Genomic DNA, 57545 nt, shown 5'->3' on the forward strand with positions numbered 1-57545 from the left:
CTCTCACCCCATCAGTAAATGCAATCCAATAGGCTTTAAGATCTTCATCTATAAGTTCCTTCTTACCCTTTATGGCCTTCCCGCCGCGCATAAATCCGGTCGCATATAACGGACCTACAGAGGAGCCGACTGCATTTAGAAAGGTCATACCAACTGAAGAGCTGATTTTACCACAGTCGCTTTCCTCTGCTAATTCATCATTCAACGTTTTATTAACAGCCTGCCATCCAATAGACATCGTCACACCATGGTCTCCATCGCCTAGTTTACGATCCAATTCGCAAAGATAGTCTTTTTCATTTTCCATCACTTCTACTACTTTTTTAAAGTATTGAATAAATTCTTTTGCGTTTACACTCATTTTATATTCTCCTTACTTTTGTACAAACATCGGACAGTCGGCAGGGTGATCTATCATTTTCTTCATCTCATCGTCTAGCTTAGTAAGTGTAATCGAGCACCCACCCATTTCCAGCGACGTAATATAATCACCTACATAAGAACGGTAAATTTGAATGCCTCTTTCTTTCAACGAATGTTCAACTCTTCTGAAAATGGTATATAACTCCATTCGAGAAGTAGACCCCAGTCCGTTTACAAGTACTGCTACTTCTTCACCCTCATTAATGGTGATGTCATTATAAATTTCTTCCAGTAATTGATCTGCAATATCATTCGCTGGTGCTAAGGGAGCCTTTTTGATCCCTGGTTCTCCGTGATGACCTAATCCATATTCAATTTCATTCTCCCCAAGTTCAAAGCTTGGTTCACCTGTTTGAGGTAAGGAGCATGGAGACATGCCGACACCCATGGATCTAGTGTTTTCATTCGTCTTCCGGGCTATATCAGCTACCTCTTTCAAATTATACCCGTAATCAGAAGCGGCACCAGCCACTTTGTAAACAAATAATTCTCCAGCAATCCCCCGGCGTTTTTCCTTTTCTTCCTTTGGAGCTGAAGCAACATCATCTGAAGCAACAACCATTTCAATTTCAATATCTTCCATCTCCGCCATCTCTGCAGCCATACCGAAGTTCATGACATCTCCGGCATAATTACCGTATAAGTAAACGACTCCAGCTCCTTTGTCAATAGCTTTTGTAACTTCCAAAATAGGTGCAGGCGGAGGAGAAGCGAAAATATTACCAACAGCAACGCCATCAGCCATACCTTCCCCTACGTATCCCATGAAAGCAGGTTCATGCCCTGACCCTCCGCCAATTAGAACACCAACTTTTCCATCCTCTTTGGGGTGGGATCTTATTAAAGCTCGGTCATTTTCCTCCATACGTTTAATATATTCAGGATGGGCTTTCACGTAGCCATCCACCATTTCTTCCACAACATCGCTTGGATGGTTAATCAATTTTTTCAACATACTCACTCCTTCTTATAAGAAACCTTCTACTATTATATAATTAGGAATCTGTTTTCATATGAATATATGAAAATAGATTTCCACCATTTAATCTCAGGTTATATTGATGTATTTACTTTACAATTGACTTTAGATTATTCTGAACATAATCACCAAGTTCTGCTATCACTTGACTTGTATTAGATTGTTCAGCTCCAGTTTCTTCTTCAAGAATAATCCAACCATCGTAATCATTCTTCTTAAGAACTTCAGTACATTGAACAAAATCGATATCTCCTTGACCAATCTTCATCCATTCATTATTTTTGCTAGCATCTTTGTAGTGAACATGTTTAATTAACGGAAGAGCTTCTTTGAAAATTTCTACAGGATTCATATCCCCAAAGAGAATGTGACCCGCATCTGGTGTATATCCCATATATCTAGGGTCTAGTCCCTCGAATAAAACTTCATAATCCTCTTTAAATCTCCAATATGAAGTTTTATATGAAATAGGGTGGATAGAAGTGGTGATACCGTGTTCTTCAAGGGCACGCTTCCCTAGCTCATTAGCTCCTTTTATAATCTCTTTCTGCCTTTGTAAAAGGTTATCGCGGCTGCTTTCCACCCTTGAAGGAACATTCATAATTGCCCCAGGGAAATGCTTTAAATATTCAAAATAATAATCTTCTAGTTCTTTTTCTTTTTGTGAGGGCTTTCCATCAACAAAAGCATGAGGGATTGTTAATGCTGCTAACTGGAGTCCTTTTTTGTCAAGTTCTTCTTTCAAACGTTCAGGAGCTTCTTTATATTTTCCTAGAAGTGAAATCTGAACATCCACTCCTTTTAGCCCCCCGTTTTTTACGTCTTCCATAACTTGATCCATCATATCTGCTTCTACGTCATAATCCAGTACCCACGTCGATCCTTGACATCCAAAATCAATTGCCATTGTTTATTCCTCCTTGATGTTATATTCATTATTATATTGATATTAAACAAAGAAACTTAATAATAAACTTATGCTAAACCCTACCAGAGCAACAATTGTACTCATCGCAGTCCAAGATTTAAGTGTATCCCCTACACTCATTCCAAAATATCGGTTAACCATCCAAAAACCAGAGTCGTTAACGTGGGAAGCTATAGTGGACCCTGAAGCAACTGCGATTACGAGTACCCCTAAGAAGGGTTCACTAACGGACATTGTACTTACAATTGGACCGACAATACTAGAAGTAGTAACCATAGCCACGGTTACTGACCCAATAGAAATTCTTAACAATGCCGCTGTAACGAAAGCGAATACAACAATTGGCAGGTCAATTTGCTGCATTGAATTTGCTAACACATCTCCTATCCCAGAAGCCACGAGTACTTCGCCGAATACACCCCCAGCTCCAGTGATTAGAATAATAATCCCTGCAGGCTCCAGTGATTTAGTTGTTATTTTCTGAATTTCCTCTCTAGTATAGCCTCTTTTAGTCCCTAAAATATAAAAAGTCAGCAATGTCGTAATCGTTAAGGCTATGTACGGATCACCAATAAAGGTAAGAGTGCTGTTAATAGTTGAACCTTCTTCAAATATAAATGGAGACACGGTGTTGAATAAGATTAAAACTAAGGGTAATAGTATAAGCGATAAAACTGTCTTAAAAGAAGGCAACTCTTTTTGATCTTTAGGGTCCGCTTCATATTCTTCTAATGCTGCCGCTTGTTCCTCCATCATTTCAGGAACATGGATATGAACTTTTTTCGCAATGAACTTTCCGAAAATTGGTCCCGCTAATATCATGGCAGGTATCCCTGCTGTTAAACCAAAGAGAATAACCCATCCTATATCAGCTTCCAGTATAGAGGCGGCTGCAATAGGGCCAGGTGTAGGGGGAACCATACCGTGTGTAACAATAAGCCCGGCTAATAACGGAATTCCATAGTATAAAAGTGATCTTCCTGACTTTTTAGATAAAGTGTATAAAATTGGAACTAGAATAACAAGAGCTACGTCCAGAAATACAGGAACTGAGATAATTAATCCTGCAATCCCTAATGCCCAAGGTGATTTTCTTTCTCCAAATTTATCGAGCATCGTCAAAGCTAGCTTTTCAGCGCCTCCGGAGACTCTGAGCATTTCGCCGAACATGGCACCTAAACCAATAACAATAGCAATAAATGCAACAGTATCTCCCATACCTTTTCCAAAAGTATCGAGTATATCTCCTGGAGTCATTCCAACCCCAAGTCCCAGAAGTACACTCACCATTAAAAGTGCTACAAAAGCTTGCAATTTTACTCTCATAACAAGAAGTAAAAGCAATCCAACAGATAGTATAGCGGCAACAATTAACCAAGCAGAGTCCATATCTAATTAATTCCTCCTCTGTTTCATATGGGATTAATAGAACTTTATAGTAAGCCTGAAATTTTTTATCTATCGTTCTTCGGTCTTCAGTTTGAAAATTGATAGATACAAGTCCCATATTCAGTAAAATACTACTAGCCTACGCGCCGTGAATGTTCTGCATTTTGCTCATGTCTTCTTTAATCCAACGAATTAATTCTTTTTCGCGTTCGTATTCCATTTTGGAGGTATGTTCAGCCGGCCAATCATAGAAACCTTCACCTGTTTTCGGTCCGTAGCGACCTTCTTTCACTAAGTTATTCATTGTTGGGAATATATCTTTTTTATCGCTTAAATCTTCAAAAAGATAGGAGGTGATGGATGAATTTGTATCTAGCCCTCCCATATCCATAGTCATAAACGGCCCAGTAACGCCGAAGCGACGGCCAAGACTGTACTGAATAGCAGCATCTATGTCTTCCATTGACGCAATGTCGTTTTCAAGAAGGTATTGAGCTTCTCTAAATATCGCATACTGTAAGCGGTTACCCACTTGACCTAGTACATCTTTTTTAACAAGAATTGGTTTCTTATTCATCTGATCGAGTAATGAAAATGCCCGATCAATAGTCTTGTCAGATGTATGGTCACCCCGTACAACTTCAACTAAAGGCATTAAATGAGCAGGAAGCCAAAAATGTGTTACAACTGTTCGTTGAGGATTCTTAGTATATTTAGCAATTTCTGTAGCACTAAGTCCAGATGTGTTGCTGGCTAAAATCGTGTCTTCCTCACATACTTCATCCATCTTTTTAAAGAAATCTTGTTTCAGTTCCAGATTTTCTGGAATGGCTTCAATAACAAAAGTAGAATTTGAAATACAATCTTCCAGGGAATCCGTAAATGTAATAGCATTTTGAATTTCCGCTTTTTTATGATCATCAAAAAGTTCGTAATCTACCAAAACATTCAGTTTGGATTCTACTCCACTTTCAGCGCGTTCTAAATCCTTCTTATCCGTTCCCCATACTGTTACATCAATTCCAGCCCAAGCAGCAGTTAAGGCTATAGAGTGACCCATAATTCCTGAACCTGCAATTGATAGTTTTTCTGCATTCTTAGACATAATTTAGTAACCCCTTCCACTTTAATGTTTTGTAGTTTTCCATGATTCATCAATTAAATAGACTTATTATTTTCGGTATACTCCGAAAATTATTCATAAGAAAAATTTGTCATTTATTCAGGATTATTGTAAACGTTTTCTTGTGAGTTTGTTTATATGCTATCATTTATTTTCAAATTGTCAACAATTCTATCATTATGAAAATTTATAAGACTTTTGATTTTCATTTTAAAAAGAATGAAGACCCGTGTTTTTTTGTTATAAAGATAAGACATGAAATGGTTAGGAACTATCTCCATTTCATGTCTGTGAGACAGCGGTTATTTTAATAAACTCTCCACTTGTTTGACAACGTTGTCTACAGTAAAACCGTACTTTTCAATAAGAGTGTCACCTGCTCCTGAAGCACCAAACCTGTTAATTCCAAGAACTTTCCCTTTATCACCTACGTAGCGCTCCCATCCTAACGAGGAAGCCATCTCCACAGCTAAACGAGCTTTTACATCTGGAAGGATTACGGAATCTTGGTATTCCTCCGTTTGCTTATCGAACCGATCCCACGAAGGAATACTAACCACCCGGACGTCGATATCTCTTTTACTTAATTCGTGCTGTGCCTTAACTGCTAATTGTACTTCAGAACCTGTGGCTAGAATTTGCGCATCAGGCAGCTCTTTTTCAGAGTCACTAATGACATAGCCCCCTCTTTTCACCCCTTCATAAGCTTTTTCTTTCGTGTTTTTAAGTGTCGGGAGTTTCTGCCTGGTTAGCACTAGCGCAGTAGGCCTGTCCGTTGATTCCATGGCCAATCTCCAAGCTGCTTGTGTTTCATTGCCGTCAGCTGGACGTATGATAGATATACCTGGCATAGCCCGGTAAGAGGCAAGTTGTTCAACAGGCTCATGTGTAGGTCCGTCTTCTCCTACCGCAATAGAATCATGGGTCCACACGTAAGTTACTGGTAGATTCATGATGGCCGATAACCTGACCGCAGGACGCAGATAGTCACTAAACACGAAGAACGTACCGCCAAATACTTTTAACCCCCCGTGTAAGGCCATCCCATTTAAAGCTGCAGCCATTGCAAATTCTCGTACTCCAAACCAAATATTTTTACCGGCAAAGTCATCCCTTGAAAAATCTCCAGCATCGTTAAGGACTGTTTTATTAGAACCTCCTAAATCACCACTTCCTCCGAATATATTAGGAACGGTCTTATTCAGCGCATTAAGCACTTCTCCAGAAGTAGCACGTGTGGCTATTGAATCACTTCCTGGCTCATAAGCAGGCAGATGTTTGTCCCAATCCTCAGGCAATTGCCCATCCATAGCTGCTTGAAATTGTTTCCCTTCCTGCGGATAGGCTTTTTTATACTCCTCTACTAATTGATTCCAAGCTGTCTCTGCCTGCTCCCCGTTCTTTATAACTTTATTGTGAAAATCCCGGTAAACCTCTTCGGGCACATAAAAATCTTCATAAGTCCACTTATATTTCTCTTTGGTTAATTGAACTTCATCTTTACCAAGCGGGGCTCCATGAGAAGCTGCTGACCCTGATTTATTTGGTGATCCGTAGCCGATCGTCGTTTTGACTTCAATGAACGTTGGCTTCTCCGTATTTTGTTTTCCTTCATTAATAGCTTCTTTTATACTGTCTAAATCATTGCCGTCTTCTACACGCAGCACCTGCCACCCGTAAGAGAGGAAGCGTTCCTGAACATTTTCAGAGAATGATTGATTTAAATCTCCGTCCAGTGAAACGTCATTAGAATCATACAGGACGATTAATTTCCCTAACCTTAAATGCCCCGCCAATGAAGCCGTCTCATGAGAGACCCCTTCCATCAAATCACCATCACTAACAAGGACATAGGTGTTATGATCCACTACATTAAAGTCTTCCTTGTTAAATGTGGCTTCTAAATGCGCTTCTGCCATCGCCATCCCTACTGCTGTGGCAAACCCCTGACCCAGTGGACCGGTTGTGGTCTCCACTCCATCTGTATGATGAACTTCAGGATGCCCCGGGGTTCTGGAATCCCACTGTCGGAAATTCTTCAAATCATTGATCGTCACATCGTAACCGGATAAGTGAAGTAAACTGTAAAGAAGCATGGACCCATGCCCCGCAGACAATACGAAACGGTCACGATTAAACCATTGAGGATTTTTTGGATTCTGGTTCATAAAATCGGTCCATAATTTATAAGCCATAGGTGCTGCCCCCATTGGTAAACCCGGGTGGCCTGAATTCGCTTTTTCAATAGAATCAATGGACAATGTACGAATCGTATTGATAGAAAGTTGATCAATCGATGCCACATTCGTTTTTTCTGTCATCTTTCCTCACCCTTTCTTCATTATCATTCAAAAGAATGTACTCTGTTTATTAGGTTATTTAGCTACTTTTTCCCAATCGGACAAGAATTTCTCTATACCGATATCCGTCAACGGATGCTTCCATAGTTTAGGCAGGAGGGAACCAGGTATGGTGGCAATATCCGCCCCGGCTTTCGCAGCCATTTCTAAATGTCCAATGGATCTGACACTTGCCGTGATAATTTTTGTATCAAAGTTATAATTTTTCAGAACAGTTCTAAGGTTCTGTATAAGCTCAATCCCATCTTCCCCAATATCGTCCACTCTCCCCACGAAAGGGCTTACATAGGTGGCCCCAGCTTTGGCAGCCATGAGCCCCTGGGCTACTGAAAAAACGAGTGTGACATTTGTTTTAATTCCTTCTCCGGATAGAATATTTACGACTTCCAAACCTTCTTCCGTCATTGGGATTTTCACTACAACGTTGGGTGCCCATTCTGCGATATCCCTCGCTTCTTTAAGCATATCTTCTACCGTTTGTCCGGTGACTTCCGCACTGACAGGACCATTTACAATACTACAAATCTCTATAATCGTCTCTTTAAAATCTCTGTTAGTTTTTGCGATAATCGATGGATTTGTCGTGACACCGTCTACAATTCCGAGTTTGTTAAGTCGCTTAATTTCTTCAAGATCAGCTGTATCTAAATAAAAATCCAAAATAGATCCTCCTTTTATTGATTGATAAGGTTTACTACCGGATACTCGCTTTTTACGTAGCTTAGACTTTTTTCGCTCCCATTCATAAGAACGGAATGGGTATGATAATTAGAATTTTCTATTTTGATACCTTCGATCATTAAGTTATTCGTAATCCCGGTCGCTGAAAAAATACAATCGTCAGAATTAACCAATTGGTCATGCTGTAATATAGATTCCGGATTCTTAATCCCCATTTCTTTACACCTTAATATCTCATTATCGTTTTGAGGCATTAGCTTTGCTTGCACTTCCCCGCCAAGGCAGCGCACAGCTACGGCTCCTAAAACCCCTTCAGGTGCACCGCCAATTCCGAGGAAGAGATCTACATCCAGGTTTTGCATACAGGTAGATGCGTTATAAATCACATCCCCTTCCTGAAATACATGAACCCTTGCCCCGCTGCGGCGAATTCTGTCTATGCATTCTTGATGTCTTACGCGATTTTGGATAAGCACATTCAGTTCTGAAATGTGCTTATCATTGGCTTTAGCAACGGCTTTTAAATTTTCTTCTATTGGAGCATCTAAATTAATTTTCCCTTTAGCCTTTGGTCCCACTGACATTTTTTTCATATACATATCCGGAGCATGTAATAATGTACCCTTAGGGGCTGCTGCGATCACAGCTATCGCCCCCTCTTCCCCATTAACAGTAGGAGTTGTGCCTTCAATAGGATCAACAGCGATATCTAATTGAGGAGCACCTCCACCACCAACTCTTTCGCCAATATAGAGCATGGGTGCTTCATCAATTTCTCCTTCTCCAATAACCACAGTCGCATCCATATCCATGGTGTTTAATTTCGCACGCATGGCGTCAGTGGCAGCTTCATCTGCAGAGATTTTGTCGCCCCTGCCTATCCAACGCATAGACGCAATGGCAGCTTTTTCTGTTACGTTCAGAAAATCTAACATCAGATTATGCATCTAGTGCACTCCTTTTTAACTTTATAGAAAAGTATTTCAATGCCTTGTGAGCTTTAAAAGCGGTCTTTGTAATCTGGATTTACGAATTCTTTCTCTTTTTCAACTATTTTATCTACTTTACGTTTTGATCCCTCGGCCCAGGTGACGTTCAAATACGCGTTCACAACTTTTTTCGCTACTTCTGTGCCAATAATTTGTGATCCCATAGTAAGAATTTGTGCATTGTTACTAAGTTGAGCCCGTTCGGCTGAATAGATATCATGAGCAAGTGCTGCACGAATTCCAGGGAATTTATTTGCCGTTATACATACCCCAATACCTGTTCCACACGTTAAGATTGCTCGATCTGCTTTTCCTTCATATACAGCTTGAGCTACTTCAAAAGCTACATCCGGATAGTCAACTGACTCTGAAGAATAGCAGCCATAATCTATCACCTCGTGTTCACTATCTACCAAATACTCCTTGATGGTTTCTTTCAAATCAAAAGCGTTATGATCGCTTCCTACTGCAATTTTCATTATTTATTCCCCTTTCAAATTTTTAATACAATAATATAGCGTACTCTTATGTTATTATATGTTTTCGTTTATTTCAATCATTTATTATCGTTATTTTTCGTTTCGAAAATAAACATCACTTATCAGATATACCTATTCCTGCTTATTGGATACAATTAAATATTTAACATAAGACATGCTTTATAATAGTGGAGGTATATTTATTTTCGTTTTCTTTCATGTTATGATGAGTTCAGCGAATTTGCCTGATAGTTTTCACATATTATTTAATTTTTCAATAAATAGGTTTTTATATGGTAAATAATACAGAAGTAAAATGGAGGTAAGTACATGGGGAAAATTTTCGCTGAGGAAAGAAGGAATTTAATATTAACCCAGTTACAGAAGGAGAAACGGCTAACGGTGAAAGAGTTAGCTCAATCTTTAAAGGTATCTGAAGCTACCTTACGTTCAGACTTGAATATAATGGAAAAGGATAGGTTGTTAACAAGGACCCATGGGGGAGCAGTACTAAACGAAAGCATTCCTCCGACCAATAATTTTTCGGACAGAGCGATGCGTAATATTGAATCGAAAAAATCTATTACAAATGAAGCATTAAAACTTATAACTTATAAATCCAGTATCTTACTTGATGCAAGTACAACAGCTCTTGAATTGGCTCATCAATTAAAAGCTACTGATATGAGGCTGACAGTTGTGACTAATGGATTATCGACTGCACTAGAGTTAAAAGAGAATCCTAACTTAAACGTTATATTAATGGGTGGTATTGCAAGAATGGGATCTATGGCATTAGAAGGCCCACTTGGAACAGATGTTTTAGATAAAATTAATATTGATATCATGTTTACATCCGCTAGCGGTTTCACTATTGAGGATGGCCTTACAGACTTTAATGTATATGAGGTTGAACTAAAGAAGAAAATGGTAAAAAAAGCAGACAGAGTAATTGCATTACTCGACTATACAAAAATAGGGAAAAGTTCTATATCCAGTTTTGCAACAGCTGAGGAAGTTGACACAATCATTACTGACACAGGGATACCTGAGGATATGCTAAGAGATCTCTCTTCTCATAAAGTTAAAGTAGTTAGTTGTTAGCGAAGAACCTAAAAGGCTTATGTTGTAACTTCATTATTAACTGCACTCACCTACGACCCTATTTCGTCTTAGATTCCGCAATGTTGATCCTTTTTGAGGTACTTATCATGTGCCAAATTCAATATGACACCAAGAAATTAATAAGAATTTCACTGCAGAAATATGAGGAATTACCTGATATTGATCTTCTGATTCAGGAGGATATGCCTTAAAAGCATGCCCGCATGAAAATTAGAGTGACCTAGTAAAATGAGACTGAATAAAACACCCCCAAAGTTGTAAATAATTGTTTTTACAATTGGAGGTGTTTTTATTTATGGGAAAGAAAACCAGGTATCCAGAAAAAGTGAAACAGGAAGTCATCCGATTAAACTTAGAAGGACACATGACCATTAGGAGTACTGTTTTCCTACAGGTTGAGCCAGGCGATATTCTTCACCTTCTCTAAACCACTTCATCCAGATTTTGATTTGAGACACATTTTTTAATGCCTAATCTTTCCATGATCTGTTTATTATCGAGAAGGTTATTATACAAGGGCAAATTTTTGTAGATTTTAATGGCCACTTCTTCATTATAGGTATGGACGGTCAAATTACGATCATTTACCATCTCCAAAGCCAGTACGGCGTCTTCATCCTTCAACAAGTGGATCTCCCTGCAGCTACGAATGACGCCCTTTGGAGAGCCGGCATCCACCCCTTCTACATCATACAAATATTGCTTCGCCGCTTGCCAACTAGCCTTTCGAAAGAGAATTCAAAACGTTGAATCGCTGCATCTCGTTCCACATCGTTCGGTTTTTTAAGGTTAGCTAGCTTTTCAAAGGCAGCCAACGCTTTTATCGCTGCTTCTAATCGTTGGCGTAATCTTTCCATAAAATCCCCTCCTCTTTTACTTGTTGGACTAGAGCTTCATTGGCATCACGTAAATCCACTACATCTACCCTGTAAGGAATGGTAGACTCTTCGATTTGCTCGATTAATTTATTCCATTTAAAAGGAGAGATCGGGGAGTCGGTTTCGATAGCAATGTCGATATCCGAACTATGTTTTTCTTCCTGTCTGGCCCAGGAACCAAATAAATAAACACGCGCTTTTTCACCAAGTTGTTCATTCAAAATTGACTTGAGTTGTTCTAAAATTTGTTCCCTTAATCCTGCAGGAACTCCCATAATATCCCTCCCTCTTTTTTGTCCTATTATAGCATATGCACATCTTCTCTTTGATGGATTTTCCTTCTCCACTTTCCTCAATCAGAAATTTGATCGCTACCAATGCCATTATTAACTACACCGTAATCCCTGCGATCCTATAAATAGTTCTACAACCAAAGAGAACAACATATGTTAAAGTAGACTTTTTCTTTCTTCTATAAACACCTCCAAATTATTAATCATGGTGTAAACAAATGTATTCCCCCAAGTCATATTTAATAATACTTTTCTAAGACCCCAACAAATATTGTAGAGTCTTATTTTTAGAGGCATAAGTAATGCCTCTAAAAAGTTTATGAACTCTTGAGAGGCTTATAGTTTTAGTCAACGATTTTAAAAACCAGTTAAATCGTTCTCTTAAATCCTATGATAAAAGGGCTTTGGACACTATCACATCCCACTATAATTTAGTGAAAAGCATGGCGGTATTAACTTGAATTTTTTAGATTGGCTGAAAAGATGCCGACAAATAAAAAAGAAAAAAATCCAAATTGAATCGGCTTAGCTCGAACAACTTACACAGCATACGAGAGAGGCCCATTCTGGTAATTGATTACGGTAAGAACCGACGACTTTCTCTCGGTAATCTGCCGCGGCCTGTTCTGGATCAATGTTCGACGCATGCAGATTCGATGCTGGCTCGGTCTTACTAGCAGCACTTTCCTTCCACTATCGGCCAATTGGATAGCCGTTGCGCATGCCGTCGAAGTTTTCACCACTCCTCCCTTTCCTGTAAAGAAAAAGGCGGCTTTTCCATTAGTTGGATTGAGTTAAATGATCGGAAATACTGTCCAAATTAGAAATCAAAGGATTCCTGTATTTAAGGTAATTGTTTTGGTTTTTCCGCTGGAACTCTGACCAAATAGATAAAAAGCTCTTTTTCGTAATCAAACCTTCCACAGTCCCCCTCTATAACGTAAAGCTGAATGTCTTTATTCATCAATTATTTTTGATTTAATTGTTGACTTTCTGAATTGACTGACATATACTTTATATATCAAAATAAATTGATTAAAGGAGGGGACGATGTGGATAAAACCATTTCATTTACAGATATATCTTTAAACAATACTTTTAACCTTTATGAAAAGAAGTTCAAGGCCTTAGCTGACCAAAAACGGCTTCATATTCTATATGAAATTACGCAACAAGGGGAAGTCTGTGTTTGTGATTTATCTGAGAAATTGCATCTTCCACAATCGAAGTTATCATACCACCTGAAACTCTTAATGGACGCCCAGCTTATTGAAAAAGAAACCAGAGGAACTTGGAGCTATTACACATTAAACCATTCAGAAATGAACCATATTTTATCTGAGGAACTTTGCTGCCTATTTCGTCGGGAATAATTTTTTATTCAATAAATCAAAAAAAATTGATTAATGGAGGAATGAAGATGAATGTACATGTAGGGTTAAATGTAGTGGATCTAGAGAAGTCAATTGAGTTTTATAATAATGTCTTTGGTGAAAAACCAGTGAAAAAGAAAGATGATTATGCTAAATACTTGCTTGAAGAACTTCAACTCAATTTCACCCTCAATGTAGCAAAAGAGGTATCTGGTAATCAGGTGGGCCACTTTGGAATTCAAGTTGAGAACCAAGAAGATATTGACCGGCATAAGCAACGTCTCGAACAACTCGGCTTCTTCACTCATGAAGAAAAGGATACAAACTGCTGCTACGCCCTTCAAGATAAATTCTGGATAACGGATCCAGAAGGCAATGAGTGGGAATTTTTCTATACAAAAGAAGATGTTGAGAAAAATAAAGCTGAGCAGTCTTGCTGCAACTAAGGAGAAGACGATATGGATAACTTTTATGCTATAGAAAAGCGATTAGAAGAAATAAAGAATAGTTACGATAATATGTATTCCACCCCTATCCCTTCTTATAACAGAAAGAAGTGGAACTTTAAAAAGCTACCTTTTTGGAAAACCTTAAGAACTCCGGCTTGCTGTGTACCATGTTGCTAACAATAAACCACTGTAAAAGGAACTTATATTATTTAAGTTCCTTTTTAGATTTAATAGCACTGTTATCCTGGTTTAACCAATTGTATCTCCCGACTTATATTTAAGAATAAATGAAAAGCCTCTCAAAAGTTTATAAACTCTTGAGAGGCTTTTAGGTTTTGTGGACGATTTTAAAAACCGGTCAAAATCCAGTGAAATTATTCTCAAACCCTATAGTGAAGGGGTTTTGGGCGTTACTACATCATGCCGCCCATTCACTGAATAAATGAAATACTTAAATATAAAGCCCAGAAAACCCTATCTTATCGGTGATTAAACCTTTTAAAATTAGAGTGAGGTTAAATAACATATCAATATTTATGAACAATATCCAGTCAAAATCCAGTCAAATTAAAAGAAGTACTTAGAAGTAATACAGCCTATATCTTCATCGATAAATAGTATAAAATAAAGTTCATTTTGCTAGGACAATCTCTGCTTTTTTAAAATAATTATATATGGGCTCACGGGGAATGGAATTTTAAGATCGCCAAGTTCTTACGCTCTCTTTTATACCGTCTCTAAAGAAGAAGTTAGTTTTATTAAAAAAGCATATAAATAGTTCAACTACATTTATTTATATCCTATAACAACGGAGACATAAGGCGGGCGCTTTGTTCCACTAAGCGCTTGGAAAAAGAACGCTGTTTCACATCTTCTATAGTTAACTCTTTAGACTCTGATAGATCACGTTCGAATTGCACTGTGAGTTTCTTAGCCACGTCTTTACTATAATAAAATTGACATGTCTCGTAATTTAAACGGAAACTTCTCATATCATAGTTGGCAGCCCCTATTTCAACTATCTCTCCGTCAATGACCATTTGCTTCGCATGCAGCATTCCTTTTTCATATAAGAAAATATTTACGCCTGCTTCTAATAGTTCTCCATAGTAGGTACGGCTTGCAGTTCCTACTACTATTTGGTCTACACGTTGTGGAACTAATAACCTAACACGTACACCTCGTAACGCCGCCGTTTTTATCGCCATAATAATATCCTCATCAGGTATAAAATAAGGAGTAGTGATGTCAATAGTTTTGACTGCTTGGGTTATACAAATGAAATAAGCTTCTCGGATAACGGGAGTTGGAATACCCGGATTTCCTTCTAAGGTATGCACATAAACTTCTTGTTGAGTTTTTGTAGGCGATTCTGTATCAATCTCCTTGATGTGAAATTCTGTGCTCATTTCTGTTGTCCACTCTAATGATTTGCCGGAGGAAATTTTGTTCTTTGTACCTCCTGTTTGTGTATCCCTGATTTTGCTCTTTTCCACTTCAGCGATGTTCCAATGGCTGTCAAAAATCCTCTGTAAATCTGCTGAAGCTTCTCCTGAAATGTGCACATGTGTGTCACGCCAAAATCCTACGTCAGGCTTCAATCCCGTATACTCATATCCAATGTTGATTCCACCAGTAAATGCTTCCTTTTTGTCTATCGTAATTATCTTGCAGTGATCTCTATAATTCCAGTTTGACGTTATCCAAGGAAAGCGCAAAGGAAAAATTGTTCGGCATTCAATGCCAACATTCATCATGCGCTTGATTTCGTTGCGGGGAAACTTCCTGCTTCCCCAGCCATCTCTTATAAAACGAACTTGCACTCCAGCTTCTGCTCGTTCGATTAATAATTCCGTAATCCTCTTACCAATTTGATCATCACGGTAAATGTAATATTCAAGATCGATCGTTTTTTGGGCATTTTTTAGAGACTCGAAAATGTGTTTGTAAGTTTCAATCCCGTTTATAAGTACTTGGATTTTAGCACTATGCAGCCCATTTACACTTAATTTCTGTAATGCATAAGCAATGCGTGAAGCTGATGGACTAAAGGAATGCAGCTCATAGAGGTTATCACTTGAAAATGAGAGCCTTTCTTTATGAATACGTTTGGGATTTACTGTACTAATATAGAATACGAATCCAACAATTGGTAAAATAAGATAAATCGCCAACCAGTTTAAAGCCTTAGCTGGTCTGCGGACTTCGCGGACTGCTATAATTAACATAACTATTGTATTTATAAGGTATAACCAAAGAATCCACTGCAATTGGATTCCTCCTCTCTTTTTTTATAACATTTGCGTGCCTTGACTGTTTTATACATGGAGGAACTGGTAAATTGTCGTTGATTTAGTTAAAAGCTTATCTTAATGATTTAAAATAAGCAGGAAGAGTTGTTATTTAGGACTTATATGAATACCCTCACTTTTTCTCCAATCTGCATAGAAAATCTTAGTTTTATCATTATACCCATTAGCTGTTAGTTCATTATTTAGCCACTCTTCATCAAATCCACACTCACTTAAATTGTCCCATAAAACTTCACCGTCAATAATTAAGCTGATCGGTAGATCTACAAAGCTTTCTGGCAGGTTGAGATCTTGCTTGTCTGGTTGTTGATATTTAGATTTTAGCAGTGTGCTTATTTGCCCATTAGGTTCGAGTGTGCCGTACTTGACTTCACGTACGGAGAAAACATTATTTTGTCGAAGTAAGCTTAATATTTGATTCATATCTAATTTGTTTTTTTTCGCTATATTTCGGTCAATGATACCATCTCGAATGATTATGGCAGGTTTCCCTACCAATATAGAACGTGTCGATTTTATTTTCAAAGTAAGAAATTCTATACCCAACATCAGCAATGTCCACAAACCGACAGCATATAAAAAAGACAAAATTCCTATATCGTCTTCATAAATAGTATTTTCTAAAAACCCTCCAAGCAATAGCACAAAAACTAAGTGAAATGGTGTTAGCTGATAAATGGCTGTTTTTCCTGTTAAGATGACAATGAAAAAGAGTGTGAAAAAACCAATGATGACTTTCATTGTCAGTAAGTCCATACTAATAGTACCCAAAATATTTACCTCCTGTTTATAAAATTCCTATAATTTTCAACATTTTAGCTAACATAAAAAGAACATCCCTTTTATTATGAACATTTAAGCGCATATCACTAAAATTTTGAACATTTCCGTGAAGTTCCAGGCGTCAGTCGGGCTGGATACTATAACTGGTTGAAAGCAGAAGAGACAAGTCAGCTAAAAGCTCGCGAAGATCAGGCGCTCATGATTAGCATAATAATGTTATTGTGGTACGAATGAGAAGGATATGTTATTTGCAATAAATACGATAAAAGAGATGGGTGGAGGTTTAGTAATTGTCGAAAATAAAAAAGTAATAGCTTCCTTAGCCTTACCTATTGCAGGTTTACTATCTGATGGACCAGCAGAAAAGGTATACAGTAAATTAATAAAATTATAGAAAGGTCTTGATTACATAGAGGCTTCGAAGAAATTCAATCCTTTTCTAGCCCTTTCTTGGCATTACCGGTCATTCCTGATCAAAAATAACCGATATGGGTTTATTTGATGTTAAGTAATAAATAAATATACGTGCGCTCCTCTAAATATTTTTTTAACCAAAATGAACAACGCATACTAAAGTAGACTTCTCTTTCTTCTTCTGTAAACATCTCCAATATTAATCCTAGTTTAAACAATTGTATCCCCCGGCTCATATTTAATAATAAAAGAAAAGCCTCTCAAAAGTTTATAAACTCTTGAGAAGCTTTTTAGATTTAGTAAATAATTTTAAATACCAGTCAAAATCCAGTAAAATTGCTTTTAAACCCTATGATAAAAGGGTTTTAGGCGCTATCACATCATGCCGCCCATTCACTGTATTTAATAAATAATAGAAGATAAGACGTAAGAATCCTTAAATAATCGGTGTTCCAACTATTTGTTATTAGTTAGGAGGTAAGAGAAACGTGAATTTTTCCAAACGAACCAATAAGATGAGGATTAGGAGAACTTGTGTGCAAGTCTTTCTGGAAAAGTAACTTGCTAAGAAAAGCCTGTACTTAGTGAGTAAGTTTTTAGTAGGTAAAGTACAGAAAGAGAACTTAGGGCAGCAATACCTTGCCCTAAGTTCTTTAGAATGCTCTTTCTGTCTTTTGTGTATCCTTTAAAAGTTTTTTCACTTTACTTCTTTCCTTCTTCTTAGTTAATACATAGAGGGTATCTTGAGCTTTCAATCTTGAATTCCCTGTAGGTGTGATTACTTCTTCACCTCTTGCAATAGTCACTATTAAGGTATCTTTAGGGAAACTAATTTCACTTAATTCTTTACCAGTGATTGGTGAATCTTCTCCTATTTTTACTTCAATGATTTCGGAATCGGTTTTTCCTAAGTTTATTAACTCTATGTCACCAATTGAGCGACTCTTTATATCGTCAGCTAAATTAAACCTGGCTGCTAACCAAGATAAAGAACTCCCTTGCACAAGTGCTGATAACAGCACCACAAAAAAGACAACATTAAATATTAATGCGCTATTTTCTACGCCTTCAATTAATGGATAGGTAGCTAATACAATGGGTACTGCCCCTTTTAACCCTGCCCAAGAAATGAATAGCATTTGTTTAAGATTATATTTCATTCCAAGTGTACTTACAAAAACACCTATTGGTCTCGCAATAAACATTAAAATAAGGGATATTAATATCCCTTTCCATGCTACGTCTATTAACTGAGCAGGGAAAGCCAATAGGCCGAGCATCATAAACATTAGAATTTGCATCATCCAGCCAAATCCTTCATTAAACCGAAGTATCGAAAAGCGGTACATTAAATCACTATTCCCCACATATACGGCCATTACATAAACGGCCAGTAATCCACTTCCACCTACAAGGTCAGTAAATGCATAGGTGAAAGTGGAAAATGCTAAAGCAAGCACCGGATAAAGACCTGAAGAATCCAGATCAATTTTGTTAATAACAAATACAGTAATCCAGCCTAATGCTATCCCTACAATTAAACCTAGCCCCATCTCTAAGAAAAAGCTCCCTATTGCGCCCCAAACAGAAGTTTCTGGAATTTGAATTAAGTCAATGAAAATAATTGTAAGAAAAACCGCCATTGGATCGTTTGATCCTGATTCTGCTTCTAAGGTAGAGGTTATCTTTTTCTTTATATTCTTACTTCCTAGAACTGAGAAAACTGCTGCGGCATCTGTAGATCCTACAATTGCTCCTAGCAGCATTCCCTCTAACCAGCTTAAATTAAAAATGTATACAGCACCAATACCTGTTATAACTGTAGTAATTAATACACCAATAGTAGCCAAGGAGCTTGCTGCTCCTGCAATTGGCTTAATGTCCTTCCACTTCGTTTGAGTACCTCCATCAAACAGGATAATGATTAATGCAAATATACCTATTAGTTGTGCAAGTTCTGCATTTTCAAAGTAAATATAACGGTTTAATAACATCCCTGCCGCTAAGAATAAGATAAGAGAAGGCATCCCCAGTCGTATTGAGAACTTCGTTGTTAATACACCTGTGAGAAGCATTATTGATAATAATAAAATAATTGTTTCTACATTAAAGTCCATACCAAACCGCCTTAAAGATTATTAGTTACTTCATAAATATAAAATTATGTTATTAATCATTATTTATGAGTTGTTAAACTCCAAATATCTGTTTCATCTCTTTAACATTAACCATATTCCATGAAAATTCCGGAAAATAGCTAATCAAATTCACTCCAATAAGTTGGGCTGAAATCCATATCGTTCCAAAAAATATCACAAGTATTAATACGCATGCCAAATATAACTCTATTTTACTTTTTAAATTTTCAGTCACATACATTCTCCTTCTTCATCTTTTTACAAATACTAAAATGAAGGCATACCAAAAAAACTTTATGCCTAGGGGGATAAAGTATATGACTAAACTAAATAATTTGATTGATATTTCATTGCATCTATAAAACCATCAGAACTCGAAATAAAACCTGTTTTAAAACTGAAATCAAAAGGGATAGGTATTATTATGTAAAAAGGCATGATCGAAATAGGAGAAAAAATAGAGTCATGCTTCCATTTCGGAATAGTAGAAGGATTCATAGGAGAAGTTGATGAAGCATCAAAGTCAGTTATCTTACTCGTTACAACCGGCTCAACATCATCCAATGTTATTTTTTCTAGCTGTTGGGAGGGATTTGAGTGTACCAAGAACATAATTATTGTAATAGACATGAGCATAAATAAATATTTTCTCAAAATACTTCCCTCCCCTTTTAGTAGGCGTGTCTATACATATACATTATAGCAATCGTATTGAAATGCTGACAACTCTTGTTATTCTATAATTATCTTTTCTAGTATTTTTATCAAATAATCCCTCCTTATAGCTTAAACCCTCGCAAATTCAACATACTCAAAGATCTAATTGAACAACAAAAGATTTTCACCATTTAAGCCTACCCTAAGTAATTTTCGTCCTCTTAAGATAAGGGATTTATTTCCCTATTATAGAATCCTTTTTCGATCATAGCACTAACCTCTGATAGATGCCGCCCATATATTCACCTAAGTTAGTAAAGGAAAATAACATCAAAACCGAGGGATACAAGCAATGTATTTAAGGTCCGTATTCAACATCTATAACAAAAGTTACGGCTGTTATAGTTCACCTAGTAATCTTATAGCACTCGTATTTTTCTGTAAGTTTATTGACTTACAACATAACTAGGCATCTTCTAATTCGAAAAACTCCTGGTATTTTTCAGGGTCGTGGGCAAGTATCTCTTTTACTTTATCTTCATTTAATTTATTTAGTACATCGGATGTATTTTTACCTTCAACCAACTCAAACCAGTTCCCCTTATTTGTCTGATACAATTGCGCTGTCACCCAAGTCTTAGTATGACCATAAGTACTATCTATATTGGCATATTTCTGAAACTCATAAATAAGGTTCGCTTTTTCAGTATCATACAATTTCCCCTCAATAACCTTTCTCATATCAATCCTCCTAAACCTTTATTTATGTTTTATTTCTCCATGATAAGGCTTTTCTCCTTGCCAGTATATAGGATGAGAACCAAAACATGAAGTGGTTCTGTAAATTTTTTAATCTATAATATTATTTATTTTTGATAATACAGAACAAATAGGATGGCAACCTAATAAAATAGACTCATACTTTTATTAATAAAGATAATCTAATAACCATAACTCTATAAGCTATTACTTCTGTCAGCCGTTGCTAATTAATCCATAACTTTTTCTCTTAATTAAGAAGCAGTGTGACTATGAATAGAGATATGATAATGAATGGATCCAATTATTGGCCTGGATATTTCGAAGGGAAAAAGCCAAGTACAAGCCTTTTTACAAAAGAAGGAACCTTGCAAAAAAGTTTTGTTTTCGAGCATAATGTCTTAGGTTTACACATCGGTTTTGGTTAAAGGTGGAAGAAGTCACAGGGGGAGCTCCGGTCGTCGTTTTTGAATATGTGATTTAGAATAAACCATTAATATACTATTATAGAAAATACTTCAATCATTAATCTTGAAGTTTATTTAGTATGTTCATTTATATTGTACCATGTTTATTTCATCTTCTTTACCCTTACCTATTGACCTCTTATTAGCTGGTATACTTGAAGACTCAGTTTTGAGATTAATTGTCGTGTCACTTAAATTTTTGCCATATGTATCTTTACAAATTTAAGAATAAAAGAAAAGCCTCCCAAAAGTTTATAAACTCTTGAGAGGTTTTAGTTTAGTTAGAAACCAGTCAAAATCCAGTCAAATTGTTCTCAAACCCTATTTTGAAAGGGTTTAAGGCGTTATCACATCATGCCGCCCATTCACTCGGCTATTTAATAGGACAATAATAAGACCCTCAGAACCTTGTTATACCAAGGTTTCCATCGCAAAGTAAATTTATAAACCACAATAAGTTTTAATACTTTATGAACAGTATCCAGTCATAATCCAGTCACTAAAAACATCACCTAGAATTCAGAATAAAAGAAATAGATCTTTACCCATTTGGGATAATGCGTTTTTAAAAATATTTGTCTCGATATAGTATCTGTGTTGGATAGGGATTGACTACGATTCACTTGAAAACTGCGAATTTTACGGCGTAACTAGCATTAGGCTATGGATATACCATTTTTCCTTCCAATACTTGAATCCATGTGGATCTACCCAACGTTCATGCAAGGTGGTTTGGAAACACGTTAGTTTAAGAGTGTATCTGTGCCCAAGCGGTACGAAATTTCAACATAGATATAATCATAACTAAAGACAAGATAAGAGCTCCACCATCCGTAATTGCGCTTGGTAAAATCCCTTGTACACCATAAACGTCGTTAACTGCTGTCCACATCGATAAAGGTATCATAATAGGTCCAGTAGCTTGAGTAATGTTTACCACTAATATAACCCACCATAAAAGCCTTGATCGGCTATTTAAAGCCAATATACCTAACGCATTACCTAAAATATATATACTTCCAACAATTCTAAAAACGAATGTAAAATCTGGTGCTTCACCAGCTGGATTAGCTACACCTGCCATTTGCATCATAGTTTCAATTAACTAGGGATTAATAATTATAAAATTATGGATAGCTGTACCAATAGTAAAAATAATGGAACATATCACAATTGTAATTTGTAGCTTTCTAGTTGTAGTTGAATCTGTTAACTGATGATTCGTTTTCTTCATTTCATTTACCTTCTTTCTAATTTCCTATATATATTACTGCTACAAAAAATAAGGGGAGATGATACCTTTCGCTAAATAAAACAATAATCTATTTCAATTTATCATTTTTTCTTATGTTTTAACTTGAGTCCCTAGTTCAATTTTTATATAAGTCTTGAGGCTTAACTTTAAAAGCAAAGATAATAAATACTTCGCTTTCCATTATCCTTTCACGTTAAAAAAAATCGTACCTCCGTATTAGCCAATCTCTCCCTTAAATGGAACAAAGGGTGTAATTCAATTTTCTTGAATTACACCCTATAACAGAATAAACCATGTATTTAACACCAAGTCTCACAGTAACTTACTGACACACTGTAAATAACCTTTATTCAAGTGTAAGAACAAATTCTTCTACATCTTCACCACGAGCGTTAGAAAACCCACTGTCTTCACCAGAGATTGTAAAACCACATTTCTCCAGTACCTTGAGTGACCCTATATTGTCCTTGGTAACACGAGCATAAAGTGGACGAATGGTAACGTGTTTTAAAAATTCCCTTAAAGCATTGGTAGCTATTCCTTTGCCCCAGTATTCTTTTCCTATCCAGTAGCTAACCCCCGGTACACCGAACTGCTCAAAACATAGAATATTTCCAGCAACATTATTTTGAACAATAATGGTTTGCTTGATGATCTCTTTATCCTCCAAAATTTTATTCCAGTGAGTTAAGAAGCTGTTCCAATCCCCCGGGTCCTTACTTGTAAATGCCGCCATATGATTGGCATCCCGATCCTGTTGATGTTTGAAGAAAATCGGAAGATCATCTTCAATTACTTTTCGAAGCATTATATTACCCATCAAAATCACCCCTTTGTAGATTACTAGTGTTATGTACAGTCGAATGTGAAAAATGATGATTTGTAACACCCGAACGGAAAAAGAGGAATCCTTAAGTCCGTATCTCGTAGACCCTGTCACCACCTGAAATAACTGACCAGGATGCCGAATGCTAGGACTTACATTCATTTGCTCGGTTCAATAGTAGCTCCTTCTCACGGTTATTCCGGGTCATCGACGCCGCTCGTTCAAATTCTGTACGGGCTTCATCAAAACGCCCCAGTTTGACAAGTAGATCGCCACGAACGCTAGGCAGTAGATGATATCCCTTTAGGGAATGTTCGGCACAAAGCTCGTCGACAATCTGCAGTCCATAAGAAGGTCCAAATGCCATTGATATGGCAACCGCCCGGTTTAATTCGACGATCGGCGATGGTGTTACTCTGGCCAGTGCTTCGTAAAGGGCAGCGATACGGATCCAATCAGTCTCAGCTGCCGTAGGGGCTTCCGCATGACAAGCAGAAATCGCAGCCTGCAACGCATACGGGCCGAGTGTGCTTCCAAGCTTCTGGCTGCGCTCCAATGCCGCTAAGCCCCGGCGGATCAACAATTGATCCCACTGAGCCCGATTTTGATCCAACAGACGAACCGGTTTCCTTTCGGGATTAACCCGAGCTTTAAGCCGGGAAGCTTGAATCTCCATAAGGGAAACGAGGCCGTGAACTTCCGATTCATAAGGCACGATCTCGGCTAGTATACGTCCCAGTCTCAATGCCTCCTGACATAGTAATGGGCGGATCCAGTCATTACCTGATGTTGCTGAATAACCTTCATTGAACATTAGGTAAATCACTTCAAGTACGGGAGACAAACGGTCTTTGAGTGCTTCCCCTGTTGGCACATCAAAAGGTACTTTCTTGGATCTGAGGGTTCTCTTGGCACGGACGATTCGCTGGGCAATCGTCGATTCGGCAATAAGGAAAGAACGTGCAATTTCATCGGTAGTAAGTCCGCATAATAGGCGTAGCGTTAGGGCGACTCTGGCATTTTGGGATAACACTGGGTGACAGGTCATAAAAATCAGACGAAGGAGATCGTCACCGATCTCCCCGTCCAAAGCACAATACACATCTGCCTCTTTATACAAATCCATACCGTGGGCGATCTCTCCATACTTCTGATCACGCAACTTTGCCCTTCGCATAAAATCGATCGCACACCGTTTCGCCGTTGTCATCAGCCAGGCACCCGGGTTGTCAGGGATTCCGATCTCTGGCCATTGTTCAAGAGCAACCACTAAAGCATCATGAGCAATATCCTCTGCAGCACCTACATCCCGCAGCATTCGAGTTAAACTGGCAATTAGCTTTGCCGACTCCATTCTCCATATGGCATCAGTGGTTCGATGTGTATCGATTAAACTCACGTTTTTTTCTGCTCCTCTACCTGCTTATCGAGTTCTGCATCTTTTTCCAGCAATTCTGAATTAATCGTAAGATCTCCCGCTTCATATAACGGCCTAAGTTCAATCTCCCCTTGTCCAAACCCATGGGGATCCGGAAATCGATATGCCCATTCAATTGCTTCTTCTTTCGATTTGACTTCAATTAGAGTATATCCTGCAATTAATTCTTTAGCTTCCGTAAACGGACCATCAATGACTTTAGGTTTCTCTCCAGGTACCGGATAGGAAATCCGTATTCCGCTTGAGCTGGGCTGCAGCCCGGCCCTATCGAGCAAAACACCAGCTTTCGCCAATTCTTCATGATACTTTTGCATGGTACTATAAAGTTCCTCACTCGGCATAACCCTATCTTCTGAATCCGTTGTAGCCTTGACAATGATCATAAATCTCATAAGTGTTTACCTCCTTTATTCTTTGAAGCTTCGTTAACCCATGTAAAAACCATTCGGGTAATTCCGCTTCTATATATACGACGAACTAACCTTTACTGAATCGACAATAATTTAAAATTTTTTTGGTCTCCTTAACACTTTCTTGGGCGGGAAGCAAAATTCCTTTCACTTAATAAAAAAAGCGAGCGTACACAAACAAATTAGTTGATACCAATTCAGCAACTCTCTAGTGTCCGTAAAATACAAGGGTCAGCTCTCCCCTATTTTTTCTACTGTAATAATGGAAAGAAAAATACTGAGACTTCCTAACGCACACAGCGCTGCAAGGACTAGATTAAAAGGAAGGTTGATTATAGATGAGAGAAATGGCGACTGCATTATAACGATTGCGCATATCACAGTTGAGACTGTCGCTCGTTTCCAAATCCCAAAATAAAAAAGCGGGATGAAACTAATCAAAGTGATCATTAAGGCATGAAGAATCATTTGACTTAAAAACTTAGTAAAATCTGTACGAGTCGGATCGCCATTTATAAGTGGTTGCACTTGGTCTATTAAATAAGTCACGGTACCAGTTAATAAATAAGACGCCATAGTAAGAAGAAACACAAACGCCGCAATAAATAGTATTTTTGCCGTAAAGAGTTTTTGCCTGCTTATTGGATACCTAAAGGATAGAGAGATTGTTCTGTTTTTATATTCGTCAATAAAAACCTGGTTGATTAAGGAAGCTCCAAATAAGATAAATCCCATATGAATCGACATGTTCAAATCAATAACTGCAGCGTAGCTCTGGCCAAAATCAGCACTGACGACTTCTATAAAAAAAACGGGCAATAACATTATTATGAGGGGATATATAATAGCTTCACTTATCACCGATTTCTGCTTTAGCTTTTTCCACTCTAATCGCATTAATTTAATTATCGAAGTCACCCCCATTAACTTGTTGATAAAAATAGTCTTCTAATGAGTATGAATGTCTCTGTATTTCTTCAATTTCGATATTATGAAGAATAAGCGTTTTTGCAACGTCGCTTTGGGTATGGCTCATATCATAAATACGAATCTTACAATCTTGAATCATTTTCATATTCGAAATGTGGAGCTCGTTTTCCAACAAACATACGGCTTGCTTTACGTCTGTCACCACAAGCTCGATATAATCGGAACGTTCTTTGCGAATATCAGCCAGAGCAATCTCATTTAATATTTTCCCCTGATGAATGACTCCAACTCTGTCAACAATTTGCTCCAATTCTCCTAATATGTGGCTAGAAAGAAGAAACGTTATCCCATATTCCCTATTCAGCATCCGAATTAAATGACGCATATCTTTAATTCCGATTGGGTCCAGTCCATTTGTCGGCTCATCTAAAACAATCAGTTCAGGCTTTGTAATAAGCGCTCTCGCAATCCCGAGACGTTGCTTCATCCCAAGCGAAAAATCCTTCACAATTTTGTCTTCGACCCCTTTTAAATTTACCAATTGTAACGCTTGTTTCATGTCGTGTTCGTCATAAAACCCCAAATAATCGCAATGTAACTTCAAGTTCTCGATTGCAGTTAAATGGTCAAAAAAGACGGGATATTCGATAATGCTTCCGACTCTGACCAGTTCGGATTTTGTTTTTTCCGTAAGCCTCTGATTAAATAACAAAATTTCCCCTTGTGACGGGCATGTTATACCTGTAAGCATTTTCATAATCGTTGTTTTACCTGCACCATTCTCCCCAAGAAATCCGTATACTTCTCCCTTTTTGATGTGAATATTGATATCGGAAACAAGTTCTTTCCCTTTAACTTTTTTCGTTAAGTTGTTCGTTTGAACGACATATTCCACGATTCAACCTCCTTTGTAACTATCATAATTAATAAGATCTTTTATGAAAGAATACTCTGTAATTCAGCAAAGTGAAGGGCGCTCAAAGTGAGGGAAATGACCAACAATATAAAGGCTGGTAAGGATGCACTGAACGGATCTTTTACTCTGATATGCGCGAACACCGCACCCAGCATCGTAATAGCAAACCATACTCCTGTTATGACCACCACCCATGGCAGCCAAAAGCCAATAATTAATCCCACGACGCCAACTAACTGCACCCAACCCGTTACGATCCGAAACCACTGGGGAAGCTTAAGATCCTTGAAAATGTCCACCTGCAGCTGATAACCAACTATTTTCTGTATGCCGACAATTAAAAATAAAAAACAGAGAATACCTTGGAGCACAAATGAGATAATCAAATCAATCCCTCCAAACTATTTGAACTTTTACAATGCTTTGAACCTCTTTATCTCAACTATCTTAATCATATTGAATTAATACAACTTTTTTCTTTCTTAAACCTTTCAAATTTCTTAAGTTTATGCTGAAATAAAAAAGAGGCTGTTCCCGATGAACCACCTCAAAATCCTAATACGTTATTTTCTTAAAAATGCACGTGAAAACTGTTTTCCTATGCGGTTTGCTACTTAGCTTAATCTCACCTTTCATTGCTTCAGTTAAGCGTTTGGTTATACTTAAGCCAAGGCCGCTTCCTTGAAATTCCGGGTTTCTGGCATCATCCAGCGTATACAACCTCTCGAATACACGATCTTGATGTGATTCCGCAATCCCTTTACCTTTATCCCAAATATCAATAGCGATATTCTCACCCGCTTCTCGTATGGTTAAACCAATCACGCCTCCATCACTTCCATAATGAATGGCATTTGAAATTAAATTGCTCAAGATACGATTTAACGCATGCTCATTACCCAGAATAAAATAATCCTGTTCCGGAATATCTACCTCTACATCAAGATTTTTTGATTGCAATAATTGATAAAACTCCAAGACATTTTTTCGGCAAATTTCATTGATTGATAATCGACTTATCGGAAATTCATCATCACCGGCATCCAGTTTGACAAGCTCAAAAAATTGCTTCACTAACACGATCACACTAGAGGTTTTTTCATTAAGGCGGTCCACGATTTCACTCTGCTCTTCATATGACATTTTGTCATGCTGTTTTAATTTCTCGACATATCCCAGAATAACGGTTAGGGGTGTTTTTAAATCGTGGGACATGTTGGAAAGCATTTTTTTCAAACTTTCTTTCGTTCTGACGTTATCGGCAACCACCTTTTGGTTATGACTTAAAAGACGATTCACTTGAATCAGCAGCTGCTGTACAGGCTGCTGATTAGTTTGCATGAACACTTTACTAGCCATTTCCTGCTCAATGATACGAGCTAACTGATCACTTATTTGATGAAGTTCACGATCCACTTTTCGTTTTGATAAATATTGCCAACTTATGATGAACAGAAAAACAATTATAATCACTATTAGAAATAAGTCCATACGTTACTCCCCTAATTTGTAGCCAATTCCCCAAACCGTTCGTATATAAAATGGATTGGACGGATCCTCTTCAATCTTTTCACGGAGCCTTCGAATATGTACATTGATCACATTTTCATTACCAAAGTAATCCTCTTCCCATATCAACTGATAGATTTGCTCTTTTGTAAAGACTCGGCTTTGGTTGGTGATGAAAAGCTTTAAAATATGAAACTCTTTCGATGTAAGCTGTATATTTTTCGAGTTTATTTGTGCAGAAAAAGTATCCAATTCTAGTGTCAGTCCCTTAAACCGAACAATCTTTGGATCGGCATGACTAGTTGCCGCAAGATACTGCGTAGCCCTTCGAATGGCAGCATGAACCCTTGCCGTCAATTCGATAACGGAAAAAGGTTTGCTAATATAATCATCCGCTCCAAGCCCTAGACCTAATGTTTTATCAACATCACTTTCTTTTGCTGAGATGATAAGTACCGGAACAAAGCTTGTCTCTCTAATTCTCTTTAAGAATTCCATGCCATTTAACTTCGGAAGCATTAAATCAAGCAATACAAGGTCAATTGGTTCATTTTCAAAGAGGTGAATTGCCTCTTCTCCGTCAAAAGCGGTAACCACTAAGAAGTTTTCCTGTTCTAAATGACTTGTAACAAGTTCACTTATTTCCTTGTCATCTTCAACAAGTAGTATTTTCTTTTGCATAGTAAAACATCCAATCTATTGTGATTATAATTTTATTATAACGGTTGACGAAAAATATGGGAGCCATCTATCTAATAATATAAATTGAAGCATACTTATAATAAATACGATAATTCAATTTTACACAAATTATTGAAACTCCATATAAAATACTGCTACGTTATCACAATAAGCGATAGTCACTTTGCAGCTATCGCCCTCTATATTTGAATCTCAACTAACGTTTTTATCACAAGCTACAAAACTCATCAATCACCTGCTTTTTTATTTCTGCTATGGGGAACTTATGAGATAAGTAGATATCATCAACATGATTCCTTGAAGCGTGGAGGAAAACTATAACGATCTTTTCCAACTGGTGTTTAGAATTAATCAACTTTATAGAAAAGGGGTTAGAGTAAATGAGACATAACTCGTTGACTACTATAATTAACTACCTGCTTATCATTCTCTCATTATTCTGGAGCATGATTTTTTTGATATATTCAGACACGTTGACCTGGAAGGGATTTAAGTTAGTAACACAGAGTAATTGGCTCGGAATATTTTCCACTTGGACTGGATTAGTGACTCTTACATTTTTTATTATCAAGTCCATTCAAAAGAAACAATTACTTCCCTACCATTCGCAGCTAAAAAAGAGTATTCTCCAATATGTACATACCCACCATATTTTATTTGGCGTAACAACATTTATTACCACCCTGGCCCATGGCATCTACTTTCTTATACACTCCAGCGAAAAAGAAGGGAAATTAATTACAGGCTGGATAGGTTTTGGGTTATTAATTTTACTAGTATTTGCAGGTTTCTTGATGTTATATAGAATGAAGAGGCGAAATGTCCAAAGAATTCATCGATGGTTAGGGATATTGTTTACATTAGTAGTATTTTTACATGCAGGGGGTTGGCAAATCACCTTTTTACTTGTCACTACTATCGTGTTTATAGTGATACTCAGCATGCAAAAGATAAAAGCATATTATCAGTAGGTGAATAAACGAATGTAACTTTAGGCAGATATTTTTAAAGTCATTAATTAAACTCTTTGTACTTTATACATTTGTAATTAAGGGGTGATAGAAAGGGTTATGTTTTTTTACACTGCTACCTCGAGTCAGGGATACGATGACAAGTTACTTTAATAACCATATTTTTAATACACCAACTGTATAACTACAAAAGCCTAATTGTTCAATGATACACTGAACAATTAGGCTTTTTGTTTCTGAACAACGTGTTTTTCCATAAAAAATCTTCACCATTTGCTTCCGCAGTCCTGCTTATTTTGGTTCCTTTGATAAATAATCTTCTAACTGATTAAAGGTGCCTGAGAAGCCTTCTTCAAACATGCCTTGCGATTCTTCAAAGGTTTTAAGCTCCTGCTCCGTTGCTGCTACAGGAGTCCCGGTCATCGTAAGGATTGTTTTGCCATCTAGTTCCTGAAACGTAAAAGCGTTTTGTATTTTCAGTGGCCAGTTATCGTTAAACGGAGCTCGCACTACGTTGCCTTCCTCATCAGAAAAATAACTGGTGTAAACGAGTTTTTCTGGGGTGATAATTTCATCGTACACAAATTTAACCCACATGACATCACCATCAGTAGGTTTCTGGCTGTAATGAAAGACACCGCCCGAACGGAAATCAGCTTTAGCAACATGAAACTTCCATCCTTTTGGTCCCCACCAATTTTGTAAATGTTCTGAATCGGTAAACGCCTTAAACACAAGTTCACGCGGAGCATGGAAAGTATGAGTGATTTCGATTTGAGTTCCCATTTTATATCCTCCTATCAGCTATTTAGAACTATCATCATCTTGTAAATCCTGTAAATAATAATCCAAGTTGTCGAATTTTCCTTCCCACATAGTACGGTATTCTTTTAGCCAAAAGTCTAAAGCTATAAAAGGCTCTGGTCTCAGCTTGTAGATGCGACGATTTGCCTCTGCTTTAAACTCCACCAAACCTGCTTCAAGTAGGGTGCGGAGATGTTTGGACACCTGCGGCTGTCGAATATCAAGTCTTTCTGCAATTTCACTTACAGTTAGGGAGTCCTCGCGGAGTAACTCCACAATGTGGAGCCTATTAGAAACACCAAGAGCTTTTAAGATTTTAGTTTTTATGTCCCATATTAACACCTACCTTGTTTAATTTTAATATTCCATATTAGGAATATACCAAAACAAGAATATTCAAGTCAAGGAATTAAAGATTTTATCTTATGCTGCTTATGAATCTATAAAACCTCTCATGGATATGACCCGGGTTCCGTAAAACCTTGTTGTGAAAAGTTAGCATCCAACAAAACCTTTACAAGTCTAGGTGTTCACATTTATATGAAACTAAAACTTTCCTTTGAGAAACTTGACCATTCCGTGACGTAACGGTATATAGTAAAGGCATCGGTAGTAAAAAACGTGCAAAAATGAGAGGAGGATTATTGCAGAAAAATATTAGAACACTGGCGAACATGCTAAGCTTATAGAGAATGTGTAACTACTCCCGAAAGGATAAATAAATATGTCAAAAGTTTATCTAGGTATGACTTTATCGATCGATGGGTTTGTCAACGACAGAAAAGGCAAATTTGATAAGCTCTTTGCCAGTTTCGAACCAAACGAAGAATTAGCGGTGATGTTGAAAAATACCGGGGCTGTGGTGATGGGGCGCAATACCTTTGAGGAGGCTGACGATACTGACTCGTATGCTGATTCATACGAGTTCCAGGTACCATTGTTTGTGTTGACAGAAAGACCTCCTACTAAACATCCAAAGGAAAATGACAAATTGACTGTTACCTTTGTGACCGATGGGATTGAAAGTGCTATAAAACAAGCCAGGATTGCTGCTAAGGGAAAGGATGTTGCTGTGATGGGTGCAAATGTCGGCCGGCAATTACTTAAAGCTAACCTGGCAGATGAACTTCAAATAACGCTGGCACCTATTTTACTCGGCAAGGGACTGCGACTATTCGAGCATTTGGAAGATATTGAAATTCATTTAGAAAAACAGCGAACGATTGAGACCAAACAGCAAGTCAAAATTTGGTATAAAGTAATCCGGTAAAGCTGGAATCGACTCCTTATGGCCACCAACTTTATAACTGTTAAAGCTTAATTGTTTGATTATACCATTGGGATCTGGGATGCAATATTCTCATATCTTAGACCTGATTAGCACTTCCTACTCATAGGAAACAATTTAAAATATATTTTTTCTTAATCTTGATCCTTACGTGACGTAACAGTATATAGTAAAGGCACCGGTAGAAAAAAATCGCGCGAAATGAGGGATGATTATTGGAGAAAGAACATATTGGAAAATAGGCGAACTTGCTAAGTTGACAGGCTTAACCATTCGGACCTTAAGATATTATGATCAAATTGGCTTATACTCTCCATCTGAATATTCGGATGCAGGATACAGGTTGTATAATAAATCTGATATTTTCCGGTTACAACAAATTTTAGCATTAAAAGATCTTGGTTTAACCCTTAATGACATTAAATCTATTCTTTCTGAGGAAGATTACAATCCAGCCGAAATTGTTTCCCTTCAGGTAAAGCGACTAAAAGAAAAAATAAGGATCCAACAGAAGCTGTTAAAAGAATTACAAAATGTATCAAACCTGATGAAAATGGAAGAGAATTTGTTGGTGGAGAATTTCACAACATTATTAGACATGATGAAACAGAGTCATGAAAAATATTTTAACGAACAACAAAAAAGCATGGAGCACCACCTCGACAAGCTTGGTGCCTTTTTCGAGAACCAGCCCTAATGTTATTCCAAAGGAGGAATGAATGATGAGTAAACGATTTGCAACACATGATACGTTTGTTATTGAGAGGACCTATGATGTTTCACCGGAGCAAGTATTTGCTGCCTGGTCAGATCCAGAAACGAAAGCCCAATGGTTTCCAAAAGCTGATGAGTTCGACTTTCGAGTTGGCGGGAAAGAGAGCAATAGAGGGGGTCCACAAGACGGCCCCATCTTCACTTTTGAAGCTCTCTATCAGGAAATCGTCCCTGATGAACGTATCGTCTATTCCTATACCATGGACCTCGGTGAAACACGAATATCTATATCTGTAACGACGGTAGAGTTCCACCATACGGAAACCGGGACTCGACTCGTCTATACCGAGCAAGGAGTCTTTCTCGACGGTCACGATACTCCCTCCCAACGCGAACACGGAACGAAAATTATCTTGGACAAATTGGGTGAAGTTCTACGGAATGAACGTGAAAGTAATTAACATATGAATAAGGAGGATTTTCTAATGCCTTTTAACGATGGGACAAATAATAATCCATCTGAGAAAGTTTCAGAACGCAAGATCGTTAACTCACGCATCTTCCATGCCTCTCGTGAAGACATTTTTAAAGCATTTAGCGATCCGGATAAACTGAAAAAATGGTGGGGACCGAAAGGGTTTTCGAACACGTTCTACGAATTCGATATGAAGCCTGGTGGCCATTGGCACTACGTCATGCATGGGCCTAATGGTATCGACTATGAAAATAAAAGTACCTTTTTAGAGGTGGTTGAACCTGTAAAACTTGCCCTCCGCCATCTGGAACCGGATCACGAGTTTCTACTGACCATTACCTTATCCGAACTGGATGGGCAAACCAAGCTCACCTGGCATATGCTCTTCGATAGGCCGGATGAATGCAATAAAGTAAAGAGTTTTGTCATCAAGGCGAACGAACAGAACTTGGACCGTCTTGAATACGAGCTGAAATCATCTTACTGAAGCGAACAAAATTAAATGAAATAAAGGAGTAATGTAAAAATACCTTTGATCTTAATATTCTGGCAAAAAAACATTATGACTTATAAACATTTGAAAACCCAGGATTCGTTAGTGTAATGAATTCTGGGTTTTCATAGTATAAAATGAACTGCATTACTTTTCACGGTAAAATGGGGGTAACACCAATAAAAATTTAATAAAAGTATGGTTCTAGCAATATTAACGAACATATTTTCATCAGCCATCATACTGTCCGGCATCTCCAATAGATGGAAACCCCATGCCAGATCTCAGCATTGTGCTCCTTGAAGAAGCTGGGACTGCCTGAGATGCCCATCCATATCTAATGCTACCATCCTATACCTCGGCTCATATTTAAGAATAAAAAAATCCTCTCAAGATTTTATAAACTCTTGAGAGGATTTTATATTTAGTGAACGATTTTAAAAACCAGTCATAATCTAGCCAAATTGTTCTTAAATCCTATGATGAAAGGGTTTTAAGGGCTATCACATCATGCCGCCCATAGATTCGTCAATATAAATAGCAAAAAATAATTTACAAATAATATGTGGGCTCCGGCTTCATTCAGTCTCATTTCTATTAATAAGACTGAATGAAAATGACATTTAATGAGAAATAATATGTCATTGAGTATGTCATTTACAAAAGACGCAGCAAACACAAAGAATCTTTTTATTCACCACCTATCACTATTTTGATAATGATAATACCGCTTACAAGAGAATGAATTTCACAGCCACTTCTCTATCTACAATAAAGATAACCTTCTCCATATGATGACTAAAATAATAAAAACCTTACTCAACACTCTTAGGACAGCAGAACTGCTGTCCTTTTTTAGTAATACTAATTCCTTACCACTGCTTGATTCCATGGATCCTCTACCAATATTGCTCCTTCTTTAGTCTTCAATAATAAAGGTAGTGTTCCTCTTGCAAACTCTTTAAGGGAAAAAGCACCATAAGGGGTTTCAACCTGTACGTCTATAGATATATTCAGCTGATTCTTCAAACGATACAGAAAGTCTGACGCTTTATCTAATGAAATAGCTTTTTCTAAATAAAGGATGATATCTAAGTCACTCGACTCTTTAACTGTCGGATGTCCGGATACCAGTTCAAAACCTACACTACCCCCGGGCCCCCACTGCAGATTGTTTTCTTCCATTACTTTTTGAACAACATCCAGGGCCATTACAGCTGGCAGTGTACTGGAATTCTTCATTAACTCCCACTTCTCATGAATTACAATATCAGGAGGGGCAATACGCTCTAAAATGGCTTTTGAATCAATGTATGCCCCAAACCGCTGGGCCCTGTCTTTCCCGCGTACTCCTATGGGAACTTTTCCATTCTTAATGGGAGCTCGCCTAACGACAACAAAAGGTGCTTCCTGTAAAGATTGGTAAACCCAGTCAGGGGTAGAAGAAGCCTCTAATAGATCTACCGTTCTAATAACTCTTAAAAGGTCATGAGGCGTCAATTCCATAAATCTGCTAACCTCTGTCGAACTTCAATAGAAGCTTTTCGGCTTCTTTTGGCTTCTACTGTTTCCAACCTGTTACTTAAATCCCTTGTTCCACTTCTTGCAGCTTGTACACCTTCTTTTATTTTACTTTCTAACATTTGTATATCCTTACTACCAGGATGGTCTGCATCAATACCATTGATTAGTCCATCTAGTGCACCTAATTCAGCAAAAGAAGTCACATCATAAGCCATCGCCGTTGTCTTCTTCGTAGCCTCCTCCAGTTCTTGAACCGTACGGCGGGTAATACGAGCGGCAGACTGTTTTGACATGACATGGACGTTTACATCTTGGTCATTTAAAGCTAGCAGAATATTAGACTGGAGACCATGAGTAAGAAAACCGCCTGAAATTGCATTACCTACGATTAATGTAATAATCGGATGACCGGCTCTCCGTGCTTTAGCATAGGCATCAACCGCTGCTGCTCCCGCTTGGTGTAACCCAAAATATTCTTCATTATACCCATATGCCTGACTTGGTACATCAACAATGGCGACTATGGCTCTCCGCTTCCCTTCTTCATCCTGCTCCATGGCTTCCTTCACATAATGAGCTATAGTCCAGCCTTCCTCTAAACCTACTTCTCCTTTTCTAGCACGTGGAAATCTACTGTTTGGGTTTGGTACAACAGATATAAAACGAATTTTTTCACCATCTAATTCTTTATCCGCACATAGTACAGATGGCGTTTCTTTCTTTTCTGATTCTCCAGACAATGAAGAAAACCATGTTCTTCCTCTACTTTCCACATCACTTGTTTTAATAGAGGGATGTGTGCTTTTCTCAGATTGATCCGCTTCTCTATGATTCCAATTCATCCTTGTTTTGCTAATATTTTCTGGTTGTGATGGATCGATAGCCTTTAGGCGGCTCCGATATAAATTCACTTGTTCACTTCGAAAGAGTGTGGAATGATTTTGCTTTAATTCTTCCTTAACTATTTCTCGCACTGCCGTTAAGTCATCATCAACTAAATGATCTACAAACCCCATGGAAAAACGTTGTTCTCCTCCTATTGTGTTCCATATTAACCTTCTGTTTTGGGAATCAAATTCCTCGATTCCCGCTTCCTGCTCAATAACTTCCGGCCCATTTAGTGTAAGTCTTCCCTCTTTGGTCATAATAAGAGAGCTGCATAATCCCGCTGTTAAAGACATTCCGCCAAAGCATCCGATTTTACCAGGAATAATTCCGATTACAGGAGTATATTCCCGAAGTGCAGAGATCGCTGCACCAATTTCAGCGATAGCTAACAGGCCATAATTAGCTTCCTGAAGTCTAACACCGCCTGTATCGTATAGAATAACCACTTTCGTTGGAATACCATTCTTATTATCCTGCAGAGCTAACTCCAGCGTTCCTGCTATTTTCGCTCCCGAAACTTCACCAATTCCTCCCCCTTGGAACTTCCCTTCAATTGCGATAATTACAGCAGGTTCTTGATTGAATTCACCCTTACCTACAATCACTCCATCATCGCTTTGAGGTATGATTCCCTGTGTTTCTAAATGCGGGGACTCCACTCCTTCAAACGGATCTAATAGTTCTCGAAACGTTCCCTCATCTAATAAAGCTCTTGCTCTCTTTCTCGCAGTTAATTCTGCAAAACTTACTTTAAGCATCTTCATAATTATTACTCACCTCCAAGGCCTGGACGAGTCTTAGGGATACTACACCAGGAGTGGCACCAAAGTCATTAACTTGAAAATCCGCCTGCACCCCATGCTGATCACAAAAACGCTCAATTACCTTCTTCCATGTGTCATTGAAACCTGTCATCCCAGTTCTTACTTTAATTTTAATACGCGGTTCTTTTGCAGGAGTTACGAGTACTTCTAAATCTCCAGACCCTACCACCCCTACATGTGCTTTTTTTGAAATTTTCTTTTCAGCAGGATACTCAAATATCATAGTTTCCACTTTTTTATCCTCCCTTAATTTACAGACATCGTTCGATCTTTAAGAGACCTATGAATGTTTAATCGATCCAGAAATAAAGCAGCCGCCAGTAAATCAGCACTTCCACCCGGGGAACTATTGTATTGCAGCAGTAAATGATTCAACTCATTTAACTCCATACGCCCTTCCGGCATAGAAACCCCTCCGTTTTGCAATACTTGCCGGGCTTTTTCCTGTATTAAACGCAATGCCAATAATCCCCCGCGGTGAAGAATGCAAGTATCTTCTAAACATGCAATTAAAGCTACTAAAGTATCCAGTCTTGCAGAAGACTCCGAACCTCCTTTTCTCCTCGATTCACTAAGCTGAGGTAAAGCTACATTTATTAAGCTGGGAAATCCCGAGGTTGCTTCTCCTCTCGCTCCCTTTACACCTAGTCTCTTATAAAGCTTAGAACCATTTGTAAAGATTTCAGGAGCAAAACGATCTGGAAAACGTGAGATATAAGATGCTGTCTCAACAATTTTTTTTATACTCGTTCCTGGTTTATTTACGGCAGCTCCTGAAGTTAAAAGACCGATTCCCCAAATAGCACCTTTGTGAGTGTTTACACCACCTGTAGCTTTCATCATCTCTTTTTCTCCCTCACGCCCAATCTCGGCAATTTCTTCACGAAGTTTCTGGCTCGGCTCTCTCTTATAAGAAATTTCGGCAATATTAGCAAACGTTTCTTTTAAAGAAAATGATGATTTAATCATTAAATCAAAGTTCATATCCTTATGTGCCCCTCGATCCTGGGGATCTACAAGTCCCGGCTTAGGAGCAAGCTCCGCTTCCTGAACCAATGAGTCAACTGCCCAATCACTTAACATTTTCCTGCATTCTTCAGCGCTACTCCAATTCATGGGGGTCCTCCTTACCAACTTTGAAACTTCTCAGGGGGCTGATAGAGACCGCCTGACCATTCCACAAGTTCTTCTACATTTTTAGCGGCCAGCAGAGACCGGGTTGCTTCAGAACGTCGGACTCCAATATCTTCCGGAAAAGCAACGATTCCCTGTTCCCGCAGACGATTAGTTAATTTACTAGAATTATTCATGCCTACCGGTGTAACACCTGCAATCGCAGCTATTGCCTGTCGGCGTTCTTCTAAACTATTAGCTTTATACAAATAAGCGATTCCTTCTTCTGTTACTACGTGAGTAACGTCATCTCCATAAATCATAACTGGAGCCGTAGCTAAGCCGGCTTCTTTTTTTACGTCAATTGCATCCAATGATTCCACAAAGACTGGCGTATTCCCGGTTTGATGAGTCTCTACTACCTGTACCACCAGCTTTTTACCACGAGCTAAAGGATCATTTGAATTAATCATATTGAGCCAGGCCGGGGTCGAGTGACGTCTCCCACCAGGGTCATGTCCCATATTAGGAGCTCCTCCAAATCCGGCCAGTCTTCCTTTAGTAACGGTGGAGGAATTACCAGTGGCATCTATTTGCAAGCTGGACCCCACAAATAGATCAACCGCATATTGTCCGGCCAGCTGGGAAAGCGTTCGATTCGATCGAAGGCTTCCATCCGGTCCTGTGAAAAACACATCCGGGCGCTGAGAAGTGTAATTTTCCATACCAACTTCTCCTCCAAAACAGTGAATGCTTTCCACCCAGCCTGATTCGATGGCCGGGATCATAGTAGGGTGAGGATTTAAAGCCCAATGCTTGCATATTTCCCCTTTTAATCCTAACGATTCTCCATAAGTAGGAAGCAGCAGCTCAATAGCTGCTGTGTTATAGCCCACCCCGTGATTAAGAGACTGAACATTATGCTTCTCATAAACCCCCCGAATGGTCATCATCGCTAATAAAACCTGAATGTCTGTAATGTGTCTGGGATCTCTCGTAAATAAAGGTTCAAGTTGATAAGGTTCATCAGCTTCCACTACAAAATCCACCCAGGAGCCAGGAATATCTACTCGAGGCAGGTCATCTGATATTTCGTTCACTTGAGCGATTACAATCCCATCACGAAAGGCCGCCGCTTCTACCAGTGTAGGGGTTTCTTCCGTGTTGGCCCCTGTGTACAGGTTCCCATCACTGTCAGCTTTGTCTGCGGCTACAAGTGCTACCGAAGGAATTAAATCTATAAATAGACGACCATATAATTCAATATAAGTGTGTATTTCTCCCATCGTTAACTCTTTGTCTTCAATCATTTGAGCAATTCTCAAGCTTTGCGGCCCTGCATAAGCAAAATCTACCTTATTTGCAATTCCTCGTTCAAAAATGTCCAGATGCTCCGGTCTGGAAATGCTTGAGAGAATCATATGTAGATTATGAACCTTATCAGCATTTACATGGGCAAGTGCTTGGGATAGAAAAGAAGCCTGTTTCTGGTTATTTCCTTCCATTACGACGCGGTCTCCGGGAGAAATAACCTTTTCTAAAACTTCGACAATTTTGTCTGTGGGAATAATTCTTCCGTCTGTAACCATATTTACTTGATCGATTCGTTTCTTTTTAGCATCTCTTCTGGTGGTCCAGATTCTGGCTTTTTTCTCTGTCTGAATATCAATTGTCATTTTCTTCTCTCCTTTTCGATTAATTATTCAACCTATGAGCAAGCACTGCAGCTGTATGCGGCCCGCTGTCTGAGATAGATAGCCCTCTTGCTGCTGGAAAAGACTGATTCACTAAGCCTGTAAGGACATTACCAGGCGGCATTTCTATAAACAATCGGACACCCAGTTCGTATAACAAAGAGGTAGCTTCGTGCCATTTAACAGATTGGGAAACATTCCAGGCCAGATCTCCTTTGATTGCTTCACTTGTTCTCAATATTCGTCCTCGCCTATTACCAGCAAAAGGAATGACAGGTTTTCTCAGGGCAAGCCTCTCAAGCTCAGCTTCTAAACTTATGGATACATCCGAAAGCAGTGGACAATGAGAGGGAACACTGACCTCCAGAAGTTCTGCTCTTTGTGCATTGTTTTTTAGTGACAGCTTCGTAAATTCCTCTAACTCATTGAGTGAGCCGGCTATTGTAATTTGCCTGGGACCATTCATATTTGCCAAATAAATATATTTATCTTCTTCGGCAAAATTCTGAAGGAGCTGTCTCACTTTCGTTTCCGTTAATCCTAATACAACAGCCATCCCATAACCTTCTGGAAACGCACTTTCCATCAGTTCCCCTCGCTTACGAACCAAGCGGACGGCATCTTTAAAATCTAAAACACCTGAGATTACTGCAGCACCAAAGGTTCCTACCGAGTGGCCCGCTACATAACCTGGAACAGCTTTTTCCTTTATCATCAACCGTGCCGCAGCAACTCCAGAAACCAGCAGGCATACTTGGGAAGCAACCGTAGACTCTAATCTTACGGGAGCATCCCACTGGTAAACGCTTTCATTTAAAACTTCACTAGCTTCATCTAAAGTTCTTTTGACTTCTGGATGTACTGGTAAATTGTTCAGCATGAAAGGCTGTTGTGATCCTTGGCCTGGGAAGAGAAAAGCTGTTGACATAGAATCCCCCTCTTTTTTAAGATTAGTCGTCAGTCGACCAAATATAATATAAAGAAAAAGGGATTGTATTACCCTTCTTTTTCTTTTTCTTTATATTGTATTTGATTATCAAACAGCTGGGTTTGGATGCTAGTAATAACGTCGTAGTTATGCTGCTGTAAGAGTTCTGCCGCTTCATCGACCTTGTTTTTATTTAGAAGATCAACTAATATTTTATGCTCTCTCACAGATTTTTTAATATTTCCTTCGCCTCCAAAAGAAATATTCTGCACCCGCAGTAAAGGCAGTTCCAGACGGGAGTACATTTTTTTAATCGTTTCACTTTTACTCATTTCAATTAAGCTCCAGTGGAAGGAATGATTTAGCTCTGTGTAATTAGTGGTGTCTTTTTCTGAAATCATCTTCTCATATAGAGCTTCCATTTCGTTTAAAGTACTCTGTTCTACACCTTTTTCTTTAATCCGTTTCATTGCTAAAGCTTCGAGCATAATTCTTACTTCAAGCAAATCATTGATCTCGTGTTCAGTATGCTCTTTAACTATTGCCCCTTTTCTGGGAATCCTCTCTACTAAACCTTCAATTGTGAGCAGATATATAGCTTCCCTTACTGGGGCACGGCTCGTTCCATACTCAGCAGCATATACATTTTCTACTATTTTCTCCCCCGGTTTTAATTCCCCTAAAATAATTTGTTCACTGATACGCTCAGCAATTTGATTAGATAGAGCATTATAATTAAGACTTGATTGACTCATAGGGAACCTCCTTCCCAGCTTTCAGTTGTCGACTGTCGATTAAATTGTACAATAAATAGTTTAATGATTCAATATTTTTAGAAAATTTGCAAAAAAGGTTTGCATTTCTATTCATCTTTATCTATGATGGGGAATATGAAACGGTCGACAGTTGATCATCGGCTAAAATGTAAACGCTTTCTAAAAAGGGAGGGATAATCTGTAAAACATTTTAGTATCGTCAATAATTTTCAAAAGCCTTTAGGACACCCTGAGAATTGCTTTATCTACTGCTTGTGTTGTTGAATTATGAATTATAAATAAATGGTCAAAGTCAGGAACACCTGGATAAACAAAAATTAAAAGATGAGGTGAAATAACTTGGTTATTTACGGAGTGGCCCTGTTAGCCATTTGTATGTTGCTTGGCGTGGTTGCCGGAGAGTTATTGGGAGTAGCTATTGGCATTGAAGCGAATGTTGGCGGTGTAGGCATAGCCATGGTGATTCTTGTTCTATTAATAGACTACCTTAAAAAGAATAATAAATTAAATGTTAAATCACAGGAAGGTATGGGTTTTTGGGGAGCCATGTATATTCCAATTGTTATTGCTATGGCTGCCAATCAAAATGTTGTAGCAGCTCTTGATGGAGGACCTTTGGCTGCAGTTGCTGGAATTGCTGCCGTTATTGTTAGCTGGGCCATGGTTCCATTACTTAGCAGGATCGGTAAAGAAAAATCCACATTTTCGAATGAAGAGCTAGGAGGAGCAGACAATGTTCGAAATATTAAGTGATACATTTTCGGAAAATGGGCTTATTGTTTCTTTTGCAGTGGTTGGAATTACAATCTATTTATCCTATTATCTATCAGACAAGCTTACTCGCGGAAGAATACATGGGTCTGCCATTGCCATCATAGTCGGACTCGTACTCGCATATATCGGCGGAATAAGTACCGGGGGCGAAAATGGACTTGCAGATATCGGGATCTTTACCGGGATCGGACTAATGGGCGGCGGAATGCTGAGAGATTTCGCTATTGTTGCTACTGCTTTTGGAGCCAACCTGGATGAAATTAAAAAGGCAGGATTGCCAGGAATAATTTCTTTAGTGGTGGGTGTCATATTGTCATTTATAGTTGGTGTAATTATAGCCTTTTTGTTTGGGTATACGGATCCTGTCAGCCTGACTACAATTGGTGCAGGAACAGCCACATACATAGTTGGCCCTGTAACCGGCACAGCTCTTGGGGCAAGTTCAGAAGTCATAGCTTTAAGTATTGCAGCTGGTTTGATTAAATCTATTTTGACAATGATTGGAACTCCTTTCATCGCTAAATATATTGGGTTAAATAATCCAAGGTCAGCCATCGTTTATGGTGGGCTTATGGGAACTACAAGCGGAGTAGCAGGAGGATTGGCAGCGACAGACCCAAAACTTGTACCTTATGGAGCCATGACAGCAACTTTCTATACGGGGCTTGGGTGCCTTTTAGCTCCATCTGTGTTGTTTTTAATAACCAGAACTATTTTTTAATAGTTTTATACAAAAAGCGCTTCCCTTTCAGAAGCGCTTTTTGTACGAAATATTTTCAAACTCTATTAGAAACCACAAGTAAATATCTGCTGCACCTTCATATAACGCAGCATAGCTCTAGCATGTCGTCCCTCTAATGTATAAGGGTTTTGCATTCTACATAGTTTCATTACTATATAAATAAGTTATATCCCCCTTCAGGAGAAACTTTTATTTAGGAGAGCAGACTTGCGTCTGCTTTTTTATTTTGGTTATTTTCTTTTCCCTTCGAGTCGTAAAACCCCACACCTTCTAACCTTGCAACAGGCAGGAAACCCTACTATGAGAACACTTCATGTTTTCCCCTTGATGGAATGGATCCATATGGGTCTGATTTGTTACTAGAATTAAAACTCTTTTACGTTTGTAATCATTATATTTGTTTGCCTGATTAAGTGTATTACCATAAACACATTCGCAGTTTTCCAGACGCTATTTCTATTTGATAAAAAAACAAACGTAAACATCAACGTTTACGTTTGTGGATTGTGATTTTATACTTTACGAGAATATACTACTTTAAAGTATTTTCACGCTCAAGGTCATTCTCTCTTTTAAGGAACAAATAATCGAGATTAATCCCCCGATTTTGTACCATTACTTCTCTCATAGTTTTTATCAACAATCCATACTGGCCTTTTCTTTCTGGCTGGGTACAGCTCTCTTCTTATAAATCTTGGATATCGTATTTAGGCAAAACGCTGGAAGCTTTTTCGGGAAAAAACGCCGCGAATAATAGCGGTCAAACGCCTGCTTCAAATCCTTCCACTGCGTGCAATTTTTCGTTTGCTTATAACGAGCCACGTCTATCACCTTCACCGTGTCGTCCTTCGTTAAAAGCAAATTGTGCAGGTGAATGTCTGATGGGTTTAAGTTTTTTTTACGTGCAAATGCAATCGCCTTATCCACTTCGACGATGTGTCGGCGATGAATGCGCCTTCCTTCCAGTATGCATTGAAAAAGGGTCTTTCCCTCTATATAATCCATCACGAAATAATTAGTTCCGACCTCGTAAAGCGTTGGAAAATAGGAGCTTCCGGCAAGCCTGTCATAGATCTTTGCCTCAAGCTCGGCAAGATGCTCAAAAGGTGGATAAAATACTTTGATCGCCTTCTTCACATGCGGAAGCTTGAACACATAGGCACTTCTTCCGCTGCCGACGAGTTGCAACCGACAATCATAGGTTTTGAGCACCATTTTTCTCTCGCAGACCAAAAACCTTACACTATCAGCAAGGGCTTTGTATTCTTGACTTGAAACCACCGAAGCGACGTCCTTCATTCCTTTCCACCTACCTCTTTTTCTGACCCTTTCGCTTTGCAATTTCCTTTTGAATGACTGGCCATACATGCTTCTGAGCCTCGCGCAAACCTTTCTTCACAGCCTTGTTCTTTAATAGTTTTGATATCTTGGACATTTGAGTACCCTCCCTTGTTTTCCAAAAGAAAAAGAGACTTCAAACAGCCAGCAGTCTCCAATAAAAAAATAAAAAGAGACCTTTGCCGGCAGAATGCATGGCAAAGGTCTCGCTAACAACTGTGATGTTGCCAACAATGCCGAGGACATTTGTCCTGTAATGACGACAGTTGTTGAACAGCTACTCCCCTTTGGGGTGAAATTATAAGGTTCTTACGCTTACTATAGGATCTTATCCTGTCGCCGTCAATGGTATTTTTCGGAAGTAGATGAGCTAATGTAAGCTTGATTTGGGTCTCGCCAACATTATCACTTAACGTAGAGCCTCTCCGGGCAATATTACAAGCCAGGAAGCCAGATTCCTTGGAGCATCGATTGACCTTCTTTGGATGCTTCCAAGAAGGGAAGTGACACTTATGGATATCGAAAACATATTAAACGCTATGATTTCTTTTGGGATGTGAGTTGTCGATTAATTTAAAGAGCTTTTAAAAATGTTGAATTTAGTTAATACACCCGTATCATATACGGCCCCCTTAGTAAGAAATCAAGAAAAGAATAGTGGAAAGAACTGGACTCGCCCTTCCTGCCCCTTTCTATACAAAAAGTGGAACTTATCGAAGCTCCACTTTTTTAACCTTTAGAATTCCAACTTCCATTTCTTCTCGGGTCGCTGGCTCCATAGATCTTATTATCTTCGTGATCAATTACTAGTCCTTGGATACTTCCAAAATAGGTTGTGCTGTTGGTATAGTTGACATCGATGCCGCGTTCTTCTGGCTCTTCTAAAAAGACATAATCGCCTTCAACGTGCAGGGCATTCTCATTAAACTCGAGGAATGACCGTGGCTGTTCGACCGATTCTTGCACGAGTTCATTGAATTTAATCATCTTTACAAGTTCCTGGGTGACCATTGAGGTGATGCGCCGGCCTCCCGAAGCCCCTATGCCTATTACCGGCTTGTCATTCTCAGCTAGAATCGTCGGTGTTGTATAGCTGAACGGTCGTTTTCCGGGTTCAGGACGATTCGGTGAGTTTTCATTGTTACTGAAGTTTTTCAGCTGGTTGTTTAGAAAAAATCCGCCCACATACTCCCCCGATCCAAAGGAGTTACTTAAAGTGTTCGTCACGGACACCATCATGCCATTTTGATCGACAACTACGAAATGTGTGGTATTCTCATGGTCTTCAAGGTCGGCATCTGAATCAAGCTCTGATAGGTATTCATCCGACAGCTTCGTACCATCCCCAATGTCAGAAGTGAGATTTTTCAGATGATCCACGGAAAGCATCTTTCTCACGGGCACCTTATTAAATTCAGGGTCACCTACATTCTCCAAGCGATCCTTATAGCTGGCTCTGTTGACCATCCCCATAAGCATTGCAAAGTCGATCGGCTTCTTCTTCGTCTCCTCTACCTTCAGCATTTCAGCCATTTTTAGATTTTGAAGTAGCATGACTCCGCCGGATGGAGGGGGCGGCGCTAAAACATTATAGTCACCAAACTTCCCTTCGATCGGCTTTTTGACTTCTACTTCATAAGACTCTAGGTCATTCTTGTCAATTTTTGATTCTTCCTCATTGATTGATTCAGAAATGTTTCCTGAATAGAACGACCTCGGGCCATCCTGCTGAATCGCTTTTAGCGTTTCTGCCAGCTGCTTCTGTGTTAAAATTTCGCCTGCTTCAATCGGATCGCCGTCAGGATACATATGGTCCAAATTCGGCATACGGTTTTTTGCTTCCTTTAACTGCTTGTGCAGTGTTTCGGAGACGACAATACCATTTTTAGCAAAATTAATCGATGGTTCCATAAGCTGGTCCATTTTCATCGTGCCGAAGTCATCATGGACACGATTCATCCCTGCGACAAAGCCGGGTACTCCTGTTCCGCTTTCAGGAACGCTTTTTGAACTAGGTGCTGTTTCCCTGTAATCGTAAACGACAGGGGAATGATCGCTGCCTTTTTGAGGGTGGATAAGCATCGTCCCTCCCCCGCCAATTCCTGATCCATACGGCTCTGCAACGCCCAGTGCATAACTTACGGCAACGGCCGCATCAACGGCATTACCGCCCTGTACCAACACCTTCATACCTACTTCCGTTGCAATTTCACTATCCGATGTCACACCATATGGGCCATCTTCTTTCTCCGTTTTTGTATCATTTAATGAAAGGTCTTCTGACTGACGTTTGTTCATCCCATCACGATTTAAAAACAAGAACAGGAATATGGATAGGACGACAATTAAGCTGCTGATGATAATGATACGGTTTCTTCTTAACATTTTCCTATACTATACCGATTACAAATAGAAGCACCGTAACTGTAATCCCGATCGTGGCATCTTTCGTTGTCCTTCTTTTATGTATTTTGATCGTTTTGAGCATCCATTGGCTGAACGTCAGTTTGTATTCTTTTTTTTCCGCTTTCTTTCTCTTTTTATAATTTAAAGTCGCTTCCATTTTAAATTCCTCCTCCAATATAGCTTGATAGAGTTACTACGCCAAAGGTGACAGCACTTAACAGCATCGTACTAGCCGTCGTTGGCAGCACGCCCTGTTTCTGAATCGTATTGGCGATCAAGCCTGGGATAATGACACCGATCGCCATCATGCCTTCAACAACTGATGGTGTCGAATACATCGGAATGACCATATCGAAGATGATAGTCAGCGTAATACCGACCGTCAGCATCGCGGTGAACTTCCTTCTTCCATAAAGAATCGTAAACCTGGCAATCACTTTCATTACAATTAAATAGGTTAAGAAACTGATCATAAACAGTACTGCAATACTAACCGGAAACGTAAACAGCATGGCAATATACCCAGGCACCACAAGTCCAGCCGGCAGAACACCCGTTTTTTCTGTGTAAAATAAACTAAGAACGATTCCAGTTACCAATGCTAAATATACATCTGAAGCCTCAAAGATAATCATCGCGCACTCCTCTCTAAGCCGTAACTTTTTCTATTTTCTTCTGCTCAAGCCGTTTCACTAAATTCTCGGCTCCCCCATGGATATTTCCTATTCCATAGATCGTTTTTCCAGTCCAATAAGGACCTAATACTCGGACAATTTCTTCTGTTTCATATCCTTCTAAGTCAAGAAGGTTCTTTACAGGCAATGCGCCGTTTTTATAGGCGTCCACAATCGGCGAAGTGGTTTCCCCCATTAAAACCAATGTTTCTGCAGGAAGATAGGGTAGAACCTGGCTGACAAATTGTTCTGTGCGGTCGACACGGTCGGAACGGCAATTCATGATTACTACCGGATCTTCTGTTGGATAGCTCAGCTGCTTGACACGGTCCCAAATGTTTAATGTGGATGTCGGATCATTCGCAGAGAATCCGTTGACTAAGAAGCTCGGATTGCTTTCATCCCCAATCGGGAGAATCTGCATGGCGCCGGGATCAGCCCAGGCTTCCAACATGCCTTGCCGGGCTGTCTCATGATCAATACCAAGGATATCCGCTACAGACAGGGCCAGTGCCGCGTTCTCCGGAAAGACCATATACTCGAACTTTTTCAAAAATTCTTCGGAAACGAGCGATGTATCGCAAACATGCACTTTTGTGTTTCGCTCAGCCGCAATCTCTCTAAAGTGAGGAACATAGGGACTTTCATTCACTATTTAATCGCCGTCATACGGGATCGCGTTGCCAAAGGAATCAGCCACTTCTTCAAGGGTTGGTCCCAAGACGTCCATATGATCTTCCAGGACATTGACAATCAGGCCGATATTCGCTTGAAGCAGTTCCTCCTGAAATATAATCTGATAATCCGGCTTCACCGCCATACACTCGCTCACTAAAGCATCCGCGTTCAGCTGGCCGGTTTTCTCGATCACTTTCCGCTGTTCCCCAATGTTTGGTCCTTCCAACCTTCGTTTGATCGGCTCTTCCAGCCCGTCAAACCAGTACAGCATTCTGGCATCGGTTCCTGTCGTTTTCCCTACGGTCTTATAACCTGCTTTCTGTAAAACTCCCGTGATCAATCGGGTAACTGTCGATTTTCCTCGGATGCCGTTGACGTTAACCCGTACGGGAATACTTTCAACATTCATTTTGTTCCTCACCTTTTCCCTGGCTCCTAGGAGAAAAGCTGAAAAACCTAGTAGTAATATAAAGGTCAGTACAATTCCCATGTTTCCCCTCCCATAAACTTTAGATATTTGTGACCTGTTGAAGAATATACTAGAATATTGGCGTTTATAGGTTACATAAGTGTTAAAAGTTATATCTATTACGTTAAAATATAAAGCGATACAGATTAGGACTTTAAAACTTTATTTATCGAAAATTCAGTTAATAAATTCCCTGTAGATGATTTATGTTAGGTACAAAAAATCCTATAATCTGACGACAAACCCGTGATCGAACATCAATAAGTAATCTAATAGTCTTACCAGTAAATTCTTTTATCTACCATTATTATGTAATACTTCTTTAATATTCTTATACCTGACTTTACAAAATTGATCAATTCTAAATAAATTATGGATGGAGCCATAAATGATATTCGATCGGACCCGTACGTTGCTAGCGCACCTAAACAAGGGGATCTTGCTAGTCTTTACAGGTACGACGTTTATCATCATGGTACGAATTTCGAAATTGCTTATGAGATTGATGTAGACGAAGATGGAAACATCATTCTCATTGTTTTGGCAGGGACTCGGGAAAATTTTTATAATGAATTAAAGCGATATTGGAAGTAATTCCATACATAAACGAGACGCATTCCTGTAGAAAACGTGTTTTGAAGGAAACGAATAGAGAAACATTTATAAAAATTCACACAAACGAAAGCAGACATTTGTCTACTTCAATACCACCGCCATGAATGGCGCTCACCAGCCAGCGCTGAACCCCGTCCGTCCTTTTTTCGATCTCCCAGTCTTCCCCTTTCTCGTACACCTCATTTAACTCCTGAAACGAACAGAACCGGTCGCCTCCACAGTCTTCGGCTTTGCTGACCTTCCCGGTCCCGACGAAGAAAAGCAACAGAACCGAAGCAAACATGGCAATGGTGCCCCAACTGATTCTTCCCATGCTGGTGTAGGAGTTAAGGAAATTCCAGCAACGATTAGGTGATGGAGATATAAACAAAACCATGAATATTTACACACATATTACTGAAAACATGGAAGAAAAGCCTCCCAAAAGTTCAACGAACTTATGAGAGGCTCTTTAGAATTATAGTGTTTTTCTCGCCAGGTATGGCCAAAGTATGTCAATCTGGCTTTTAGGGTGAAGCTAAACCCTTGGTATCAAGGGTCGTGGGCGCATGATTACATCATGCCGCCCATTCCACCCATACCGCCCATGTCCGGCATTCCGCCGCCAGAACCTTCTTCTTCAGGAAGGTCTGCAACTACCGCTTCAGTAGTCAGGAACATAGCCGCTACGGACGCTGCGTTTTGCAGTGCGGAACGAGTAACTTTCGTTGGGTCTACGATTCCTTGCTCAACCATGTTGACCCATTCGCCTGTTGCTGCGTTGAAGCCGATTCCGACTTTTTCGCCTTTAAGGCGTTCAACGATGATGGATCCTTCAAGGCCGGCGTTGTGTACGATTTGACGTACTGGCTCTTCAAGAGCACGAAGTACGATGCTTGCACCTGTTGCTTCATCATCTGCCAGGCCTAGACCTTCTACAGAATTGATGATGTTCACGAGTGCCGTACCACCACCAGCTACGATGCCTTCTTCTACTGCTGCTCGAGTAGAGTTCAGGGCATCTTCAATACGTAGTTTACGCTCTTTAAGCTCTGTTTCAGTTGCGGCACCGACTTTGATGACGGCTACGCCGCCTGAAAGCTTCGCCAGGCGCTCTTGTAGTTTTTCTTTGTCGAATTCAGAAGATGTTTCTTCTGCCTGTGCACGGATTTGAGAAACGCGGGAAGCGATTTGCTCAGGGTTTCCTGCGCCCTCAACGATAGTTGTGTTTTCTTTTGTAATTACGGCTTTAGAAGCACGGCCCAGCTGATCGAGTGTTGTATTCTTCAGATCTAATCCTAGATCTTCTGTAATCACTTGACCGCCTGTAAGGGCAGCGATATCTTCAAGCATCGCTTTACGACGATCGCCAAAGCCTGGTGCTTTAACGGATACGGCGTTAAACGTTCCGCGAAGTTTGTTGACAACAAGTGTAGCCAATGCTTCGCCTTCTACATCTTCAGAGATTAGTAGTAGCGGCTTGGACTGTTGTACAACCTGTTCAAGGACAGGAAGAACTTCCTGAATGTTGTTGATTTTCTTATCCGTAATTAAGATGTAAGGATCTTCAAGAACGGCTTCCATTTTATCCTGGTCAGAAACCATGTATGGAGAAGCGTATCCGCGGTCAAACTGCATCCCTTCAACTACTTCTAGTTCTGTGTTGAATCCTTTAGATTCTTCGATTGTGATAACTCCGTCGTTACCTACGCGCTCCATAGCTTCAGCGATAAGCTGTCCTACTTCATCATCAGAAGCTGAGATGGAAGCTACTTGAGAGATGGACTCTCTGCCTTCGATTGGCTTAGAGATTTTACGCAGTTCTTCTGTAGCAACTGCTGTTGCTTTTTCAATTCCGCGGCGAATACCTACCGGGTTCGCACCGGATGTTACGTTTTTAAGTCCTTCACGGATCATTGCCTGCGCAAGTACCGTAGCTGTCGTTGTACCGTCACCAGCTACGTCGTTTGTTTTAGAAGCGACTTCTGAGACAAGCTGTGCACCCATGTTTTCGAAGTTGTCTTCAAGTTCGATTTCTTTCGCGATCGTTACCCCGTCATTTGTAATCAATGGAGATCCGAATTTTTTATCTAGAACGACGTTACGTCCTTTTGGTCCTAGTGTTACTTTAACGGCATCTGCCAATGTATCTACACCACGCAGCATGGCACGGCGTGCGTCTTCACTAAATTTAAGTTCTTTAGCCATAATAAAATGCCCTCCTTATCAAAATTCGTATCGATTAGAATTGGTGACGCTTACTTCTTACTGGACAACTGCTAAAATATCGCTCTCGCGAATGATTAAGTATTCGTTGCCTTCGTACTTCACTTCAGTGCCTGCAAACTTGGAATAAATGACATGGTCTCCGGCACTTACTTCAAGTGCGACCTTCTCATTGTTTTCTGTTACACGGCCTGTACCAACCGCAACTACTTTGCCTTCTTGAGGCTTTTCTTTTGCAGAGTCTGGAAGTACAATTCCGCTTGCAGTAGTTTGTTCTTCCTCTACTAATTCAATAACAATACGATCACCTAATGGCTTTAACAATTAGGACACCCTCCTTAGTCAGGTTCATATTTCGATTCATGTCGTTTATTAGCACTCGATTATGTTGAGTGCTAACACAATTCCTATAATAAGCAATTCAATTTTGTTTTTCAAGTAGAAACTATCAATTTTTTATCAACTTTTTTCTACAAAATTCGCAAGGTCATAAGTCCTTATTCTTATTGGATGTTTTTAAATTGTGATAAAATACATAAAGTATGGAAAGTCCCTGTTTTTCTTTAAAAAAGGAGTTATGTATATGCCAAAACGATATTGGTGGATCATTATCACATATGTTATCGCGCAGCTTTCTTCATTTATTGGACTGCCGATTTTGTTTCTTCTCGGTTTCGGCCGGTCAGATGCGATTGCTATCTGGTCAATCTTAAGCTTCACCATTGCTACTATTGTCATCTTACGTCTATTAAAACCTGATATGACGGAGCCTGAGTTACGAGGCGAGCGTTCAAGCAAAGGGAAGATTGTCCTCTGGTCCATTCTCGGTGTATTTCTCGCGTTGTTTGCGCAAGGGATTGCCGCCACAATTGAGACGCAGGTTTTCGGCATACCTGCAGGATCTGAGAATACAATGGATCTTATGAACGTTGCGAGAGAATCCCCGCTGTTCATCTTATTACCCGTTGTGTTTGCACCTATAACAGAAGAGATCATTTTTCGAAAAGTAATTTTCGGTCAAATGTATAAACGCTTTAACTTCTTACTGGCTGTCTTAGTGTCCTCTCTCGTGTTCGGGGCGTTTCACATGGATTTCAAACATATGCTGGTGTATTTTTCCATGGGTGTTGTCTTCGCTTTCTTATATGTAAGAACGAAAAGCATCATTACGCCGATCGTGGCTCATATGGCGATGAACTCGTTCGTCGTTATTTCTCAGCTTTTCTATTCAGAGGAAGATATTCGCCGCATGCAGGAGCAGCTGCAGACGATTGTCACGGGAGGGTTGTTCTAATATGAGAGCTTCTCCCCTTACGATGGCGGCCATCTACTTTTTCATGGGGGTCGCCTTTACGTATATCGCAGCCAGCATGGAATCGGAAACGCTTTGGAGCTTTCCAACGCTGCTGCCGATCATTATTGCTACGTTTAATTTCGCGGTAACGATCCGTTTAATTAATATTCACCTTAAGATTAAACAATCAAAGAACGATAAAAAGAATAAATAGTTCTGGAGGTGAGAGCTGTGAAAGCCATTCTGCACAGTCACCGTGTTCATCTGGGTCCTGTGAGCGATGAGCATCTTGAGCAAATTTCAACGTGGTTTAATCATTCGTTGTTCCTGCGCCGCTTCGATGCTGCAGCTGCACAGCCGCGTTCGTACGATTCTTTAAAAGAATGGCGCGATGATGCCAATAAGAATGACAGCCATTTTCTATTTTCCATCTGTGATGGAGATACGCTGATCGGCTACGTAGAGCTTGACGGAATTCTGTGGAACCAGCGTAACGGCTGGATTTCGATTGCGATTGGTGATGCCGATTATCAAGAAAAAGGCTACGGTACAGAAGCCATGGAGCTGTTAATCAACTACGCCTTCCAAGAATTAAACCTTCATCGATTGCAGCTTACTGTTTTTGATTACAACGAACCGGCCTTAAGGCTGTATGAAAAACTTGGTTTTACTTACGAGGGAGCTCAACGAGAATTTATCCTCCGCGACGGTAAAGCTTATGATATGTTGATGTACGGTTTGCTCGCGCGAGAATGGAACACCTAACGAAAAAATGTTGAAGAGTCACTATAGCTCTTCAGCATTTTTTTATGCCTTCACCTTATCATCCTGTACACCTTTTAATAAGAAAGAAAACGGCAGAGCGATAAGTAATACAGCTGCTGAAACGAGAAACGCTTCGTTTAACGTCTGCAGTGTCGCTGCCTGCATATCTATACCAGGAGCAGCCGCTACTTGAGCACGCCGTACTTCATAATAAATAGAAAAAAAGACGATGCCTAGTGACGAAGAAATCTGGCGGATGATGTTGTTCATTGCCGAGCCCTGCGCCACTAAATGTTCAGGAATCGCGTTCATGCCCGATGTCGTTGCCGGCATATTCCCCATGCCCATGCCTAGTCCGCGCACAGTGTTAAGTAATAGAATCAGCCAGTATGGCGTGGACACGTGCAGCATACCAAGCCCAATAGTAGCGGCAGCCATAATCGCAAGGCCTGGCGGTACAACATAGCGCGGCCCTTTTTTATCGAGCAGGCGCCCGCCAATCGACATAAAGATGCCGCTTGCCGCCGCTGCAGGTAAGAACAGCAGTCCTGTCATCACTTCATTTAGCCCGTACACGACTTGAATGAGCAGCGGCAGTAAGAAAATACCGGAAAACAGGCCGATCGACGCTGCTGACGTAACGAGAATCGAAACCGAATACGTCGGTACTTTAAAGACGGATAAGTTGAGCAGTGGATCATCGTGACGATTTTCATAGAATACAAAAGCTGTGATCGCTAATAATCCTGCCATGATCAAGGCAAGGTTCAAAGGATCGACGAGCATTGAAAGCTCACGCCCTCGCCCAAGAGCCAGCAGTACAGCACCAATTCCAAGCGTAATCATGACAAAACCAATGTAATCGAACTTCTTCTCTGGATGCGTTTCTGTCCGTTCCAAAAATCTCGTCGATAATAAAAGTCCAAGTAAGCCAAACGGAATATTAAACGCAAACAGCCACGGCCAGTCCAAAAACTGAATCATAAAACCGCCTACTGTCGGTCCGATCGCAGGGGCCACCATCGCGGCTACCCCGTATACGCCTACGGCTAAGCCGCGTTCGTGTTTAGGAAAGGAGTTAAAGATAAGAGCCATAGCAATCGGCATCATCATACCGCCGGCCGCCCCCTGGATGGCCCGCGACATAATGACCATTCCAAGCGTTTGTGAAAGCAGCCCGGAAATAGAGCCGAGGATAAATAGACACAGTCCGGCGATGTACACTTTCTTTTTCCCAAATCGATCACCTAAATAGCCGGTTAACGGCATCGTCATCCCCATCGATACCATAAAAATCGTTAAGATCCAGCCGACTGCCACCGCGTTGGAATCAAACACGTCAATAAACCGCGGAAGGATCGGATTCAGCATGCTGTTATTTAAAATGACAGTAAACGTTCCAAATAATACAGATAGTACGACTAACCATTTCGTAGGTATTTTGCTCAACATCAGATCCCCCCCTTTCTTTATAATGTCCCCTTCTTTTTATACCCTAAGTAACAACCATTTTAGCACTTCTATCGGTCGCAAACATTCGTTATGCCTACCCTATTTACAATATGTTACAATTTCTACTATAAAAAAATAAGGGGGACGCTCATGCCTAAAAGTTTGGTTATACTTTTAATATGCCTGACATTTACTTTATTAAGCGGCTGTTCTCACTCTACTGCGGATTCTGAAAATGAGAAAGATACGGTTCTTATAAAAGTCATCAACAATAGTGATATGGAATTTCACGCCATGGAGCTGCAATTTTACCAGGATGGAGAGCTGATCGCTTCGCAAGGCAGTACATATGCAGACGGCTCCAGTATCAGCCGTGAAGAAAATTTAGAATTCCATTTTAACGAAGAAGACTTCCCTTCAGAAGGTGACACAGTTATGGAACTTATTACAGCTGATGAAGAAAATAAAAATAGAACCATTGGCAACGAGGTAACGGTGAACTGGAAAGAAAGCAAAGAACACACCTACGAGATTCAAGGAAACTCCTTCACCACACTTTCTTTACTTGAGAAAAAAGATTGACATGGAGGTGGTTGAGAATTGGGTAATGTAAGTACTCAGATTCCTCTACATGCGAAAAAAAGCTTTCATCTTTATTGATAAATTGCTTTCGAAGCATAGTAGAGTGGATATCCTTCTGAATTCTTTAAATTCCATAAGGGCACGACTTGTCTTCTATTACTGAAAAGGGTTTTATGAAACGGCGACACTCCTATGGGAGAGACGAATAAGGTGTGACCCCGGAGGGCTTATAAAGCCCGAGGAGGCACACCATTCGCCCATGGAAAGGGAGTCGTTTCATAAAACCCTTTCCTCTAGGTCCCGCCAGGAAGGATTACACTCTCAAGGTAAAAGAAAAAACGAGCTTTCTATGCATGCAAAAAGGACAACCTTATCAGTTGTCCTCCTCTTCATCTAATGGATAATGTTTTAAGAAATACACAAGCGCCTGCAGCTCAACAGCTAAGTCAATGTGATGAACACGCACGCTGTTTGGCACCGTAATTCGCGCAGGAGTGAAGTTCAGCACCCCAGAAATCCCAGCTTCAACCAGCCGATCAGCAATCCCTTGCGCTGCAGAAGACGGCACCGTCAAAATCGCAACAGAAATGCCTTCCATATGCTTCTCTAAATCGTCGATGTGCTTAATCGGCACACCGCCTACTGTCTGTCCGATACGGTCATCCTTTGCATCAAAAGCGACTTCAATTTTTGTATTGTTATTTTTCATGAAATTATAGTTTAAAAAAGCAGTTCCTAAGTTTCCGACCCCAATTAAAGCGACGTTTGTCGTTTCATCCTGATCAAGCGTCTGACGGAAAAATGATAACAGATATTCAACATTATACCCATATCCTTTTTTCCCGAGGGCTCCAAAGTAAGAAAAATCACGGCGAATTGTTGCCGAGTCAACTTTAACCGCTTCACTCAGTTCCTTCGAGGAGACTCTCATCTTACCCTGGCTATGGAGATTATTAATGAATCGATAGTATAGCGGCAGCCGCTTCGCTGTAGCTTGTGGTATTTTAGCGTTTTCTGCATCCATTGGATTAACCTCCTCTTACCGGCTTTCTCGATTATAATCGCCGGATTTACCTCCTGTTTTCTCTTCTAGATACGTCGGACCGATAACCATTCCTTTATCGACAGCTTTACACATATCATACACCGTTAATGCAGTTGCCGTAGCTGCGGTTAGTGCTTCCATTTCAACCCCCGTGCTGCCTTTTGTTTTCACCGTGACGATAATATGGAGAACATATTTCTCGTTCGTCTCCCACTCAAAGGTAACATCGATCCCTTTTAACGGAAGCGGGTGGCACATTGGAATCCAGTCGGGCGTCTTTTTTGCCGCCATAATTCCAGCGATTTGGGCAACAGAAAGGACATCGCCTTTCTCCATATCGCCGCTTGTTACTTTATGATATATCGTTTGATTTACTTCTATACTCGAATGCGCGATTGCCGTTCGTACGGAATCTTTCTTTTCCGAAATGTCGACCATCCGGGCTCGTCCTTGTTCATTGAAATGAGTAAATTCAGACATGCGTGGGACTCCTTTACCATTTGTACGGTTAGTTACTCAAACACTACTCCTATTTTATCAAAAAATCAAACGAAAGTGTTAAAGCGTTCACAATCTCTTAAGTACCTCTCCTTGCTACTGTCGTCCTATATAAGATACACTTATTTCATTGAGGTGAAACGACATGATTCTCATGCAACTAAATCAATTGACGAAACGGTTTGGCGCGGAGTTAATTTTAAAAAATATTAAGCTGGATGTACAAAAGAATGACCGCATTGCGATTGTCGGAAGAAACGGTGCCGGTAAAAGTACGTTGTTGAAAATGATGGCCGGGGACATGAGCCATGATTCCGGAGACATATTTAAACCGAAAGATGTTTCCATGGGATACCTGGCTCAAAATACAGGTCTGCAGTCCGGTGATACAATTTGGAATGAAATGTCGAAGGTGTTTGGCCATTTGCAGAAGCTTGAGAAGGAGCTTCGCCAAATGGAAGCTGATATGGCAGATCCTGACTTACTTGCCGACGAGAACAAGTACCAGCAGCTGCTTTCAAAATACGATGA

Annotated in this window: 63 protein-coding genes and 2 pseudogenes (2 of these 65 cut by a window edge); 17 read left to right on the forward strand and 48 right to left on the reverse strand. The window is 39.6% G+C overall.

Annotated features, from left to right (window positions below; translation table 11 throughout):
* From dhaL to rpiB, 9 genes are all read right to left on the reverse strand, one after another.
* Positions 1 to 361, reverse strand: the 5' portion of a protein-coding gene (gene dhaL, locus ACGTNH_RS18500) for a dihydroxyacetone kinase subunit DhaL (protein WP_394588411.1). 266 nt of this gene lie to the left of the window's left edge; only the first 361 of its 627 coding nucleotides appear in the window; its start codon is at positions 359 to 361; the stop codon falls past the left edge of the window.
* A 12-nt stretch (positions 362 to 373) separates the two neighbouring features.
* Positions 374 to 1375: a dihydroxyacetone kinase subunit DhaK gene (dhaK, locus tag ACGTNH_RS18505; protein WP_394588549.1), complete on the reverse strand. Its 1002-nt coding sequence runs from the start codon at positions 1373 to 1375 to the stop codon at positions 374 to 376.
* Positions 1376 to 1490: 115 nt separating this feature from the next.
* Positions 1491 to 2309 (reverse strand): sugar phosphate isomerase/epimerase family protein, encoded by an 819-nt coding sequence (locus ACGTNH_RS18510; protein WP_394588413.1) that lies wholly within the window; start codon positions 2307 to 2309, stop codon positions 1491 to 1493.
* Positions 2310 to 2351: 42 nt separating this feature from the next.
* Complete coding sequence (locus ACGTNH_RS18515) at positions 2352 to 3719, reverse strand: GntP family permease (protein ID WP_394588414.1); 1368 nt, start codon at positions 3717 to 3719, stop codon at positions 2352 to 2354.
* Between the two features lie 139 nt (positions 3720 to 3858).
* A complete protein-coding gene (locus ACGTNH_RS18520) occupies positions 3859 to 4824 on the reverse strand; it encodes a 3-hydroxyacyl-CoA dehydrogenase family protein (RefSeq protein WP_394588415.1) in 966 nt (321 codons plus the stop codon).
* A 320-nt stretch (positions 4825 to 5144) separates the two neighbouring features.
* Positions 5145 to 7163: a transketolase gene (tkt, locus tag ACGTNH_RS18525; RefSeq protein WP_394588416.1), complete on the reverse strand. Its 2019-nt coding sequence runs from the start codon at positions 7161 to 7163 to the stop codon at positions 5145 to 5147.
* A gap of 54 nt (positions 7164 to 7217) precedes the next feature.
* Positions 7218 to 7862 carry a fructose-6-phosphate aldolase gene (fsa, locus tag ACGTNH_RS18530; RefSeq protein WP_394588417.1) on the reverse strand — a complete coding sequence of 215 codons (645 nt, stop codon included), beginning with the start codon at positions 7860 to 7862 and terminating at the stop codon, positions 7218 to 7220.
* Between the two features lie 14 nt (positions 7863 to 7876).
* The gene (glpX, locus tag ACGTNH_RS18535; RefSeq protein ID WP_394588418.1) at positions 7877 to 8830 is read right to left on the reverse strand and encodes a class II fructose-bisphosphatase; all 954 of its coding nucleotides are present in this window, start codon (positions 8828 to 8830) and stop codon (positions 7877 to 7879) included.
* Between the two features lie 53 nt (positions 8831 to 8883).
* Positions 8884 to 9351: a ribose 5-phosphate isomerase B gene (gene rpiB, locus ACGTNH_RS18540; protein WP_394588420.1), complete on the reverse strand. Its 468-nt coding sequence runs from the start codon at positions 9349 to 9351 to the stop codon at positions 8884 to 8886.
* 330 nt (positions 9352 to 9681) lie between these two features.
* Here rpiB and ACGTNH_RS18545 point away from each other — a divergent pair, with 330 nt between their 5' ends.
* Both ACGTNH_RS18545 and ACGTNH_RS18550 read left to right on the forward strand, forming a co-directional pair.
* Positions 9682 to 10455 carry a DeoR/GlpR family DNA-binding transcription regulator gene (locus ACGTNH_RS18545; protein WP_394588421.1) on the forward strand — a complete coding sequence of 258 codons (774 nt, stop codon included), beginning with the start codon at positions 9682 to 9684 and terminating at the stop codon, positions 10453 to 10455.
* 316 nt (positions 10456 to 10771) lie between these two features.
* Positions 10772 to 10903, forward strand: coding sequence for a hypothetical protein (locus ACGTNH_RS18550; protein WP_394588422.1), 132 nt, complete (start codon positions 10772 to 10774; stop codon positions 10901 to 10903).
* On the opposite strand, the gene ACGTNH_RS18555 is transcribed toward ACGTNH_RS18550, so the two are convergent.
* The 4 genes and pseudogenes from ACGTNH_RS18555 to ACGTNH_RS21150 form a co-directional block, all read right to left on the reverse strand.
* Positions 10900 to 11172, reverse strand: coding sequence for a nucleotidyltransferase substrate binding protein (locus ACGTNH_RS18555; RefSeq protein WP_394588424.1), 273 nt, complete (start codon positions 11170 to 11172; stop codon positions 10900 to 10902). The genes ACGTNH_RS18550 and ACGTNH_RS18555 overlap by 4 nt on opposite strands.
* A complete protein-coding gene (locus tag ACGTNH_RS18560) occupies positions 11160 to 11333 on the reverse strand; it encodes a hypothetical protein (protein ID WP_394588425.1) in 174 nt (57 codons plus the stop codon). Before ACGTNH_RS18560 ends, ACGTNH_RS18555 begins: the two co-directional genes overlap by 13 nt.
* Positions 11309 to 11629, reverse strand: a complete 321-nt coding sequence (mntA, locus tag ACGTNH_RS18565; RefSeq protein ID WP_394588427.1) for a type VII toxin-antitoxin system MntA family adenylyltransferase antitoxin — start codon at positions 11627 to 11629, stop codon at positions 11309 to 11311. The genes ACGTNH_RS18560 and mntA overlap by 25 nt, the downstream gene beginning before the upstream one ends.
* Before the next feature lie 582 nt (positions 11630 to 12211).
* Positions 12212 to 12428 (reverse strand): annotated as a pseudogene (locus ACGTNH_RS21150) (ArsA-related P-loop ATPase); the annotation flags it as partial.
* 271 nt (positions 12429 to 12699) lie between these two features.
* Here ACGTNH_RS21150 and ACGTNH_RS18575 point away from each other — a divergent pair.
* Together ACGTNH_RS18575 and ACGTNH_RS18580 are read left to right on the forward strand one after the other, a co-directional pair.
* Entirely contained in the window at positions 12700 to 13020 is a 321-nt protein-coding gene (locus ACGTNH_RS18575) for an ArsR/SmtB family transcription factor (protein WP_394588428.1), read from the forward strand.
* 47 nt (positions 13021 to 13067) lie between these two features.
* Positions 13068 to 13466: an ArsI/CadI family heavy metal resistance metalloenzyme gene (locus ACGTNH_RS18580; protein ID WP_394588429.1), complete on the forward strand. Its 399-nt coding sequence runs from the start codon at positions 13068 to 13070 to the stop codon at positions 13464 to 13466.
* A gap of 803 nt (positions 13467 to 14269) precedes the next feature.
* On the opposite strand, the gene ACGTNH_RS18585 is transcribed toward ACGTNH_RS18580, so the two are convergent.
* On the reverse strand, positions 14270 to 15739 hold the full coding sequence (locus ACGTNH_RS18585) for a phospholipase D-like domain-containing protein (RefSeq protein ID WP_394588430.1): 1470 nt from the start codon (positions 15737 to 15739) through the stop codon (positions 14270 to 14272).
* A gap of 129 nt (positions 15740 to 15868) precedes the next feature.
* Positions 15869 to 16552, reverse strand: a complete 684-nt coding sequence (locus ACGTNH_RS18590; protein WP_394588431.1) for a DUF421 domain-containing protein — start codon at positions 16550 to 16552, stop codon at positions 15869 to 15871.
* A 253-nt stretch (positions 16553 to 16805) separates the two neighbouring features.
* On the opposite strand from ACGTNH_RS18590, the gene ACGTNH_RS18595 reads away from it, so the two are divergent.
* A complete protein-coding gene (locus ACGTNH_RS18595) occupies positions 16806 to 16958 on the forward strand; it encodes an adenine deaminase C-terminal domain-containing protein (protein WP_394588432.1) in 153 nt (50 codons plus the stop codon).
* 673 nt (positions 16959 to 17631) lie between these two features.
* Here ACGTNH_RS18595 and ACGTNH_RS18600 read toward each other — a convergent pair.
* The 14 genes from ACGTNH_RS18600 to ACGTNH_RS18665 form a co-directional block, all read right to left on the reverse strand.
* On the reverse strand, positions 17632 to 19095 hold the full coding sequence (locus ACGTNH_RS18600) for a potassium/proton antiporter (RefSeq protein WP_394588434.1): 1464 nt from the start codon (positions 19093 to 19095) through the stop codon (positions 17632 to 17634).
* Between the two features lie 342 nt (positions 19096 to 19437).
* Positions 19438 to 19770 (reverse strand): hypothetical protein, encoded by a 333-nt coding sequence (locus tag ACGTNH_RS18605; protein WP_394588435.1) that lies wholly within the window; start codon positions 19768 to 19770, stop codon positions 19438 to 19440.
* A gap of 468 nt (positions 19771 to 20238) precedes the next feature.
* Positions 20239 to 20514, reverse strand: a complete 276-nt coding sequence (locus ACGTNH_RS18610) for a hypothetical protein (RefSeq protein WP_394588436.1) — start codon at positions 20512 to 20514, stop codon at positions 20239 to 20241.
* A 1233-nt stretch (positions 20515 to 21747) separates the two neighbouring features.
* On the reverse strand, positions 21748 to 22092 hold the full coding sequence (locus tag ACGTNH_RS18615; RefSeq protein ID WP_281975055.1) for a hypothetical protein: 345 nt from the start codon (positions 22090 to 22092) through the stop codon (positions 21748 to 21750).
* A gap of 508 nt (positions 22093 to 22600) precedes the next feature.
* The gene (locus ACGTNH_RS18620) at positions 22601 to 23074 is read right to left on the reverse strand and encodes a GNAT family N-acetyltransferase (protein WP_281975056.1); all 474 of its coding nucleotides are present in this window, start codon (positions 23072 to 23074) and stop codon (positions 22601 to 22603) included.
* A 151-nt stretch (positions 23075 to 23225) separates the two neighbouring features.
* The gene (locus tag ACGTNH_RS18625; RefSeq protein WP_281975057.1) at positions 23226 to 24479 is read right to left on the reverse strand and encodes an RNA polymerase sigma factor; all 1254 of its coding nucleotides are present in this window, start codon (positions 24477 to 24479) and stop codon (positions 23226 to 23228) included.
* Positions 24476 to 24910 carry a YciI family protein gene (locus ACGTNH_RS18630; protein WP_281975058.1) on the reverse strand — a complete coding sequence of 145 codons (435 nt, stop codon included), beginning with the start codon at positions 24908 to 24910 and terminating at the stop codon, positions 24476 to 24478. The genes ACGTNH_RS18625 and ACGTNH_RS18630 overlap by 4 nt, the downstream gene beginning before the upstream one ends.
* A 249-nt stretch (positions 24911 to 25159) precedes the next feature.
* Positions 25160 to 25852 (reverse strand): ABC transporter permease, encoded by a 693-nt coding sequence (locus ACGTNH_RS18635; protein ID WP_281975059.1) that lies wholly within the window; start codon positions 25850 to 25852, stop codon positions 25160 to 25162.
* Positions 25830 to 26753, reverse strand: coding sequence for an ABC transporter ATP-binding protein (locus tag ACGTNH_RS18640; RefSeq protein WP_281975060.1), 924 nt, complete (start codon positions 26751 to 26753; stop codon positions 25830 to 25832). Before ACGTNH_RS18640 ends, ACGTNH_RS18635 begins: the two co-directional genes overlap by 23 nt.
* Before the next feature lie 41 nt (positions 26754 to 26794).
* Positions 26795 to 27160 carry a DoxX family protein gene (locus ACGTNH_RS18645; RefSeq protein WP_281975062.1) on the reverse strand — a complete coding sequence of 122 codons (366 nt, stop codon included), beginning with the start codon at positions 27158 to 27160 and terminating at the stop codon, positions 26795 to 26797.
* Between the two features lie 169 nt (positions 27161 to 27329).
* Positions 27330 to 28265 (reverse strand): sensor histidine kinase, encoded by a 936-nt coding sequence (locus tag ACGTNH_RS18650; RefSeq protein WP_281975063.1) that lies wholly within the window; start codon positions 28263 to 28265, stop codon positions 27330 to 27332.
* A 3-nt stretch (positions 28266 to 28268) separates the two neighbouring features.
* Positions 28269 to 28964 (reverse strand): response regulator transcription factor, encoded by a 696-nt coding sequence (locus tag ACGTNH_RS18655; RefSeq protein WP_281975064.1) that lies wholly within the window; start codon positions 28962 to 28964, stop codon positions 28269 to 28271.
* A gap of 1283 nt (positions 28965 to 30247) precedes the next feature.
* Entirely contained in the window at positions 30248 to 30742 is a 495-nt protein-coding gene (locus ACGTNH_RS18660; protein ID WP_281975065.1) for an SRPBCC family protein, read from the reverse strand.
* A gap of 18 nt (positions 30743 to 30760) precedes the next feature.
* The gene (locus ACGTNH_RS18665; RefSeq protein ID WP_281975067.1) at positions 30761 to 31102 is read right to left on the reverse strand and encodes an ArsR/SmtB family transcription factor; all 342 of its coding nucleotides are present in this window, start codon (positions 31100 to 31102) and stop codon (positions 30761 to 30763) included.
* Between the two features lie 382 nt (positions 31103 to 31484).
* Here ACGTNH_RS18665 and ACGTNH_RS18670 point away from each other — a divergent pair, with 382 nt between their 5' ends.
* The 4 genes from ACGTNH_RS18670 to ACGTNH_RS18685 all read left to right on the forward strand — a co-directional run bounded on the left by ACGTNH_RS18670 (position 31485) and on the right by ACGTNH_RS18685 (position 33724).
* Positions 31485 to 32030 (forward strand): dihydrofolate reductase family protein, encoded by a 546-nt coding sequence (locus ACGTNH_RS18670; protein WP_394588439.1) that lies wholly within the window; start codon positions 31485 to 31487, stop codon positions 32028 to 32030.
* Between the two features lie 226 nt (positions 32031 to 32256).
* Positions 32257 to 32745: a MerR family transcriptional regulator gene (locus ACGTNH_RS18675; RefSeq protein ID WP_281975069.1), complete on the forward strand. Its 489-nt coding sequence runs from the start codon at positions 32257 to 32259 to the stop codon at positions 32743 to 32745.
* Between the two features lie 25 nt (positions 32746 to 32770).
* Positions 32771 to 33223 carry an SRPBCC family protein gene (locus tag ACGTNH_RS18680; RefSeq protein WP_281975070.1) on the forward strand — a complete coding sequence of 151 codons (453 nt, stop codon included), beginning with the start codon at positions 32771 to 32773 and terminating at the stop codon, positions 33221 to 33223.
* Between the two features lie 24 nt (positions 33224 to 33247).
* The gene (locus tag ACGTNH_RS18685) at positions 33248 to 33724 is read left to right on the forward strand and encodes an SRPBCC family protein (RefSeq protein ID WP_281975071.1); all 477 of its coding nucleotides are present in this window, start codon (positions 33248 to 33250) and stop codon (positions 33722 to 33724) included.
* 870 nt (positions 33725 to 34594) lie between these two features.
* Here the strand turns inward: ACGTNH_RS18685 and ACGTNH_RS18690 are convergent.
* The 7 genes from ACGTNH_RS18690 to ACGTNH_RS18720 form a co-directional block, all read right to left on the reverse strand.
* Complete coding sequence (locus tag ACGTNH_RS18690) at positions 34595 to 35236, reverse strand: malonate decarboxylase holo-ACP synthase (RefSeq protein ID WP_394588440.1); 642 nt, start codon at positions 35234 to 35236, stop codon at positions 34595 to 34597.
* Positions 35227 to 36906 carry a biotin-independent malonate decarboxylase subunit beta gene (locus ACGTNH_RS18695; RefSeq protein WP_394588442.1) on the reverse strand — a complete coding sequence of 560 codons (1680 nt, stop codon included), beginning with the start codon at positions 36904 to 36906 and terminating at the stop codon, positions 35227 to 35229. Before ACGTNH_RS18695 ends, ACGTNH_RS18690 begins: the two co-directional genes overlap by 10 nt.
* Positions 36893 to 37198, reverse strand: a complete 306-nt coding sequence (locus tag ACGTNH_RS18700) for a malonate decarboxylase subunit delta (protein WP_394588443.1) — start codon at positions 37196 to 37198, stop codon at positions 36893 to 36895. The genes ACGTNH_RS18695 and ACGTNH_RS18700 overlap by 14 nt, the downstream gene beginning before the upstream one ends.
* 14 nt (positions 37199 to 37212) lie before the next feature.
* On the reverse strand, positions 37213 to 38082 hold the full coding sequence (locus ACGTNH_RS18705) for a triphosphoribosyl-dephospho-CoA synthase (RefSeq protein ID WP_394588444.1): 870 nt from the start codon (positions 38080 to 38082) through the stop codon (positions 37213 to 37215).
* 11 nt (positions 38083 to 38093) lie between these two features.
* Positions 38094 to 39755: a malonate decarboxylase subunit alpha gene (gene mdcA / locus ACGTNH_RS18710; RefSeq protein ID WP_394588445.1), complete on the reverse strand. Its 1662-nt coding sequence runs from the start codon at positions 39753 to 39755 to the stop codon at positions 38094 to 38096.
* A 19-nt stretch (positions 39756 to 39774) separates the two neighbouring features.
* Positions 39775 to 40701: an ACP S-malonyltransferase gene (locus ACGTNH_RS18715; RefSeq protein WP_394588447.1), complete on the reverse strand. Its 927-nt coding sequence runs from the start codon at positions 40699 to 40701 to the stop codon at positions 39775 to 39777.
* Positions 40702 to 40769: 68 nt separating this feature from the next.
* Entirely contained in the window at positions 40770 to 41456 is a 687-nt protein-coding gene (locus ACGTNH_RS18720) for a GntR family transcriptional regulator (RefSeq protein WP_394588448.1), read from the reverse strand.
* Between the two features lie 360 nt (positions 41457 to 41816).
* Here ACGTNH_RS18720 and madL point away from each other — a divergent pair, with 360 nt between their 5' ends.
* Together madL and madM are read left to right on the forward strand one after the other, a co-directional pair.
* Complete coding sequence (gene madL, locus ACGTNH_RS18725; protein ID WP_394588449.1) at positions 41817 to 42230, forward strand: malonate transporter subunit MadL; 414 nt, start codon at positions 41817 to 41819, stop codon at positions 42228 to 42230.
* Positions 42211 to 42972, forward strand: coding sequence for a malonate transporter subunit MadM (gene madM / locus ACGTNH_RS18730; protein ID WP_394588450.1), 762 nt, complete (start codon positions 42211 to 42213; stop codon positions 42970 to 42972). The genes madL and madM overlap by 20 nt, the downstream gene beginning before the upstream one ends.
* A gap of 657 nt (positions 42973 to 43629) precedes the next feature.
* Here the strand turns inward: madM and ACGTNH_RS18735 are convergent.
* The 6 genes and pseudogenes from ACGTNH_RS18735 to pgsB form a co-directional block, all read right to left on the reverse strand.
* Positions 43630 to 44292 (reverse strand): protein kinase family protein, encoded by a 663-nt coding sequence (locus ACGTNH_RS18735; RefSeq protein ID WP_394588451.1) that lies wholly within the window; start codon positions 44290 to 44292, stop codon positions 43630 to 43632.
* 10 nt (positions 44293 to 44302) lie between these two features.
* Positions 44303 to 44428, reverse strand: coding sequence for a hypothetical protein (locus tag ACGTNH_RS18740; protein WP_394588452.1), 126 nt, complete (start codon positions 44426 to 44428; stop codon positions 44303 to 44305).
* 632 nt (positions 44429 to 45060) lie between these two features.
* Positions 45061 to 46716: a gamma-glutamyltransferase gene (gene ggt, locus ACGTNH_RS18745; protein WP_394588454.1), complete on the reverse strand. Its 1656-nt coding sequence runs from the start codon at positions 46714 to 46716 to the stop codon at positions 45061 to 45063.
* Between the two features lie 4 nt (positions 46717 to 46720).
* A complete protein-coding gene (locus ACGTNH_RS18750) occupies positions 46721 to 46894 on the reverse strand; it encodes a hypothetical protein (protein ID WP_394588456.1) in 174 nt (57 codons plus the stop codon).
* A 1-nt stretch (position 46895) separates the two neighbouring features.
* On the reverse strand, positions 46896 to 47372 hold the full coding sequence (gene pgsC, locus ACGTNH_RS18755; protein WP_394588458.1) for a poly-gamma-glutamate biosynthesis protein PgsC: 477 nt from the start codon (positions 47370 to 47372) through the stop codon (positions 46896 to 46898).
* A gap of 13 nt (positions 47373 to 47385) precedes the next feature.
* Positions 47386 to 48579, reverse strand: a pseudogene (pgsB, locus tag ACGTNH_RS18760) (poly-gamma-glutamate synthase PgsB).
* A 351-nt stretch (positions 48580 to 48930) separates the two neighbouring features.
* Between pgsB and ACGTNH_RS18765 the strand changes: the two are divergent.
* Entirely contained in the window at positions 48931 to 49152 is a 222-nt protein-coding gene (locus ACGTNH_RS18765) for a type II toxin-antitoxin system RelE/ParE family toxin (protein ID WP_394588460.1), read from the forward strand.
* 76 nt (positions 49153 to 49228) lie between these two features.
* Here the strand turns inward: ACGTNH_RS18765 and ACGTNH_RS18770 are convergent, their stop codons facing one another.
* The 3 genes from ACGTNH_RS18770 to groES all read right to left on the reverse strand — a co-directional run bounded on the left by ACGTNH_RS18770 (position 49229) and on the right by groES (position 51702).
* On the reverse strand, positions 49229 to 49549 hold the full coding sequence (locus ACGTNH_RS18770; protein ID WP_394588462.1) for a poly-gamma-glutamate hydrolase family protein: 321 nt from the start codon (positions 49547 to 49549) through the stop codon (positions 49229 to 49231).
* Between the two features lie 176 nt (positions 49550 to 49725).
* Positions 49726 to 51360, reverse strand: coding sequence for a chaperonin GroEL (groL, locus tag ACGTNH_RS18775; RefSeq protein ID WP_394588464.1), 1635 nt, complete (start codon positions 51358 to 51360; stop codon positions 49726 to 49728).
* A 57-nt stretch (positions 51361 to 51417) separates the two neighbouring features.
* Positions 51418 to 51702, reverse strand: coding sequence for a co-chaperone GroES (gene groES / locus ACGTNH_RS18780; RefSeq protein WP_394588466.1), 285 nt, complete (start codon positions 51700 to 51702; stop codon positions 51418 to 51420).
* Between the two features lie 259 nt (positions 51703 to 51961).
* Between groES and ACGTNH_RS18785 the strand changes: the two genes are divergently transcribed.
* The 3 genes from ACGTNH_RS18785 to ACGTNH_RS18795 are packed head-to-tail and all read left to right on the forward strand — an operon-like array spanning position 51962 to position 53437.
* Positions 51962 to 52672 (forward strand): CPBP family intramembrane glutamic endopeptidase, encoded by a 711-nt coding sequence (locus ACGTNH_RS18785; RefSeq protein WP_394588468.1) that lies wholly within the window; start codon positions 51962 to 51964, stop codon positions 52670 to 52672.
* Position 52673: 1 nt separating this feature from the next.
* On the forward strand, positions 52674 to 52886 hold the full coding sequence (locus ACGTNH_RS18790) for a YdiK family protein (RefSeq protein WP_394588470.1): 213 nt from the start codon (positions 52674 to 52676) through the stop codon (positions 52884 to 52886).
* Between the two features lie 17 nt (positions 52887 to 52903).
* Complete coding sequence (locus ACGTNH_RS18795) at positions 52904 to 53437, forward strand: GNAT family N-acetyltransferase (protein ID WP_394588472.1); 534 nt, start codon at positions 52904 to 52906, stop codon at positions 53435 to 53437.
* 42 nt (positions 53438 to 53479) lie between these two features.
* Here the strand turns inward: ACGTNH_RS18795 and ACGTNH_RS18800 are convergent, their stop codons facing one another.
* Positions 53480 to 54886 carry an MDR family MFS transporter gene (locus ACGTNH_RS18800; protein WP_394588550.1) on the reverse strand — a complete coding sequence of 469 codons (1407 nt, stop codon included), beginning with the start codon at positions 54884 to 54886 and terminating at the stop codon, positions 53480 to 53482.
* Between the two features lie 153 nt (positions 54887 to 55039).
* On the opposite strand from ACGTNH_RS18800, the gene ACGTNH_RS18805 reads away from it, so the two are divergent.
* Positions 55040 to 55471: a hypothetical protein gene (locus ACGTNH_RS18805; RefSeq protein ID WP_394588474.1), complete on the forward strand. Its 432-nt coding sequence runs from the start codon at positions 55040 to 55042 to the stop codon at positions 55469 to 55471.
* A 373-nt stretch (positions 55472 to 55844) separates the two neighbouring features.
* On the opposite strand, the gene ACGTNH_RS18810 is transcribed toward ACGTNH_RS18805, so the two are convergent.
* Positions 55845 to 56495, reverse strand: coding sequence for a redox-sensing transcriptional repressor Rex (locus tag ACGTNH_RS18810; protein ID WP_394588475.1), 651 nt, complete (start codon positions 56493 to 56495; stop codon positions 55845 to 55847).
* A gap of 15 nt (positions 56496 to 56510) precedes the next feature.
* Complete coding sequence (gene moaC, locus ACGTNH_RS18815; protein WP_394588477.1) at positions 56511 to 56996, reverse strand: cyclic pyranopterin monophosphate synthase MoaC; 486 nt, start codon at positions 56994 to 56996, stop codon at positions 56511 to 56513.
* A gap of 163 nt (positions 56997 to 57159) precedes the next feature.
* Here moaC and ACGTNH_RS18820 point away from each other — a divergent pair, with 163 nt between their 5' ends.
* A protein-coding gene (locus tag ACGTNH_RS18820; protein WP_394588478.1) for an ABC-F family ATP-binding cassette domain-containing protein crosses the window boundary here: on the forward strand, positions 57160 to 57545 show its 5' end (the start). Its footprint extends 1555 nt past the window's final position; only the first 386 of its 1941 coding nucleotides appear in the window; it begins with the start codon at positions 57160 to 57162; its stop codon lies off the right edge, out of view.

This window comes from Halobacillus sp. B23F22_1 (assembly GCF_043497005.1).
GTDB lineage: Bacteria > Bacillota > Bacilli > Bacillales > Halobacillaceae > Halobacillus_A.

Bases quoted from the DNA above. Each gene is read 5' to 3' on its own strand.
- ACGTNH_RS18615 (WP_281975055.1), bottom strand. From the start codon at position 22,092: ATGATGCAAATGGCAGGTGTAGCTAATCCAGCTGGTGAAGCACCAGAT.
- ACGTNH_RS18600 (WP_394588434.1), bottom strand. From the start codon at position 19,095: ATGGACTTTAATGTAGAAACAATTATTTTATTATTATCAATAATGCTT.
- rpiB (WP_394588420.1), bottom strand. From the start codon at position 9,351: ATGAAAATTGCAGTAGGAAGCGATCATAACGCTTTTGATTTGAAAGAA.
- mdcA (WP_394588445.1), bottom strand. From the start codon at position 39,755: ATGACAATTGATATTCAGACAGAGAAAAAAGCCAGAATCTGGACCACC.
- ACGTNH_RS18650 (WP_281975063.1), bottom strand. From the start codon at position 28,265: ATGGACTTATTTCTAATAGTGATTATAATTGTTTTTCTGTTCATCATA.
- ACGTNH_RS18715 (WP_394588447.1), bottom strand. From the start codon at position 40,701: ATGTCAACAGCTTTTCTCTTCCCAGGCCAAGGATCACAACAGCCTTTC.
- pgsC (WP_394588458.1), bottom strand. From the start codon at position 47,372: ATGATTATCTTTGAGGCTTCAGATGTATATTTAGCATTGGTAACTGGA.
- madM (WP_394588450.1), top strand. From the start codon at position 42,211: ATGTTCGAAATATTAAGTGATACATTTTCGGAAAATGGGCTTATTGTT.
- ACGTNH_RS18690 (WP_394588440.1), bottom strand. From the start codon at position 35,236: ATGGAATTGACGCCTCATGACCTTTTAAGAGTTATTAGAACGGTAGAT.
- ACGTNH_RS18750 (WP_394588456.1), bottom strand. From the start codon at position 46,894: ATGGAAGCGACTTTAAATTATAAAAAGAGAAAGAAAGCGGAAAAAAAA.
- ACGTNH_RS18685 (WP_281975071.1), top strand. From the start codon at position 33,248: ATGCCTTTTAACGATGGGACAAATAATAATCCATCTGAGAAAGTTTCA.
- ACGTNH_RS18635 (WP_281975059.1), bottom strand. From the start codon at position 25,852: ATGGGGGTGACTTCGATAATTAAATTAATGCGATTAGAGTGGAAAAAG.
- ACGTNH_RS18670 (WP_394588439.1), top strand. From the start codon at position 31,485: ATGTCAAAAGTTTATCTAGGTATGACTTTATCGATCGATGGGTTTGTC.
- ACGTNH_RS18740 (WP_394588452.1), bottom strand. From the start codon at position 44,428: ATGTCCAAGATATCAAAACTATTAAAGAACAAGGCTGTGAAGAAAGGT.
- ACGTNH_RS18655 (WP_281975064.1), bottom strand. From the start codon at position 28,964: ATGCAAAAGAAAATACTACTTGTTGAAGATGACAAGGAAATAAGTGAA.
- ACGTNH_RS18545 (WP_394588421.1), top strand. From the start codon at position 9,682: ATGGGGAAAATTTTCGCTGAGGAAAGAAGGAATTTAATATTAACCCAG.
- mntA (WP_394588427.1), bottom strand. From the start codon at position 11,629: ATGGGAGTTCCTGCAGGATTAAGGGAACAAATTTTAGAACAACTCAAG.
- ACGTNH_RS18580 (WP_394588429.1), top strand. From the start codon at position 13,068: ATGAATGTACATGTAGGGTTAAATGTAGTGGATCTAGAGAAGTCAATT.
- ACGTNH_RS18735 (WP_394588451.1), bottom strand. From the start codon at position 44,292: ATGAAGGACGTCGCTTCGGTGGTTTCAAGTCAAGAATACAAAGCCCTT.
- ACGTNH_RS18510 (WP_394588413.1), bottom strand. From the start codon at position 2,309: ATGGCAATTGATTTTGGATGTCAAGGATCGACGTGGGTACTGGATTAT.
- ACGTNH_RS18805 (WP_394588474.1), top strand. From the start codon at position 55,040: ATGCCTAAAAGTTTGGTTATACTTTTAATATGCCTGACATTTACTTTA.
- ACGTNH_RS18595 (WP_394588432.1), top strand. From the start codon at position 16,806: ATGTTATTTGCAATAAATACGATAAAAGAGATGGGTGGAGGTTTAGTA.
- moaC (WP_394588477.1), bottom strand. From the start codon at position 56,996: ATGTCTGAATTTACTCATTTCAATGAACAAGGACGAGCCCGGATGGTC.
- groL (WP_394588464.1), bottom strand. From the start codon at position 51,360: ATGGCTAAAGAACTTAAATTTAGTGAAGACGCACGCCGTGCCATGCTG.
- ACGTNH_RS18785 (WP_394588468.1), top strand. From the start codon at position 51,962: ATGCCAAAACGATATTGGTGGATCATTATCACATATGTTATCGCGCAG.
- ACGTNH_RS18695 (WP_394588442.1), bottom strand. From the start codon at position 36,906: ATGAAGATGCTTAAAGTAAGTTTTGCAGAATTAACTGCGAGAAAGAGA.
- ACGTNH_RS18520 (WP_394588415.1), bottom strand. From the start codon at position 4,824: ATGTCTAAGAATGCAGAAAAACTATCAATTGCAGGTTCAGGAATTATG.
- ACGTNH_RS18765 (WP_394588460.1), top strand. From the start codon at position 48,931: ATGGATGGAGCCATAAATGATATTCGATCGGACCCGTACGTTGCTAGC.
- glpX (WP_394588418.1), bottom strand. From the start codon at position 8,830: ATGCATAATCTGATGTTAGATTTTCTGAACGTAACAGAAAAAGCTGCC.
- ACGTNH_RS18680 (WP_281975070.1), top strand. From the start codon at position 32,771: ATGAGTAAACGATTTGCAACACATGATACGTTTGTTATTGAGAGGACC.
- ACGTNH_RS18550 (WP_394588422.1), top strand. From the start codon at position 10,772: ATGGGAAAGAAAACCAGGTATCCAGAAAAAGTGAAACAGGAAGTCATC.
- ACGTNH_RS18790 (WP_394588470.1), top strand. From the start codon at position 52,674: ATGAGAGCTTCTCCCCTTACGATGGCGGCCATCTACTTTTTCATGGGG.
- ACGTNH_RS18770 (WP_394588462.1), bottom strand. From the start codon at position 49,549: ATGGTTTTGTTTATATCTCCATCACCTAATCGTTGCTGGAATTTCCTT.
- ACGTNH_RS18620 (WP_281975056.1), bottom strand. From the start codon at position 23,074: ATGGGTAATATAATGCTTCGAAAAGTAATTGAAGATGATCTTCCGATT.
- ACGTNH_RS18720 (WP_394588448.1), bottom strand. From the start codon at position 41,456: ATGAGTCAATCAAGTCTTAATTATAATGCTCTATCTAATCAAATTGCT.
- ACGTNH_RS18630 (WP_281975058.1), bottom strand. From the start codon at position 24,910: ATGAGATTTATGATCATTGTCAAGGCTACAACGGATTCAGAAGATAGG.
- ACGTNH_RS18705 (WP_394588444.1), bottom strand. From the start codon at position 38,082: ATGAATTGGAGTAGCGCTGAAGAATGCAGGAAAATGTTAAGTGATTGG.
- ggt (WP_394588454.1), bottom strand. From the start codon at position 46,716: ATGTTAAGAAGAAACCGTATCATTATCATCAGCAGCTTAATTGTCGTC.
- ACGTNH_RS18515 (WP_394588414.1), bottom strand. From the start codon at position 3,719: ATGGACTCTGCTTGGTTAATTGTTGCCGCTATACTATCTGTTGGATTG.
- ACGTNH_RS18610 (WP_394588436.1), bottom strand. From the start codon at position 20,514: ATGAGAAAGGTTATTGAGGGGAAATTGTATGATACTGAAAAAGCGAAC.
- ACGTNH_RS18660 (WP_281975065.1), bottom strand. From the start codon at position 30,742: ATGGGAACTCAAATCGAAATCACTCATACTTTCCATGCTCCGCGTGAA.
- tkt (WP_394588416.1), bottom strand. From the start codon at position 7,163: ATGACAGAAAAAACGAATGTGGCATCGATTGATCAACTTTCTATCAAT.
- ACGTNH_RS18675 (WP_281975069.1), top strand. From the start codon at position 32,257: ATGATTATTGGAGAAAGAACATATTGGAAAATAGGCGAACTTGCTAAG.
- ACGTNH_RS18560 (WP_394588425.1), bottom strand. From the start codon at position 11,333: ATGGAAAGATTACGCCAACGATTAGAAGCAGCGATAAAAGCGTTGGCT.
- ACGTNH_RS18810 (WP_394588475.1), bottom strand. From the start codon at position 56,495: ATGGATGCAGAAAACGCTAAAATACCACAAGCTACAGCGAAGCGGCTG.